We start from the raw sequence: 54,332 nt of genomic DNA, 5'->3' as shown, positions 1-54,332 counted from the left end.
CCCCCCCCCCCCCCCCCCCCCCCCCCCCCCCCCCCCCCCCCCCCCCCCCCCCGCGTGGGTGTCCCTACGGGGTGACCGGTTCCCCGAGCACCGTGCCGCTGTCGCCGGTCCCGGCGCCGCCCTCCTCCGTGCCCCCGGCGCCGGTCTCCGCGCCGCCTTCCTCCGTGCCTCCGGCACCGGTCTCGGTTCCGCCTTCCTCGGCGCCGCCCGCGCCTCCGGCCTCGGCACCGCCCTCCTCGGCACCGCCCTCCTCGGCACCGCCTTCTTCGGCGCCGCCCGCGCCTCCGGCCTCGGCACCGCCCTCCTCCGCGCCGCCCGCGTCGGTACCCCCGGCCTCCTCGCCGCCCGCGTCCCCGCCACCGCTGGTCGTCGAGCCGCTACCGGTGCCCGGCGTGGTGGGCTGCTGCTCCCCGGCCGTCGGATCACCGGACGTGCCCGGGTTCCCCGCCGTCGAGTCGGCCGGGGTGTGGGGGCCGCCCTCGTCGTCGGGGGTCCCGCTCTCCTCGGGGGAGGTGCTCTCGGACGGCTCCGGGGAGCGGCTCGCCGGGGACTCGGCGGGGGTGCCGGTGTCCTCGGTCAGGGGGAGGTCCGGGTCGGTGACCGCGGGGTCGCGGTGGTGGACGTTCTCCGGGGCCTGGTCCTGGTCCGAGCTGAGGCCGAGCGCCAGGACCGTGCCGAGCACCGCGAGCAGCAGGCCGCCTGCCGCCAGCGCGACCGTGCCGCGGCGTGGTGACGGCACGTCCGGCGGCTCCTCGTCGTCCAGCGGCGGCACGAGGATCACCTGCGTGAGGTCCTCCGAGCCGGGCACGTCCGGCGGGGCGGCGGAGGTTGCGGACACCGGCGACGCCGGTCCGGGCTCCCGCGCCGGTGCCGGTTCCCACGCCGGTTCCGGTGCCGGTGGCGGGACGGGGGCCGCGGCCGGGGCGGCCGGGAGGACCGTCGGACGGGTCCGTACGGGGGGCCGGGGGTGCGGCCTGCTGAGGTCGGCGACGAGGGCGAGCGCGCGGCGGCCCGCGACCGTGCCGCCCGCGTCGGCCATGGCCCCGCGCAGGGCCGTGGCCGCCTCCAGCTCCGCGCGGGCGCGGTCGAGCCGGCCCTCGCAGAGGGCCAGTACGCCCAGCTCGTGATGGAAGTACGCCTCCTGGGCGACATCTCCGGCCGCGCGGGCGGCCTCCTGGCCGGCGCGCAGCACCCGTTCCCACATGCCCCAGCGCAGCGCGACGGCGAGCATCGGGGCCGCCGCGCGGGCGAGCGTGGCCACGGCGGTGCTGTGCCCGGCGCGGTGCGCGGCCCGCAGGGCGGCGAGCAGCACCTCGGCCTCCGCCGCGACCGCCGCCGGGGTGACACCCGCCTCGGACAGCCACCAGGTGTAGCGCCAGGCCGCGCTCAGCGTGCGGTCGGCCGAGCCCTCGCCGTAACCGGCCGCGAGGAGGTCCGCGACGGTGCCGGACGCGAGCCGGTGGCGGGGGCCGCCCCCGGTGAGCAGGCCGGACTCCAGCAGCTCGGCGTACGCCTCGGCGGCCTGCGGCTCCCCGGTGAGCGAGGGCAGCCGGACCGGGTCGGGCACATCGCCGCCGAGCGCGACGGCGAGCCGCAGGACCTCGCGGGCCGCCGCGGACAGCGCGCCGGCGAGGGCGACGGTGAGCGTGGCGGCGCCGGGCAGCGGGACGTCCGTGCCGCCCCGGCGGTGGAGCAGGGCGGCGGCCTGGACGAAACGTTGCGGCAGGCCCTCGGTGTCGGACCACAGCGCGGCGGCCCAGTCGGCCTCGTCCTCGGCCAGGGGGCGGCCGGCGCGGGACTCCAGCAGCTCGCGGGCGGCGGCGCGGCTGAGGCCGGGAAGCGCGAAGTCCTCGACGCGGGAGGCGTCACCGGCCGCGTCGGGGACGCCGGGGAGGCCCGCTATCAGGAACGCGCACTCGGGGGTGGCGTCGAGAAGCTCGCCGAGCGCGGCGCCGCCGAACTCGATGTCGTCGATCACCACCACCGCGCCGACCGTCCGCAGCTCGGGGGCCAGCTCCACCGGTCCCGGGCGGTAGGCGGGCGTGTGGTGCACGGCCGCGTACAGCTCGTGCAGCAGGTCCCGGGCGGTGCGGCGGTAGCCGTCGAGGCGGATGACCCCGGCCGGGGCGAGCCCGGCGCAGTCGCGGGCGACCGCGTCGAGGAGCGCGGTGCGGCCCGAGCCGGGGGCCCCGGTGAGGCGGACGGAACGGCCGTGGGACAGCAGCCGGCCCAGCCGGTGCCGCAGCGCGTCGCGCTCCAGCAGGGGCATTCCGTCGTCCGGCCCGGCCCGCTCGGCTCGCTCGGCCTGCTCCGCGCCGGTGGCGGCGGGCGCGCGGCGCGGGGAGACGGGACGGCGACCGGGCGGGCAGGACTCGATCTCGCTGCCGTCGAGGGGGTTGACGGTGAGGAGGAAATCCCCGGCGACCAGCTCGACGGCCCGCGGAGAACCGGCGTCGGCGCCCCTCGGCTCACGCGGCTGCTCACCCTGGGATGCGGGGTGGTTCACGTCCATGGTCGTTGTCTCTCGGGTGCGGAGCGGTGATGGCCGCCTGCCGGTGCGGCCACGCTACCGCCCCCCTGCCCGCGCACGGCGGCCGGAGCCGCACGATACGCAAGAAACACCAGTCTTTTAAGGGGCAATCGTAAGAATGCGGTGCAGCCTGGTGGCGACCAGCACGCGCTGCATCTGCGGCGGCACGTCCCGTAGCACCAGCCGCCGGCCGCACCGGCCGGCCCGGCGGTGCGCGCCCATGATGACCCCGAGGCCCGTGGCGTCCCACGAGTCGAGGTGCTTGAGGTCGAGGACGAGATCCCCCTGCCCGGAGTCGACGGCACGGTGCAGCGCCGACTTCGCGTCCGCCGCGCTGCGCACGTCCAGGCGCCCGCCGACGACCAGCCTGGCGTGGTCGCCCGTGATGTGCATGATGCGCTCCCGCTCCCGCTCCCCTGGAACGATTGTCAACGACTGCTAAAACTGACGGCCCGAGAGGCCGCTGAGTTGCCGTGCGCGCTCGAACTCATACCGAAATCACCCGCATGAGTGATCGCTGCGCCCTGTGGGGTCCGGGGGGCCGCCGGGCCCCTCGGTACCGCCCTCAGTACCGGTAGAAGCCCTGTCCGCTCTTCCTTCCGATGTCCCCGGCGTCCACCATGCGCCGGAGCAGTTCCGGGGACGCGAACTTCTCGTCGCGTGTCTCGGCGTAGATGTTCTCGGTGGCGTTCTTCATGATGTCGACGCCGGTGAGGTCGGCGGTGGCGAGCGGGCCCATGGCGTGCCCGAAGCCCAGCCGGCAGGCGGTGTCGATGTCCTCGGCGCTGGCCACGCCCGACTCGTAGAGCTTGATCGCCTCCACCACCAGCGCCGAGATCAGGCGCGTGGTGACGAAGCCGGCGACGTCACGGTTGACGACGACGCAGGTCTTGCCGGTGGACTCGGCGAACTCCCGCGCGGTGGCGAGCGTCTCGTCGCTGGTCTTGTAGCCGCGGACCAGCTCGCACAGCGCCATCATCGGCACCGGCGAGAAGAAGTGCGTTCCCACCACGCGCTCGGGGGCCGCGGTGGCGGCGGCGAGCTTGGTGATGGGGATGGCCGAGGTGTTGGAGGCCAGCACGGCCGTGTCCTTGACCAGGCCGTCCAGGGTGCGGAACAGCTCCTGCTTGACCTCGACGTTCTCGAAGACGGCCTCCACCACGACGTCCGCCTCGCCCGCGGCGTCCAGATCCGTGGTGGTGGTGATCCGGGCGAGGGCCGCCGCCGCGTCGGCGTCCGCCAGCCTGCCCTTCGCGACGAACCTGGCCACCGAGGCCTCGATGCCGCGCAGACCGCGGGAGAGGGCGTCCTCGGTGACGTCCCGGAGGACGACGTCCCAGCCGGCCTGGGCGGCGACCTGGGCGATGCCGGACCCCATGAGTCCTGCTCCGACGACGGCGAGCTTCCTGGCCACGTGTGATCTCCCTCGATGCATGCGTGCCGAGAATCCCAGACCCTAGCGACCGTTGGGAGTCCGTGGGACGAGAAGAGACGCGCATCACGGCGCGCGCCGGAACTCAGGACTCCGGGCGGCGCGCGTAGCCGAGCACGCGCTCACTCATCAGCGACTCGGCCACCTCCAGCCTCTCCAGCATCAGCGCGGCCGTCTCGGGAACGGGCCGCCGCTCCAGCGCGCACATGCCCGCGGTGCGGTAGATGTCGCTCTGGAGGGACATGAGCTGGAGGGCGATGAGGTCGGGCGTGTGGTCCCCGGGGTCGGCGCCCACCTCCTCGCACAGCGTCTGGCCCAGCCGCTGCGTGGTCTCCTGCTGCATCCTCATCAGCCGGGCCATCAGGGCCGAGGAGCCGAAGGCGACCCGCATGAAGCGGACGTACCCCTCGGTCAGCCCCATCCACGGCTGCCGGGCGGCGATGTCCTCGCGCAGGCCCCGCAGGATGGCGTCGGCGGCGGACTCGCCGGGGGCACGCTCCCGCACCCGCCGGGAGGGGCGGTCGACGAACTCCGCGCCCCGGTCGAGGAAGAGCTCCTCCTTGGTCGGGAAGTAGTTGTAGACGGTGTTGACGGAGACGTCGGCCGCCTCCGCGACCTCCGCGACCGTGACGGCGTCGAACCCGCGCTCCAGGAACAGCCCTGTCGCCACATCGGAGATGTGCTGTCTCGTCTGCTGCTTTTTGCGTTCTCTGAGCCCGGCCATGCCGTCATCGTAGCCATTTTTGACCTAGCTGAAAACTTGGGGACATTGCAAACTTCAATTCAGTCTGCTTTTCTGAAGACATGGATCCGATCCTCACGACACACGACCTCGCCCGCACGTTCGAGACCAAGCGCGGCACGGTGGAGGCCGTGCGCGGCATCGACATGACGGTCGAGCCCGGCGAGATCCTCGGCTTCCTCGGGCCCAACGGCGCGGGGAAGAGCACCACCCTGCGCATGCTGACCACCCTGCTGCCGCCCACCCGCGGCACCGCCACCGTGGCCGGGCACGACCTGGCCCGCGAGCCCGGCAAGGTCCGGCAGCGCATCGGCTACGTCGCCCAGTCCAGCGGCGTCGACCCGAACGAGACCGTGCGGAACGAGCTGACGCTCCAGGGCCGGCTCTACCGGCTGTCCCGGGCCGAGGCCGCCGAGCGCGCCGAGGCGCTCGCCGCCGACCTGGACCTGACCGACCTGCTGGAGCGCAAGTGCGCCGAACTCTCCGGCGGCCAGAAGCGCCGGCTGGACATCGCGATGGCGCTCACCCACCGGCCGGAGATCGTGTTCCTGGACGAGCCCACCACGGGCCTGGACCCGGGCAGCCGCGCCGACCTGTGGGACCTGATCCGCCGCGTCCGGGCCGAACACGGCACCACCGTGTTCCTCACCACGCACTACCTCGACGAGGCGGACGCCCTCTCCGACCGGCTGATCATCGTCGACGGCGGCCGGGTCGTGGCCGAGGGCACCCCGGAGGAGCTCAAGACCCGCCACGGCGGCTCGTCCGAGGCCACCCTCCAGGACACCTTCATCGCCATCACGGGCCGCGGCCCGAAGAAGGAAGACCTCACCCCGGTCGCCCTCTGACCGGCCGACAACGCCAAGGGATCCCGTTCGCCATGTCCACCGTCCTGTCCGACACCGCCCTCATCTACGACCGCTACCTGCGGCAGACCCTGCGCTCCCGGATCAGCCTGGTCTTCGGGCTGCTCCAGCCGATGCTGTTCCTCACGTTCTTCGGCCCGCTGCTGGAGGACGTGCCGCTGGGCGGGGAGGGCGACTCCTGGCAGACCCTGGTCCCCGGCCTCCTGGTCCAGCTCGGCCTGTTCAGCGCCGCGTTCGCCGGGTTCGGCATCATCGTCGAGAAGCAGCTCGGCGTCGTGGAGCGGATGCGGGTGACCCCGGTCAGCCGCCTCGCGCTCCTGCTGGGCCGGGTCCTGCGCGACGCGACCCTGCTGCTCGTCCAGTCGCTGATCCTGGTGACGGCGGGCGTCGCGTTCGGCCTGCGCGCACCGGTGCTCGGCGTCGCGATCGGCTTCGTCTTCGTCGCGATGCTGGCCGTCTCCCTGGCCTCGCTGTCGTACGCGTTCGCGATGCGGGTGAACACCATCCAGGAGTTCGCCCCGGTGATCAACTCCATCAACCTGCCCGCGATGCTGCTGTCCGGCATCCTCCTTCCCATGGCCCTGGCACCCGCCTGGCTCGACGTCATCTCCCACTTCGTGCCCTTCCGGTACCTGGTGGAGGGCGTGCGGGCGGCCTTCGTCGGGGACTACGGGGACGGCTCGCTCGCGCTGGGCGCCCTGGTCACCCTCGTCTTCACCGGCGTGTCCCTGGCCCTCGGTACCCAGCTCTTCCGCAAGGCCGGCGCCTGAGACCCGCGCGGTACGCTCCCCGCATGGTCAACCTCACGCGGATCTACACCCGTACCGGAGACTCCGGCACCACCGCCCTGGGCGACATGAGCCGCACGGCCAAGACCGATCTGCGGATCGCCGCCTACGCCGACGCGAACGAGGCCAACGCCGTCATCGGCACGGCGTTGGCCCTCGGGAACCTGCCCGAGGACGTCAGGACCGTGCTCGTCCGGGTCCAGAACGACCTGTTCGACGTCGGCGCGGATCTCGCCACCCCGGTGGTCCAGGACCCCGAATACCCGCCGCTCCGAGTCGAGCAGAGCTACATCGACCGGCTCGAAGCCGACTGCGACCGCTTCCTGGAGGACCTGGAGAAGCTGCGCAGCTTCATCCTCCCCGGCGGCACCCCCGGCGCGGCCCTGCTGCACCAGGCGTGCACGGTGGTCCGCCGGGCGGAGCGGTCCACCTGGGCCGCGCTGGAGGTCCACGGCGACACGATGAACCAGCTCACCGCCACCTACCTCAACCGGCTCTCCGACCTCCTGTTCATCCTGGCCAGGACCGCCAACAAGGAGATCGGCGACGTCCTGTGGGTGCCCGGCGAGAACCGCTGAGCCCGGCCCCCTCCCCCGCCCGGCCGTGGAGCGCCGCCGGCCCATGGAGCCGCTGGGCCGCCGAGCGGCTCAGCGGTGCCCGACGGCGTCGGCGTCCCGCGGCCGGGGCTCCCGGCGGGGCCAGAGCGTGTAGCTCAGCGCTATGAGCGCGTGGATGCCGAGGATCCGCAGCGCGGTGACCTGCCAGCCGCGCAGCGGCCCGGTCCGTCCCGCGTCGTCGATCGCCCAGATCATCGCCTGGAGCACCGCCAGCGCGATCACCGCCGCGACCAGCGTCATGCCGCACAGACGCCACTCGTGCGCCGCCCGCGCCGCGCCGTGGCGCGGCGGCTTCGCGGGCCGTGGGGCGCCCGCCCAGCGGTGGGCCGCGTGGCGGTCGGCCCAACCGATCAGATAGTGCCCACAGGCCACGGTGAAGCCGAGATACAGCGCCGCCAGCCCGTGCGCAGCCGACGGCTCCGCACCCCGGCGCAGGTCCACGGCCGTGGCGGTCAGCAGCAGCACGTCGATCAGCGGCACGCACAGCAGCAGCGCGCCGCCGAGCCGGGGCATGCGCATCGGATAACGGGCCACCAGACCGGCCCCCAGCAGCGGCCAGAACCCGGCCTCGGTGAGGGCCTGTCCAACGCCGAGATCGCGAAGCGGCTGCGCATGGCCGAGACCACCGTCAAGACGCACGTCAGCCGCATTCTCGGCAAGCTGGGCCTGCGCAGCCGCGTCCAGGCGGCCGTCCTCGCCCAGCGGTCGGAGCGCGACGCGGGTCCCCCCGGTGAGTCCGCGGCACCCGCTCCCCCGCGTTGCCCCGGGAGCCCGCGAGGAGAACTGACGGCCGAGGGGCGGAAAGCTCAGGCGACGTTGACCCGCTGGCCGGGCGGGGCCGCCTCCAGCCAGGCGAGGAAGCCGGTCAGCGCGTCCTCGCTCATCGCCAGCTCCACGTCGAGGCCGTCATGGCGACAGCTCAGCACCACCGCGCCCGGCAGCAGCGCCAGCTCCTCGTCGCCGTGCGGATGCCGGCGCTCCCGCACCTGGATCCGGTCACGCTGCAGCGTCCGCCGGGGACGCGGCGCGTAGGAGAAGACACGGAACCACTCGACGTTGTCCCCGTTGTACCGGGCCACCCCGTAGAGCCAGCCCTTGCCCGGCGACTGACCGGCCCGTGGCGGGACGAACCGCGCGCTGCAGTCGAACGTGCCGCCCGACCGCTGGATCAGCCGCCGCCTGGCACCGAAGCCGAACAGCCCGAGCACAACGAGAGCGAGGGCCACGCCGACCGCCACAAGCAGGGCGAGGACCATCCCGACCGACCTCCTCGCCTCGTGGTGTGCTCTCGTACCCGGTGCCGAATCCCTTGTGAGTCAGGTGGGGGCGTCAGCGCCCCGACGCCGCCGCCGCGGCCCGGAGCCGGACGTCCGCGCGCCGCTCGGCCGCCGCGTCCGCCGCGGCCCGTGCCTGCTCCAGGGCCCGCTCGGCCCGCTCGACGTCGATCTCCTCCGACAGCTCGGCGATCTCGGCGAGCAGCGACAGCTTACCGTCCGTGTACGAAATGAATCCGCCGTGCACCGCGGCCACGACCGTGCCCTCACCGGTCTCACCCGTCGTGCGGATGGTCACCGGGCCTTCCTGGAGGACGCCGAGCAGCGGCTGGTGACCGGGCATGATGCCGATGTCGCCGGAGGTGATGCGCGCGACGACCAGACTGGCCTTGCCGGACCATACCTGCCGGTCGGCGGCGACCAACTCGACGTGCAGCTCAGCCACGATGGCTCCTCATCCCTGGATGTCTGGCTTGCAGAAGAATAATTGGCGCGCGCGGTCACCCGAGGGGCGGGGTAACGATGTACCCCGCCCCGGATCGGGTACCGCGTGCGGGTGTCAGGAAACGCCCAGCTTCTTGGCCTTGGCCTTCAGGTCGTCCAGGCCACCGCACATGAAGAACGCCTGCTCCGGGAAGTGATCGAACTCACCGTCGGCGATCGCGTTGAACGCGGAGATCGACTCGTCCAGCGGCACGTCCGAGCCGTCCATGCCGGTGAACTGCTTCGCCGCGTGGGTGTTCTGCGACAGGAAGCGCTCGATGCGGCGGGCGCGCTGAACGGTGAGCTTGTCCTCCTCGCTCAGCTCGTCCATGCCCAGGATCGCGATGATGTCCTGGAGGTCCTTGTACTTCTGGAGGATCCCCTTGACGCGCGAGGCGCACTCATAGTGGTCCTGCGAGACGTACCGCGGGTCCAGAATCCGCGAGGTGGAGTCCAGCGGGTCCACCGCCGGGTAGATGCCCTTCTCGGAGATCGGCCGCGAGAGCACCGTGGTGGCGTCCAGGTGGGCGAACGTGGTGGCGGGCGCCGGGTCGGTCAGGTCGTCGGCGGGCACGTAGATCGCCTGCATCGAGGTGATCGAGTGACCGCGCGTCGAGGTGATGCGCTCCTGGAGCACGCCCATCTCGTCCGCCAGGTTCGGCTGGTAGCCCACGGCCGAGGGCATGCGGCCCAGCAGCGTGGAGACCTCGGAACCGGCCTGGGTGAAGCGGAAGATGTTGTCGATGAAGAACAGCACGTCCTGCTTCTGCACATCGCGGAAGTACTCCGCCATGGTCAGACCGGCCAGGGCGACGCGCAGCCGGGTGCCCGGCGGCTCGTCCATCTGGCCGAAGACGAGCGCGGTCTGCGGCAGCACGCCGGAGTCCCGCATCTCCTCGATCAGGTCGTTGCCCTCACGGGTGCGCTCGCCGACGCCGGCGAACACGGAGACGCCCTCGTGCAGCTTCGCCACACGCATGATCATCTCCTGGATGAGCACGGTCTTGCCCACGCCCGCGCCGCCGAACAGGCCGATCTTGCCGCCCTTGACGTACGGGGTGAGCAGGTCGATGACCTTCAGACCGGTCTCGAACATCTCGGTCTTCGACTCGAGCTGGTCGAACGCCGGGGCCTTCCGGTGGATCTCCCACCGGTCGGTGATCTCGGACTCGGCCTCGGGCTCGTTGAGGATGCGGCCCAGGGTGTTGAACACCCGGCCCTTGGTCACGTCACCGACCGGCACCGTGATGCCCGCGCCGGTGTCGGTGACCGGGGACTGACGCACCAGGCCGTCGTTCGGCTCCAGGGCGATCGTGCGCACCAGGCCCTCGCCCAGGTGCTGCGCGACCTCCAGGGTCAGCGTCTTGGTCTGGCCGGCGTTCGCCGGGTCGGCGATCTCGACGGTCAGGGCGTTGTAGATCTCCGGCATGGCGTCGACGGGGAACTCCACGTCGACGACGGGGCCGATGACTCGCGCCACACGGCCCGTCGCCACGGCCCGCTCGGTGGCCGCCTCAGCAGCAGTGGTCATGGTTAGCGTTCACTTCCCGCGGTCGCGTCGGCCAAGGCGCTCGCGCCACCGACGATCTCGGTGATTTCCTGGGTGATTTCGGCCTGGCGGGCCGCGTTGGCAAGGCGCGTGAGCGTCCTGATCAGCTCTTCCGCGTTGTCCGTCGCCGACTTCATGGCCCGCCGGGTGGCCGCGTGCTTGGAGGCCGCGGCCTGGAGCAGCGCGTTGTAGATGCGGCTCTCCACGTAGCGCGGCATCAGCGCGTCGAGGACCTCTTCGGCCGACGGCTCGAAGTCGTAGAGCGCCTTCGGGTCCGTGGACCTCGCGGGGGACTCGGCGGACTCCTCCGCCACCTCCGCCAGGCTCAGCGGCAGCAGCCGGCGCTCCACCGGCGTCTGGGTCATCATCGACACGAACTCCGTGTAGACGATGTGCAGTTCGTCGACGCCGCCCTCGTCGGTGTCCCGCTCCATGGCCTCGATCAGCGGCGCCGCCACCTCTTTGGCGTCGGCGTACGTCGGGCTGTCGGTGAAGCCGGTCCACGACGTGGTCACGGACCGCTCGCGGAACGCGTAGTACGCCAGGCCCTTGCGGCCGACGATGTACGTGTCGACCTCGAGGCCGCGCGCGACCAGCTCGCCGGTCAGGTGCTCCCCGGCCTTGATGGCGTTGCTCGAGTACCCGCCGGCCAGCCCGCGGTCGCTCGTGATCAGCAGCACCGCGGCCCGCCGGGGGCGCTCCGCCTCGGTGGTGAGCGGGTGCTTGACGTCCGAGCCGGTCGCCACCGCCGTGACGGCGGCGGTCAGCTCGTCCGCGTACGGCTTGGAGGCCGCCACCTTGCGCTGCGCCTTGACGATGCGCGAGGCGGCGATCATCTCCATCGCCCGCGTGATCTTCTTGGTCGCGGAGACGGACTTGATCCGGCGCTTGTAGACCCGAAGCTGGGAGCCCATGATCAGCCCTCGCCCAGCAGCTTGCCGTCCGAGGTCTCGAACTGCTGCTTGAACTTCTTCACCGCGGACTCGACGGCCTGGAGGGTGTCGCCCGACATCTTGCCGCCCTCGCGGATGGACGTCATCAGGTCCTTGTGCTCCCGGCCGAGGTAGTCCAGCAGCTCCCGCTCGAAGCGGCGGATGTCCACCACCGGGATGTCGTCCATCAGGCCGTTGGTGCCGGCCCAGATGGAGACGACCTGGTTCTCGGTGGAGAAGGGGCTGTACTGCTCCTGCTTCAGCAGCTCGACCATGCGCTGGCCGCGCGCCAGGGCGGCCTTGGACGCGGCGTCCAGGTCGGAGCCGAAGGCGGCGAACGCCTCCAGCTCGCGGTACTGGGCCAGGTCCACGCGGAGCGAGCCGGTGATCTGCTTGATCGCCGGGTGCTGGGCGGCGCCACCGACGCGGGAGACGGAGATACCGACGTTCAGCGCCGGGCGCTGGCCCGCGTTGAACAGGTCGGACTCCAGGAAGCACTGGCCGTCGGTGATGGAGATGACGTTGGTCGGGATGAACGCCGACACGTCGTTGGCCTTGGTCTCCACGATCGGCAGGCCGGTCATGGAGCCGGATCCCATGTCCTCCGACAGCTTCGCGCAGCGCTCCAGCAGCCGGGAGTGCAGGTAGAAGACGTCGCCCGGGTACGCCTCGCGGCCCGGCGGGCGGCGCAGCAGCAGCGAGACGGCGCGGTACGCGTCGGCCTGCTTCGACAGGTCGTCGAAGACGATCAGCACATGCTTGCCCTCGTACATCCAGTGCTGGCCGATGGCCGAGCCGGTGTAGGGGGCGATGTACTTGAAGCCGGCCGGGTCCGACGCCGGAGCCGCCACGATCGTGGTGTACTCCAGGGCGCCCGCCTCCTCCAGCGCGCCGCGCACGGAGGCGATGGTCGAGCCCTTCTGGCCGATCGCCACGTAGATGCAGCGGACCTGCTTGTTCGGGTCGCCGGAACGCCAGCTGTCGCGCTGGTTGATGATCGTGTCCACCGCGAGGGCGGTCTTGCCGGTCTGCCGGTCGCCGATGATGAGCTGGCGCTGGCCGCGGCCGATCGGCGTCATGGTGTCGACGGCCTTGTAGCCGGTCTCCATGGGCTCGTGCACCGACTTGCGCTGCATGACCGAGGGAGCCTGCAGCTCCAGGGCGCGGCGGCCCACGGTCTCGATCTCGCCGAGGCCGTCGATCGGGTTGCCCAGCGGGTCCACGACCCGGCCGAGGTAGCCCTCGCCGACACCGACGGACAGGACCTCGCCGGTGCGCCGCACCGGCTGGCCCTCCTCGATGCCGCTGAACTCACCGAGAACGACGACGCCGATCTCGCGCTCCTCGAGGTTGAGGGCGAGGCCGAGGGTGCCGTCCTCGAACTTCAGCAGCTCGTTCGCCATGGCCGAGGGCAGCCCCTCGACCTTCGCGATGCCGTCACCGGCAACGCTGACCGTCCCGACCTCTTCGCGCGAGGCCGCGTCCGGCGTGTACGACTGGACGAAATTCTCCAGCGCGTCCCGGATCTCATCCGGCCGGATCGTGAGCTCCGCCATCTGGGTTCCCTGCTCTCCTTGTTGGGCCCGTAAGTACGTCCACATACGGCCCAACTCGGGCCGCTTTTCGTTCGATCTTGTGGTGATCGCGTCTTGAGTTGGTCGCGCGCCGCGCTCAGCCCGCCATGCGGCGGTTCACCTCGTCCAGCCGGTCCGCGATGGTGCCGTGGATGACCTCGTCACCGATGCGGACCGAGATCCCGCCGAGGACCGCCGGGTCGACGTCCAGGTTGAGCTGGATCGGGCGGCCGTAGAGCCGCGCCAGGGCGTCGCCCAGACGCTGCCGCTGCTGATCACTGAGCGGCACCGCGGAGGTGACGACGGCGACCGAGCGGTTGCGCCGGGCCGCGGCCAGCGCGCTGAGCGCGTCCAGCCCCGCATCCAGGCTACGTCCCCGCGGCCGTTCCACGAGCCGGACGACGAGCCGCTCGGTGACGGCCTGGGCCCTGCCCCCCAGCAGCTCGTGGACGAGCGCGGTCTTGGCGCTGACCGCGGCGGCGCTGTCGTCCTTGCGGCCGAGCGCCGCCCGCAGCTCGGGCGAGGTGGCCACGATGCGGCCGAACCGGAACAGCTCGTCCTCCACCGAGTCCAGCACCCCGGCCCGGTCGGCCGCGATCAGGTCGGCCGTGTCGGCCAGCTCCTCGATCGCGTCCACCAGGTCGCGGGAGGCGGACCAGCGGGAGCGGACGGTGCCGGCGACGAGGTCGACGGTCTCCTCGCCGACCTGACCGGTCAGCAGCCCGCGGATCAGTCCGGCCTTCCGCTCGCCGTCCTGACCGACCCGGCGCAGCCCGGTCTCGCGGTCGAGGAGCACCGTGACGGCGGCGAGGTCCGCAGCCAGGGCCGCGGGATCCACGCCGGTGTTGTCCGTCAGCGCGTCCAGGCGCTCCCGCGCCGCGTCCAGCGCCTCACGGCTCGCTCCGGTCATCGGTCACGCTCCCCTTCTCGCTCGCGGCCCGGCACCTGCCGCGGGGCATCGCCGCAGCTCGCTCGGCGGCTCGCCGTTCCGGCGGTCATCGGCCGCCCGCCTCGGACTGGGTGGGGACCGTGGCGGTGGCCTGCTGCTCCAGGTCGTCGAGGAAGCGGTCGATGGTGCGGCTCTGGCGGGCGTGGTCCTCCAGGGACTCCCCGACCAGCCGGCCGGCCAGCTCGATGGCGAGCTTGCCGACGTCCTGCCGCAGCACCTCGGCGGCCTGCTTGCGGTCGGCCGCGATCTGGGCGTGACCGGCGGCGATGATCTCCTCGCGCTGCCGCTGGCCTTCCGCGCGCATCTCGGCGATGAGCGCGGCGCCCTGCTCCTGTGCCTCCTGGCGCATCCGGGCCGCCTCGTGGCGGGCCTCGGCGAGCTGTTCCTTGTAGCTCTCCAGGGTCTGCGCCGCCTCGGCCTGCGCGGCCTCGGCCTTCTCCATGCCGCCTTCGATCGCCTCCCGCCGCTCCTCGAGCGCCTTGTTGATGGCGGGAAGGAGCTTCTTGTAGAAGACGAAGAAGATGACGCCGAAGCAGATCAGGCCGATGACGATCTCGGGAACGACCGGCAGAAGGGGGCTCTGCGGCTCTTCCTCAGCCAGGAAAATCATGATGGCGGACCTTTCATCGGTAGGGGCTTCGGTCGCGACGCTCAGATCGCGAACGCGAGCACGAAGCCCATGAGGGCCAGGGCCTCGACGACGGCGAAGCCGAGCAGCATGTTCTGCCGGATCAGGCCGGCGGCCTCGGGCTGACGGGCGATGGCCTGGACGCCGTTACCGAAGATGATGCCGATGCCGACACCGGGGCCGACGGCGGCGACGCCGAAACCGATGGTGTTGAGGCTTCCTTCAATCGCGGCGAGAGTCGCGGACATGTCCGTTGTCTTCCTTCTCTGTGGTGAACCGGCGGGGGAATGTCCGCCGGACGGTGGAGCGGTCGGTGGGTGGCCGGTCGGCCGTCTCTCAGTGCGCCTCTTCCAGCGCCTGGGAGATGTAGGTGGCGGTCAGCACGGTGAACACGTACGCCTGCAGGGCCTGGATGAAGATCTCGAAGCCGGTCAGCAGGATCGTCAGCAACAGCGAGGTCACCGAGTAGAACGTGCCGACCACCGTGCCCAGCGTGTACCAGGTGCCGATGATGAACACCAGGAGCAGCAGGTGGCCCGCGAACATGTTCGCGAAGAGCCGGACGGCCAGCGTGAACGGCCGCACGATGACGTTGGACAGGAACTCCAGTGGCGTGAGGATCACGTAGATCCCCTTGGGCAGCCCGCTGGGCACGCACAGGTTGCGCAGGCCCCCGACGAAGCCGTTCGTCTTGAACGTCAGGGTCATGTACGTGACCCAGACGATCAGGGCGAGCGCCACCGGGTAGGCGAAGATCGAGGTCGCCGGGAACTGGGCGAAGGGAATGATCGCCCAGAGGTTCATGATCCAGATGAAGAAGAACAGCGACACCAGCAGCGGCACATAGGGCTCCGCCTTCTTGCCGATCACTTCCCTGGCGATCCCGCGGCGCACGAAGTCGTAGAGCACCTCGGCGAGAAGCTGGAACTTGCCGGGCACGACCTTGGGCCGGGAGAACGCCGCCCAGAAGAAGCCGATGACCGCCACGGTGCTGAGGAGCACCAGCAGCATCGCCTTGTTGAACTCGAAGGACCCGATGGTGAAGATCGGGTCGAAGACGAACGACCAGACGGACGGGGCGTGGAAGCCGCAGTCCTTGAACAGATGGCAGTCAGTCTCGAAGGCGAGCACCTGGTCGTTACTCACCGCGAGCTCCCTCGGCATGGCGCATGGATACGGCTACCTCGATGTGTCGGCGTGGCGACGGACCACGGAGCGGCACTGGACTGGATGGGGCGGGAGAAGGAACCCGGGTCTGCGCTCGCGCGGCCGTCCCGCACGGCCTGCGCGTCACCGGCGCCTCGACGGGCGCCGCGACCTTGTCTTCCGGCGACGGACGATAGCAGCCCGCGAACTCCCGCTTTTCGCTGACCCCGTGCCCGTGGGCCCGGATCATGGCCGGCCGCCGGCGGACGCGGAACCCGACTCGGGCTCCACGTAGAGAACTTTGAGCGTCATATGGGCTCTGACCTGGCCCGCGAGCCAGGTGGCCGTCCCGGCGAGCACACCGGCGCCGAACGCCCGGCCGTCGAGGAACGAGGCGTCGCGCAGCAGCAGGAGCAGGCCGAGCAGCAGGCCCATCTGCGTCGTGTAGATCAGGAACGCGGCGCCGAAGAACAGGTCGGGCCAGCGCTCTCCCACCTTGGTGAGCGACAGCAGGCCGAGGGCGAAGAAGCCGGCGGCGACGAACACACCGAGGGCGACCCCGCTCGCGCCGTCCACCCCGGCCACGACGGCGCCGATGGCGATGGCGACCGCACCTACCGCGGCAGTGGGGATCGCGGCGCCGCGGATGATCCGGGCGTCGTTGGACTGCATCGAAGTGCTTCTCCGGCGGGCTTCGGGGACTGTCGTCGTTGACGAGCGGCGAGAGGCTTCGGAACGTGGGGTGCGTTCCGGTGCGTCTCGTGAACGCTATCACAAAGTATTTGATGAGGTCTTTACTCAGTTAGTGTGGAGGACCTCACACTGGAGAGGTAATTCGCGCGCTACGTAGCTGACACTTCGGAACATCTGTGTTACGAGCGGCTGTCGATCTTCCGGCGCAGTGCGAACCGCTGGCGGTCGCCCACCGCCGTGGCGCCGTGCAGCCCCGACAGCGCCGGTCCGGCGAGCGGCGGCTCCCCCGGTACCTCCCCGGGTACTTCCCCCGGCACCTCCTCGGTCGGCGCGGGCACGGCGGCCCCCGCCGCCCGCCGCCGGTCCCGGTAGCGGGGCGGCACCACCCGCTGCGCCCACCGCGGCACGCGCGGCCGGAACCGCGGCATCAGCAGCACCACGAGCCCGACGGCGCTGAGCGACATCACCGCCGGGACGATCAGCGCGTTGGCGGACTGCACCGAGTACGCCACGGCGCCGAAGGCGATCAGCGCGGACCAGAAATACATGATCAGTACGGCCCGGCTCTGCGAGTGGCCGATTTCCAGCAGCCGGTGGTGCAGGTGCCCCCGGTCGGCGGTGAACGGCGAGTGCCCGTTCCATGTGCGGCGCACGATCGCCATCACCAGATCCACGAACGGCACGGCGATGATCGTCAGCGGCAGCAGCAGCGGCATGTAGACCGGGACCATCTCGATGACCGCGCTGCGCTCGGAGCCGGAGAACAACCGCATGGCGTCCGGGTCCACCTGGCCGGTCACGGAGACCGCGCCGGCCGCCAGGACGAGCCCGAGGAGCATCGAGCCGGAGTCGCCCATGAAGATGCGGGCCGGGTGCAGGTTGTGCGGCAGGAAGCCCAGGCACATGCCCATCAGCACCGCCGCGAAGAGGGTGGCGGGGGCGGCGGCCTCGATGCCGTACCCGTACCAGATGCGGTACGCGTACAGGAAGAACGCCGCCGCGGCGATGCCGACCATCCCGGCCGCCAGACCGTCGAGGCCGTCCACGAAGTTCACCGCGTTGATGGTGATCACCACGATCGCGACCGTCAGCAGCGTGCCCTGGAGCGGGGTGAGCGCGACCATGCCGACCGTCGGGACGGGCAGCCACAGGATGGTCAGGCCCTGGAGCACCATGACGCCGGCCGCGATCATCTGCAGGCCCAGCTTCACCAGGGCGTCCACGCCGTACTTGTCGTCCAGCACGCCGATGACCCAGATCAGCCCGGCCCCGGACAGCAGGGCGCGCGGCTCGTCGGAGAGCCGGAACACCTCCCCGACGTTGGTCAGCTGGGAGGCCACCAGAAGCCCGGCGCACAGCCCGCCGAACATCGCGATGCCGCCCAGCCGCGGCGTCGGCTCGCGGTGCACGTCACGCGCTCTGATGGCCGGCATGGCACCCCACGCGATGGCGAACTTCCGCACCGGCCCGGTCAGCAGATAGGTGACGGCCGCCGCGACGCAGAGGGTCAGCAGATACTCGCGCACAGAATGCCCCAGTGGTCTCGCAGGACTACCGCGCAACACCCTCTCATGCCCATGCCCCCCTGTGCGGACTCGATGCGGCCACTTCCTCGTCCCTACCGCAGCGCCCGGCCGGCGCGGGCGGGGCGCGGCGGCACCCCGGTGAGCGCCGTGACGACCGGGTCGAGGGCCGCCCTGATCTCCTCGCCGACGCTGCGGAAGTACGGCAGCGGCGCCCCGTACGGGTCCTGCACCTCGTCGGCCTCGGCGTTGGGCGCCAGCAGCCAGCCGCGCAGCGCGGCGGCGGCGCGGGCCAGCGCGCGGGCGCGCTCGACCAGCCCCTCCGGCGACTCCGCGACCGGCAGCGTGGCCGTGTCGATGGCCCGCACCAGCCGGGTGAACTCCTTGAGCGTGAACGTCCGCAGCCCGGCCGAGTGCCCCATCGAGATCACCTGCGCCCGGTGATCGCGGGTCGCGGTCAGCACGAGATCGGCCTCGATGACGTGCTCGTCGAGCAGTTCGCGGCCGTGGAACCCGTCGGCGTCGGCCCCGTACTCGGCCAGCAGCGCGGCGGCGTGCGCCTCCATCGGCGCCCCCTCGTGCCCCCAGGTGCCCGCGCTCTCGACCACCAGGCCGTGCGCGGCGGAGCCGAGACGCTCGGTCAGCGCCTGCCGGGTGAGCCGCTCGGTGATCGGGGACCGGCACACGTTCCCCGTGCTGACGTGCAGGATCCGGAAGACCTGCCGCGGGCGGCCGGGCGGCTCGGGCGCTCGTATGCCGATGTCCGCAGGGCTCAGGGAGGGCGCCCTCAATGCGAGGTCTCCAGATCGGGAACGACCTTGCGCAGCTCTTCCTCGCTCACCGCCCCGGCGCGCAGCAGCACCGGGACCCGGCCGGTGACGTCGACGATGGAGGACGGCACGGTGTCCGGGGTCGGGCCGCCGTCGAGGTAGACGGAGACCGAGTCGCCCAGCATCCGCTCGGCGCCGTCGCAGTCCTGCGGCGGCGCGTGGCCGGTGAGGTTGGCGCTGGTGACGGCCATGGGGCCGACGTCCTTCAGCAGCTCCAGGGCGACCGGGTGCAGCGGCATCCGGACCGCGACGGTGCCGCGGGTCTCCCCCAGGTCCCAGGTCAGGGACGGCTGGTGGCGGGCGACGAGGGTCAGCGCGCCCGGCCAGAAGGCGTCCACCAGCTCCCAGGCCCGCTCGGAGAAGTCGGTGACGATGCCGTGCAGGGTGGTGGGCGAGCCGATCAGCACGGGCGAGGGCATCCCCCGGCCGCGGCCCTTGGCGGCCAGCAGATCGGCCACGGCCCCGGTGTTGAAGGCGTCCGCGCCGATGCCGTAGACGGTGTCGGTGGGCAGGACCACGAGGTCCCCGCGCCGGACGGCGGAGGCCGCCTCCCGCAGACCGTGCTTGCGATCGACAACGTCCGCGCAGTCGTAGCGCCGTGCCATGTGTGAAGTCCTCCTCTCACCGCGCGACGCGGCGGGCGGTGGCGAATCGGGGCCGGTTGTTCAGGTCCGGGTGGTCGGCGGCGTCGGCCCAGCCGCGGTCCTCGGTGAAGATCCACGGCACCTGGCCGCCCTGGGTGTCGGCGTGCTCGACCACCACCATGCCACCGGGCCGCAGCAGCCGGTGCGCGGCACGCTCCAGGCCGCGGATCATCTCCAGGCCGTCCTCACCCGAGAACAGCGCCAGTTGGGGATCGTAGTCGCGCGCCTCGGGCGCCACGTACTCCCACTCGGTGAGCGGGATGTACGGCGGGTTGGAGATCACCAGGTCCACCTGGCCGGACAGCTCCGGCAGGGCGGTGCGGGCGTCCCCGTGGTGCAGGACGACCCGGCTGCCCTCGGCGTTCCTGCGGGCCCACTCCAGGGCCGTCTCGTCCAGCTCCACCGCGTGCACCCGGGAACGCGGCACCTCCTGGGCGAGGGCCAGCGCGATGGCGCCGGAGCCGGTGCACAGGTCCACGATCAGCGGCTCGACCACGTCCATCGCGCGGACCGCGTCTATCGCCCAGCCGACCACCGACTCGGTCTCCGGGCGCGGCACGAACACGCCGGGCCCCACCTGGAGTTCGAGAAAACGGAAGAACGCGCGCCCGGTGATGTGCTGGAGCGGCTCGCGCGCCTCGCGCCGGGCCACGGCCTCCCAGTACCGGGCGTCGAACTCCGCGTCGGGCACGGTGTGCAGCTTCGACCGCTCGGTGCCGTGCACGAACGCCGCCAGTTCCTCGGCGTCGAAGCGCGGCGAGGGCACCCCGGCGTCGGCCAGCCGCTGGGTGGCGCGGGCCACTTCGGCGAGCAGCACCGAGCGGGCGGCCCCGGAGGCCGACGGAGATGATGACGCGGATGATGCAGTCACGTCGCCCACCCTACGTTCACTGGGCCGCGGCGAGCTTCGCGGCCGAATCGGCGTCCACACAGGCCTGGATGACCGCGTCGAGGTCTCCGTCGAGCACCTGGTCGAGGTTGTACGCCTTGAACCCGACGCGGTGGTCGGAGATGCGGTTCTCCGGGAAGTTGTAGGTGCGGACCCGCTCGGAGCGGTCCACGGTGCGCACCTGGCTGCGGCGGGCGTCGGACGCCTCCCGGTCCGCCTCCTCCTGGGCGGCGGCCAGCAGCCGGGCGCGCAGGATGCGCAGGGCCTGCTCCTTGTTCTGGAGCTGGCTCTTCTCGTTCTGGCAGGACACCACGATGCCGGTGGGCAGGTGGGTGATGCGGACGGCGGAGTCCGTGGTGTTGACGGACTGGCCGCCGGGGCCCGAGGAGCGGTAGACGTCGATCCGCAGGTCGTTCGCGCTGATCTCCACGTCCACGTCCTCGGCCTCGGGGAGGACCAGCACGCCGGCCGCCGAGGTGTGGATGCGGCCCTGGGACTCGGTGGCCGGAACCCGCTGCACGCGGTGCACGCCGCCCTCGTACTTCAGCCGGGCCCACACGCCCTGTCCGGGGGCCGGGGTGCCGCGGCTCTTCACGGCCACGGAGACGTCCTTGTAGCCGCCGAGGTCCGACTCGTTGCCGTCGATGATCTCGGTCTGCCAGCCGTGCCGCTCGGCGTACCGCAGGTACATGCGCAGCAGGTCGCCGGCGAAGAGCGCGGACTCGTCGCCGCCCTCGCCCGCCTTGATCTCCAGGATGACGTCCTTGTCGTCGCTGGGGTCGCGCGGGACCAGCAGCAGCCGCAGCTCGTCGGTCAGCTCCTCGCGGCGGGCCTGGAGCTCCTTGACCTCGGCGGCGAACTCCGGGTCCTCCGCGGCCAGTTCGCGAGCGGTTTCCATGTCGTCGCCGTACCGCTTCCAGGCCCGGTACGCGGTGATGATCGGAGTCAGCTCGGCGTAGCGCTTGGAGAACCGGCGCGCGGTGGCCTGGTCGCCGTGGACCGCGGGGTCGGCGAGCCGCCGTTCGAGGTCGGCGTGTTCGCCGATGAGATCCTCGACCGCCTCGAACATCGTGTGTGCTCCTGGGATGGGACGGAGGGTGGGCTTCGGGACGCGAAAGGCGCCGGTCCGGCCGCTCGCGGGGAGCGGCCGGGCCCGGCCCCGACGGGGTCGCTACTTGCGGGCCGACCCGGCGCTCTTGCCGAAGCGCGCCTCGAAGCGGGCCACGCGGCCACCGGTGTCGAGGATCTTCTGCTTGCCGGTGTAGAAGGGGTGGCACTCGGAGCACATGTCGGCGCGGATGCTGCCCTCGCGGACGGTGCTGCGGGTGGTGAACGACGCGCCGCAGGTGCAGCTCACCTGGGTCTCGACGTACTCCGGGTGGATGTCGCGCTTCACGGTCTTCTCCTAAATCCTGGGAGGGCACCGGGTCGGCACGCGGGATGCGGGCCGTGAACCGGGGCCGACGCTCCAGTCTGCCAGGACTGGGCGCACGAGCCAAAACGGGGCGGGGGCCGCCGCTATTCCCGTTCCCCGGTCGTTCACCGCCGCCGTCACGGGCCGCGTACGGGCCGCGGCGCCGGGGCCGTCAGCCGCCCGTGTCACCGCCCGCGACGAGGGAGTCGCCGCCCTCGTCGCCGGGGTCCGGGATGGCGGACTCGGGCACCGGCTCGTCGCGCCGCAGGGCGGTCCACACCTGCCGGGACTCGCGCTTCAGGGGCGCCACGCGGTTGGGGTCGGCCGGGTCGCTGCCGACGGGCAGCGTGATCATCCGCACGTCGTCGGGGCGGATGCCCGCCAGGATGCGCGCGAGCCCGGTCAGCTCGGAGACGGACGCCAGGTCGGAGTCGGTGGTGACGGCCGAGGTGGCGGTGTCGGCGAGGTCGTAGAGCCGCTTGGGGTTGGTCGTCAGGTCGAGGGAGCCGACCTGCTCGGCCAGCGCCTTGACGAACGCCTGCTGCACCTCGATGCGGCTGAGGTCGCTGCCGTCCCCGAGCGCCTTGCGGGTGCGGACCAGGGCGAGGGACTGCTCGCCGTCCAGGGTGTGGGTGCCGGCCGGGAGGCTGAGGTGGCTGTCCTCGTCCTCGACGGCCCGCGTGGTGGTGACCTCGACGCCGCCGAGGGTGTCGATCAGCTCCGCGAAGCCCTCGAAGTCGACCTCGACGTAGTGATCCATGCGCAGGCCGGTCAGCTTCTCGACGGTCTTGACGGCGCAGACCGGGCCGCCGACCGTGTACGCCTCGTTGAACATGGCGCGGCGCTCGGCCGGGGCGGTGGAGCCGTCGGCGCGCTCGCACGCGGGGCGGGGCACGAGGGTGTCGCGCGGGATGGAGACGACGGTGGCGGCGTCCTGGGCCCCGTTGACGTGGACGACCATCGCGGTGTCGGCGCGGGCGCCGTCCTGGGCGTCGGGGCCGCCGTAGGCGCCGTTCCCGCCGGAGCGGGAGTCGGAGCCGAGGACGAGGATGTCGAGGGAGTCGCCCGGGGAGTCGGCGGGCCGGTCGCGGCCGAGGGCGGCGTCGATGTCGATGTGCGCGATGTTGCCGTCGAGCCTGAGGTAGAGCGCCCCGGCCCCGGCCCCGATCAGGGCCAGGACCGCGATCAGCGCGATGACCGCGGTCCGCAGCAGACGTGCGCGCCCCGAACGACGGGGCCGCGCCGCCCGTTCACCGTCCGGCAGGGGGCCCATTCACCCAGTGTGCCCCGTGATGTCCGGTTCCGCGCGGCGGCTCGTTCGGGCGGCTCGGGCCGCTGAGGCGGTCGCTCGGGGATCAGTCGCCGTTGCCCGGGGTGGGCGTCGTCTTCTGGATCTGGAGCAGGAACTCGGCGTTCGACTTGGTCTGCTTCATCTTGTCCAGCAGCAGCTCGATCGCCTGCTGCTGGTCCAGCGCGTGCAGCACCCGGCGGAGCTTCCAGACGATGGCCAGCTCGTCGCTGCCCATCAGGATCTCCTCCTTGCGGGTGCCGGAGGCGTCCACGTCCACGGCCGGGAAGATCCGCTTGTCGGCGAGCTTCCGGTCGAGCTTGAGCTCCATGTTGCCGGTGCCCTTGAACTCCTCGAAGATCACCTCGTCCATCCGGGAGCCGGTCTCGACCAGCGCGGTGGCGAGGATCGTCAGCGAGCCGCCGTCCTCGATGTTGCGGGCGGCGCCGAAGAACTTCTTCGGCGGGTAGAGCGCGGCGGAGTCGACACCACCGGACAGGATGCGGCCCGACGCCGGCGCGGCCAGGTTGTACGCGCGGCCGAGGCGGGTGATCGAGTCCAGCAGGACGACCACGTCGTGGCCGAGCTCCACGAGCCGCTTGGCGCGCTCGATGGCCAGCTCCGCGACCGTGGTGTGGTCCTCCGACGGCCGGTCGAAGGTCGAGGAGATGACCTCGCCCTTCACCGAGCGCTGCATGTCGGTGACCTCTTCCGGACGCTCGTCGACGAGGACGACCATCAGGTGGCACTCGGGGTTGTTGCGGGTGATGGCGTTGGCCACCGCCTGCATGATCATCGTCTTGCCGGTCTTCGGCGGGGCAACGATCAGCCCGCGCTGGCCCTTGCCGATCGGCGAGACCATGTCGATGATCCGCGGGGTCAGCGCGCCCGGGTCGTTCTCCAGCCGCAGCCGCTCCTGCGGGTACAGGGGCGTCAGCTTGTTGAACTCGGGGCGCCCGCGCCCGGATTCGGCGGCCATGCCGTTGACCGAGTCGAGGCGGACCAGCGCGTTGAACTTCTCGCGCCGCTCGCCCTCGCGGGGCTGGCGGACCGCGCCGGTGACGTGGTCGCCCTTGCGCAGACCGTTCTTGCGGACCTGGGCCAGCGAGACGTACACGTCGTTCGGACCGGGCAGGTAGCCGGAGGTGCGGACGAACGCGTAGTTGTCGAGGATGTCGAGGATGCCCGCGACCGGGATCAGGACGTCGTCCTCGGCCACCTGCGGCTCGCTGATCTCGTCGCGCCCGCGGCGTCCGCGGCGGTCGCGGTAGCGGCCACGGCGGCCTCGGCGGCCACCGTCGAAGTCGTCGTCCGGGCCGTTGTCGCGGTTGTCGCGGTTGTCGCGGGTGTCCCGGCCGTCGCGGCTGTCACGGCTGTCACGGTTGTCCCGCCCGCCGCGGCTGTCGCGGCCACCGCCGTCCCGGCCGCCGTTGTCACGGCCGTCGCGGGTGTCCCGGCCGCCGCGGCCCTCGCCCTTGCCGGTCTGGCCCTGGCCGCCGCCCTGGCCCTGCTGGCCCTGGGTCTGACCGCCGCCGTTCTTGCCGCCGCGGCGGTCGCGGTCCCGCTTGCCCTGCCGGTCGGACTGGCCCTCGCCGCCCTTGGCGGCGTCGCCGATGGCCGAGGCGTCCTGCGCGGCGTCGCCCTTGTCGGCGCGGTCGGCGCGGTCGGCACGGTCGGTCTTGTCCCGGTCGCCGGTCTCGGCGGGCGCGGCCTTGGTCTCGGCGGCCTGTCCCGGAATCTCGATCTGCTGCTGAGCGGCTTCCTCGCCGGTACGGGCCCGGGAGGTGGTGCGGCGCTTCGGCTTGTCGGCGGGCGCGGCCTCGGCCTGCGTGCCGTCGCCGTTCGCCGCCGGCGCGGCGTTCCCGCCGCCGGCGGCCTGCTTCTCCTTGATGACCTCGATCAGTTGGCTCTTGCGCATCCGCGCGGTGCCCCTGATCCCCAGCCTGGCGGCGACCTGCTGCAGCTCGGCGAGAACCATGCCGTCGAGGCCGGTACCCGAGCGCCGGCGCCGCGGCGCGGCGGTGGCGGCAGGAGCGTCCGTGGCGGACGCGGTGGCAGCACCGGCAGTCTTGTCGGCGGTGTCGGCACTCACGCCCATCAGATCGGTGGTGTCGCTCACGAAGGGTCCTTCCCTGGAGCGGACGTCGGCCTGTCTGGCTCGGCGACCGGTCGTGCTATCCGGCTGCGGCCCCGTGCGGGTGGCCGGCCGGTGCGGTAATCCCGCCCGCTCATCGCGCGGCGGAGGATCGTTTCACAGTGGTGGTGCGAGGGATTCGGAACCATCGCACCGGTTCCGGAGCGTGCGCTCGGCGCTACCAGGCAGGCTGCTCAGGCAGATGAGTGGAGGCTCCCGGAAGAAAAGGTGGTCCCAGGAGGTGGGACCCCGGAATTCCGCACGGCGCTCAGCGGAGCGGTACGTGCAGACTTGAGGTTAACACTACCGGATCCTGCCTTCATTCCCCCTCTCCTCGGTTCTTGCCCGATCGCCCTGTCGCGCAGCCGCGCGCCGCCGGCGACCGTGTCACTGACCGGCCCCGGTCAGCGGCAGGACGCACGTCCCGACCGTGTCCAGGGCGAGTCTGTTGGCCGTCCAGCCGTCGCCCGCCAGCCGGGCGATCTTGTCGGCCTCCCCGTCCTCCGCGAACGCCAGCACCGTGGGGCCCGCGCCGGAGATGACGGCGGGAACGCCGTCCGCCCGCAGCCGGTGGACCAGGTCCATCGACTCCGGCATCGCCGACGCCCGGTAGTCCTGGTGGAGGCGGTCCTCGGTGGCGGGAAGGAGCAGCTCGGGGCGCCGGGTCAGCGCCTCGACGAGCAGCGCGGCCCGGCCCGCGTTCGCCGCGGCGTCCACGTGCGGCACGGACTGCGGCAGCAGCCCGCGCGCGGTCTCGGTGGCCAGCGGGCGCGCGGGCACGAAGACGACGGGAACGACCGTCGCCGCCGGCTCCATCCGGATGGCCCGGACCGCGGCGCCCTCCCCCCAGGCCAGCGTGAAGCCGCCGAGAAGACATGCCGCGACGTTGTCCGGATGCCCCTCGATCTCCGCCGCGAGCTCCAGCAGCGCCGCGTCGTCGAGCCGGCTGTCCGCGCCGGTGGTCACGGCCCGGGCGGCGACGAGCCCCGCGCAGATCGCGGCCGACGAGGAGCCGAGGCCCCGGCCGTGCGGGATGCGGTTGGCGCAGACGACCTCCAGCCCGCGCGGCTGCCCGCCGAGCGCGTCGAAGGCGGTGCGCAGCGTGCGGACCAGGAGATTCCGCTCGTCCCGGGGCAGGGAGTCGGCGCCCTCACCGGCGATGTCCACGTGCAGCCCGGAGTCCGCCACGCGGACGACCACGTCGTCGTAGAGCCCCAGGGCCAGCCCGAGCGCGTCGAAACCGGGCCCGAGATTGGCGCTGGTCGCGGGGGTACGCACCCGTACGGCGGCGGCGCGGAAGGCGGGATGGGCCATCGCTCGATGACTCTCCTTGGTGAGATGTGCGGCATGTCCCCGCTGACGCGGGAGGCGAATACAGCGGCGTGCGCCCTGCCTCGCGGAGGTGACAGCGAGCAGGACACGGCGAGGGACGAATACCAGCCTATCGAAGGAAGGTTCACACGCGATACAGGGCCGACCGGTGTCGTTCCGCGCTTCGCGGGCCCGGACGGCGGCACGAGACACCTCCCCCCGCCAGGGGACACGCCACCGGGGCCTCTTTCGGTTCCCGGCCGCGGCCACGCCTCCGCCCCGCGCCCGGCTCGCACGCGGCGGGCGGACCAGGCCGGGCCCGTCGGCACGGGCGGCGCTCAACAGCTCCGGGACGCAGCCGGGGCCCGACGGGTGCGGGCCGCCCCGACGGACGCGGCCACGACCGGGGTCGTGCCCGTGCCGCGTCCGCCCAGGGCCCGTACGTCCCGGGCCGGGCGTGCGTCTGTCTCAGGCCAGGCCGAGACGGGCGGCGGCCGCCGCCGCGTCCACGGGGACCGTTTCGGGGCGGGGGGCGCCGGAGACGGCCCAGTCGGGGTCCTTCAGGCCGTTGCCCGTCACCGTGCAGACGATCCGCTGGCCCCGGTCGACCTTGCCCTCCTCGGCCGCCTTGAGCAGACCGGCGACCGAGGCCGCCGACGACGGCTCCACGAAGACGCCCTCCTGCGCGGCCAACAGCCGGTAGGCGGCCAGAATCTGGCGGTCCGTCACCTCGTCGATGTGCCCGCCCGACTCGTCGCGGGCGCGCTCGGCGGCGGACCACGACGCCGGGTTGCCGATGCGGATCGCGGTGGCGATGGTGGACGGGTCCTTCACCGGCTCGCCGCGCACGATCGGCGCCGAGCCCGACGCCTGGTACCCCCACATGCGCGGCGTGCGCGTGGCCGGGCCGTCGGCGGCGTACTCGCCGTACCCCTTCCAGTACGCCGTGATGTTCCCCGCGTTGCCCACCGGCAGCACGTGGATGTCCGGGGCGTCGCCGAGCATGTCGACGACCTCGAACGCGGCGGTCTTCTGGCCCTCGATCCGCACCGGGTTCACCGAGTTGACCAGCGCCACCGGGTACTTCTCGGCGAGGCCGCGGGCCAGCGTCAGGCAGTCGTCGAAGTTCCCGTCGACCTGGAGGATCCGCGAGCCGTGGACCAGCGCCTGGCCCATCTTGCCCAGCGCGATCTTGCCCTGCGGCACCAGCACGGCGCACACCATCCCGGCCCGCACCGCGTATGCGGCGGCCGAGGCCGAGGTGTTGCCCGTCGAGGCGCAGATGACCGCGCGGGCGCCCTCCTCCTTGGCGCGCGAGATCGCCAGCGTCATCCCCCGGTCCTTGAACGAACCGGTCGGGTTGGCGCCCTCGACCTTGAGATGAACGTCACACCCCGTGCGCTCCGAGAGCACCTGGGCCCGCACGAGCGGAGTGCCACCCTCGCGCAGCGACACGACGGGCGTCTCGGGCGTCACCGGAAGCCGGTCCCGGTACTCCTCGATCACCCCGCGCCACTGGCGGCTGGTGGTGGTGGCAGACATGACGGGTGCCTCCATGGCAGTGCTCCCTATTCCCCTTCGACCCGCATGGTGCTGGCGACACCGTGCACGGTATCCAGTCTGCGCAACGCCTCGACCGTCGCGCTCAGCGCGGCGTCGGAGGCCCGGTGCGTGACGACGACGAGCTGGGCCTCGCCGTCCTTCCCGGTCTGCCGGACGGTGTCGATGGACACGCCGTGATCGGCGAAGACCATGGCGCACTGCGCGAGCACGCCGGGCTTGTCCACCACGTCCAGGCTGATGTGGTACCGCGTGACGACCTCGCCCATCGGGCTCACCGGGAGCCGCGCGTACGCCGACTCCCCCGGGCCGCGGCCCCCGCCGAGCTTGTTGCGGCAGGCGGCGACGAGGTCGCCCAGCACCGCCGAGGCGGTCGGCGCGCCGCCCGCGCCCGGCCCGTAGAACATGAGCTGGCCGGCGGCGTCGGCCTCGACGAAGACCGCGTTGTACGCCTCGCGGACCGACGCCAGCGGGTGCGTCAGCGGGATCATCGCGGGGTGCACCCGCGCGGTCACCGAGCGTCCGTCCTCGGCGCGCTCGCAGATGGCCAGCAGCTTGACGGTGCAGCCCATCTGCCGCGCCGAGGCGATGTCGGCGGCGGTGACCTCGGTGATGCCCTCGCGGTGCACGTCGTCGAGACGGACGCGGGTGTGGAACGCGATCCCGGCGAGGATCGCGGCCTTGGCGGCGGCGTCGAAGCCCTCGACGTCGGCGGTCGGGTCCGCCTCGGCGTACCCGAGGGCCGTCGCCTCCTCCAGGGCCTCGCCGTAGCCGGCGCCGCTGGACTCCATGCGGTCGAGGATGAAGTTCGTGGTGCCGTTGACGATGCCGAGGACCCGGTTGACCTCGTCCCCGGCGAGCGACTCGCGCAGCGGGCGCAGCAGCGGGATCGCCCCGGCGACGGACGCCTCGAAGTACAGGTCGGCCGCGTGCTTGCCGGCGGCGGCGTGCAGGGCCGGGCCGTCCTCGGCCAGCAGCGCCTTGTTCGCCGTGACGACGCTGGCGCCGTTCTCGAAGGCGGCGTTGATCAGCGCGCGGGCGGGCTCGATGCCGCCGATCAGCTCCACGACGACGTCGATGTCGCCGCGCGCGACCAGCCCGGCGGCGTCCGTGGTGATCAGCTCGGGCGCCACCGTTCCGCGCGCCTTGCCGGGGCGCCGCACGGCCACCCCGGCCAGCTCGACGGGCGCGCCGATGCGGGCCGCGAGGTCGTCGGCGTGCGCCGTCATGAGGCGGGCCACCTGCGAGCCGACCACTCCGCAGCCGAGCAGGGCCACCTTCAGCGGACGAGTGCGCACCATTCGACCTCGCCTTTCGACGTCACTCAGGGACTACCAGTCTCACGCACATACGAAGAAACGTCCGCTACACGTTCAGTATGCGGACGGGCTTCCTCAGCCGACGTCCAGTCGCAGCAAATCCTCCTCGGTCTCGCGGCGGACGAGGACCCGGGCGGTGCCGTGGGCGACGGCGATCACGGGCGGGCGGGGCGTGTGGTTGTAATTGCTGGCCATGGAGCGGCAGTACGCGCCGGTGGCGGGCACGGCGAGCAGGTCGCCGGGGGCGGTGTCGGCCGGGAGCCAGGCGTCGCGGACCACGATGTCGCCGCTCTCGCAGTGCTTGCCGACGACGCGGGCGAGCATCGGCTCGGCGCCGGAGGCGCGGGAGGCGAGGGTCACGGAGTACTCGGCGTCGTAGAGCGCGGTCCTGATGTTGTCCGACATGCCGCCGTCGACGCTGACGTAGGTGCGCAGGCCGGCCAGCGGCTTGACCGTCCCCACCTCGTAGAGGGTGAACGCGGTCGGCCCGGCGATCGCCCGGCCCGGCTCGACGGACAGCCGCGGCGCGCCCAGAGCGGCGGCGCCGCATTCGCGGGCGACGATCTCGCGCAGCGCGGTGGCGATCTCGTGCGGCTCGCGCGGGTCGTCGGCGGGGATGTAGGCGATGCCGTGGCCGCCGCCGAGGTCGAGTTCGGGCAGCTCGACGCCGTGCTCGTCGCGCACCGCCGCCAGCAGGGCGACCAGGCGGCGGGCCGACACCTCGAACCCGGCGAGGTCGAAGATCTGCGAGCCGATGTGCGAGTGCAGCCCGGCGAGGGTGAGGCTCCGCTGCGCCAGGACGCGGCGGACGGCCTCGGCGGCGGTGCCGTCGGCGAGGGCGAGCCCGAACTTCTGGTCCTCGTGGGCGGTGGCGATGAACTCGTGGGTGTGCGCCTCGACGCCGACCGTGACGCGGATCATGACGCGCTGCCGGACGCCGTGCCGGGCCGCCGCGGCGGCGACGCGGTCGATCTCCTGGAGCGAGTCGACGACGATCCGGCCGACGCCCGCCGCGACGGCGCGGTCGATCTCGTCGGCCGACTTGTTGTTGCCGTGCAGGGCGAGGCGCTCGGGCGGCATGCCGGCGGCGAGCGCGGTGGTGAGCTCGCCGCCGCTGCAGACGTCGAGGTTGAGCCCCTCCTCGCGCAGCCAGCGGACGACGGCCCGCGACAGGAACGCCTTGCCCGCGTAGAAGACGTCCGCGTCGTTCCCGGACGCCTCGTTCCCGAACGCGTCGCGCCAGGCGCGGCAGCGGGCGCGGAAGTCCTCCTCGTCCAGCACGTAGGCCGGGGTGCCGAACTCGCGCGCCAGTTCGGCCACGCCGATCCCGCCGACGGTGAGCGCGCCGTCGGCGCCGCGCCGGACGGTGCGCGCCCAGACCTTGGGCACCAGCGCGTTGAGATCGGCGGGCGGCGCGGCGTAGTGCCCCTCGGGCAGCACGTCGGCGTGCCGGGGCCCGGCGGGATGAGCGGAACGGCTCATGGTTCGTGTCTCTCTTGTCGTGCCGGTGGTGCGGGCGTCCTACAGGTGGTCGGGGGCGGAGACGCCGATGCGCGCGAGTCCGTGCGCGAGGGTGACCGCGGTGGCGTGGGCGAGGGCGAGCCGGGCCCGGTGGCCCGCGCCGGGCTCCTCGTCCCCGACGGGGAGCGCGGACCGTTCCCGTTCCGTGGCGAGGAAGGCGTCGGCGATCAGGAGGAGCCGCCGGGGCGTCCGTTCGCCGCCGGTGACCTGCTCGCCGAGGGCGGCGAGGAGCGCCCGTTCGGCGGGGTGGTCCAGCGGGGCGGCGCCGGGCTCGGGCGCGATCCCGAGCGCCCGGCCGCCGCGCAGCAGCGCACGGGCGCGGGCGTGGGCGTAGCGGACGCGGAAGAGGGGGTTCTCGTCGCGCTGCACGAGCGACACCGGTCCGCCGGCGGCCTCGGCCCAGCGGGCGGCGTCGCGGGCGGGGTCCTCGGGCGGCGTCGCGGGCGCGGGCCCGGTGACGATCTCGCGGAGCAGGTCCCCCTGGTGGCCGTCGTCGAGCGCGATGACGAGGAAGCCGCCGTCCGCGACGTCGACCGCCCCGACCCCCGGCACGGCCCGCAACCGCTCCCGGATCCGGCCGGCCAGCTCGGCGGCGGACGCCCGCTCCTCCCGGGCCAGCCGCAGCGCGATCGCGGTCGCCCAGACCCCGTCCCCACGTGGTCGCAATTGCACACGGTCGGGCAACGGGCCGACTACGCCCAGCGCACGCGCGGCGTCCAGCACGGCGCGGGAGAGCTGGGCGGGGGTCACGGAGCCAGCGTACGAGGCTCCGCCAGGGTGACGGCGGGTGGCCGTCCCTCGTCGCAGAGCCGCCGCACGAGCCGGACCAGCTCCGACGGCTCGAAGGGCTTGGCGAGCACGGCGTCGACACCGCCGTCGCCGCACGGCAGGTCCCGGACGAGGACGCTGGCGGAGACGAGAAGCAACGGAATGTCCGCCGTGCGCGGATCGTGCCGCAGCCTGGCCACGGTCCGCAGCCCGTCGAGCCGGGGCATGGCGAGGTCGAGCGTGATCACGTCGGGCTGGAAGAGGAGCACGGCCTCCAGGCACTCGGCGCCATCGGACGCGGTCGAGACCTCGAAGCCGTCGAGCTCGAGATTCACTCTGATCAACTGCCGGATGACCTGGCTGTCGTCTACGACAAGGACCCGGCCGGGAGCGCCTGGCACACACCAAGAGTAAGCATGCCGCGGACCCCACGTCCGGCACTTTCGCAAAGAAGTACCCGGTAGTAGCGTCACCCGCACCCACGTGCGGAAAGCGAGGTGCGGGACACCTCCCCCAAGCTGGTAGGGTTCTACCCGTCACCGCACTGCGGAACGACAACCGCCCCCGTAGCTCAGGGGATAGAGCAACGGCCTCCGGAGCCGTGTGCGCAGGTTCGAATCCTGCCGGGGGCACCAGTGAGAGACTGTCGCAAGGTGCCTGTGACCAGCTAAGACGTAGCGAGAGGGTGCGGCAGTCAGTAAGACTGACTGCCGCACCCTCTCTCGCTGTCACTCGGCACCTACGGGCCATTCGCGGGCCACTGCCGTTACGGGCCGTCCCCCTCGTTCGCCAGAGCCGCAGCGATCTTCGCGTTCGCCGCCGACAGCACGCATGGGTCGTCAACAGGGACGCGCGCCGACACCGCTGTCAGCGGGTCATTGGGTGACCGAGTAGGAGTGGGCGCCGCCATGTAGCCGTCTGGGCGGACAGCGTGGAGCCGGAGATGTGCGGGGTCATGCCGGGTGCGGCATGGTGCGCCGAGGGTGGCGGCGGGAACCGGCCGCGGATACCAGACATCGCCCGCCCAGCCGCCAACTGCCCGCTGCGCAGGGCGCGGTCGACGGCGCCTTGGTCGGCGATTCGCGCCCGTGCCGTGTTGATCAGGTACCCGCCGCGCTTCATCGTGGACAGCAGCACCGCGACGGCTTCGGATGGTGTCCAGGCGGGAGGTCAGCCCGACACCACGACGACGCGCACGGGAAACGACGAGCTGGGGTCGTTCAGATCGGTCTCGAAGCCCGCAGGATTTTCGATCCGGCGTTCAGGATCGTAGATCAGAGCGAATAGCCCTTCGACACCATCATGCCGCTGATACCCGAAGATATCACTGACAAGTTGATCTCTGACCTGTGTGCGCCTCAACGAGCGGTTCATCATTTTTGCCTCGACTGCGATCTTTTCTCTTCTGAGAAGAAAATCGATTCGGTAGGAGCCGCCGGCGCGACTCGGAGTGGTCTCCTCAGGTTGCACATCTTCGAAGTGGAGAATCAGGAGTGCATGGAGCATGCGCTGGAGATCGTATTCGTCTGCCACAGGCAGGCCGGGTCGGCCACGCAGTGTACGTCCCAGGACACCGATCGCCATCGGCAGTCGACGCGATACCGTGGTCAAGAGCTCGAAGGGATCGACAGCACGCTCTTCAAGCGCCACCCGCCTCAGAAGCACCGTCAGGATATGTCTCTGCTCCTGAAAAGGCTCGAGGAAGCATTTCTCAAACGGATATTGCCACGGCCCATGATTCTTCAGATATTTGGGCACCTTGTCATACAGAGACCATTTCTTTCGTGGTTCGTGCACAAATTGCCTGATCCGGGGCCTCGTGAGGCTGCCCTCATATTGCTCACGGAATCGGGAACTCAATCCTTCGGGGAGAACGAAGAGCGCTTCTTCGTACCACTGACGGTACCTCTTCTGGAGGTCGTGGTCATACCCCTCCTCGGCGGCGCTGCCGCTCTGCGCTTGCCGGGCGAGCTCTTCGATATTTTCTGCCTCCCGAAGGAGCGGTCGAATGGCATTCTGCTCTGGCATATCAGGAGGCGCCTTCCTGCTATGGGGCAAGCTGTCGCACAACGAGGGGAGAGCTCCTCGCAGTCGAGTCCGGGCATCTCCGGGGTCGACCACCTCAACGCGAGTCGACACGGCCTTACCCTAGATCACGGCACTGACAACACGTTCGGAGGTCGTACCCAAGTGTGGGGATTGTCTGGAGCTGGCCCCCTCCCCGGCAGGCTACGGAAACTGCTGCGACCCACGCTGACGCTCGCCTCCTGCAACTGCCCACCTGGCAGACCCATGAGCGCCATGTCTGGCTCACGCCAGAGAGATCAGCATTGTTCACCGTGATGGTCGAGGAACTGCCCGTACTGGTGCATGACTCAGCCCCAGCACGTCTGCCGCTTGTACCAGAGCGGCGGAGACATGCGGGGGCCAAGTGCTGGAAGGCTGCGGCGTCGCGGCCTCGATCGTCGGGACTTCGGCGTCAGGGCATCGAGGGCGAGCGACAGGGCAGGTCCGGTGACGCTTGGAGGCCGGTGTCCTGCATCAGTTCGGTGGTGAGGCCGGCGACGATCAGCGTGGCGAGGAAGCGCGCGCCGACCGGGCGGACGTGGCCGAGTTGGACGACGCCATCGCCGTTGACGGTCACGTCGGCCATCAGTCCGGGGAAGACCTCTTCGAGGTCCAGGGCGCGGAGTTGTTCCGCCAGGGCGCTCGCGGCCTTGTGGGCGTCTGCCCGGCCTCGTACGTAGGGCACGTCGGAGGCCAGGTGAGTGGCGCTGCTCGCGCACACTCCTCGTGTGTCGGTCATCTCGGCATCGCTCCCGCTCATTTCGCGTCGTGCGGTTCGGAGTCGTCCTGTCGGCCGGCTTCCTGAAGGCTGGGCGAGGCGGAGATCGCCAGGCGCAGCAGTTCGGCAAGCCGTTGGGCTGTTTCTGGTGAGATGCGGCCGAGGTCGATCATTCCTTGGCCGAAGGCGTTGAGGTCGGCCCGCAGGTACGGGAATTCGCGGTCAAGGCGGGCGGTGATGAGCACGTCTCGCAGAGCCGCTACCGCGTCCCGAGCCGCATACCATTCCCGGCTGTTGATCGGTGACCAGTTCGCCGCGTCGGGGAACTCTTCCTCGTCACCGCTCATGTCCGTGTCCTTCCGCGGAGCGGGCGTAGGTCTCCCCGTAGCGGTCCGCGCTGCGGACCAGTTCGGAGGCGGCGACGAGCATGGCGGCCAGCGCCGCGACCCGGGACACGGTTCCCTCCGTCTGGCGAGCTGGCGCGCGCAGCCATGTGTAGCGGTCTCCGCTCAGCGGCATCGGTCCGGGGACGACGACCAAGGAGCCGTCCGCGAGGTACCGGTACTCCGGCGTCGTCTCCTTCGCCTCATCGACCAGCATCCGGCCGAACCGCTCGCGCGATCCGACCGGGAGGAAGAAGCCGATCTGCTGGGCGGACCAGTCGGCCATGACGGGGCCGACGGGCATGTTGTGCCGTTCGAGCTGATCGAACGTCTCGACGCCGACGCGCTGTTCCAGTGCCACCACGTCGAACGTCCGCCCCGTGGGGATGGCATACGGCCGGCGCGGGTCGTCCCCCCATACCTCCCGGCATCGGTCGGGCAAGTCCGCCGCAGCAGCGAGCCATTCGAGGCCCCGCCGAGTCACCATCTGCACCGGATATCTCCTCGGTCGCCGTCCGGTCCGGGCATCCGGACGGATGCCGTGAGACCAGACTCGTCGCGCCAGGTCAGCGGCGGGAGATGACGCCGGGGGACGGGGGATGACGAGGACATGGGCAGCGCGTCATCCCCCGTCACCAGCCCGAGTCGGGCGAAGGTTCGCTGATTTCCGTTCCTTGCCGCCCACTGACTCCGTAGAGTCGGAGAAAGCGGAGGTCAGAGCGCTCGGCGAGGGAGGTGAGGAGTGGTGGAGACAGCTCAGCAGCCAACCGGCGAGAGTCTGCGCAACGCCCGCAAGGCCCGTGGCTGGGGCCAGGCACGGCTCATCCGTGAACTGCGGCGGGCCGCCGAACAGCAGGGCCAGGCGCTACCCACCGACGCCAGCGTCAAGCGTCGCATCGCCAGTTGGGAGAACGGGCACAGCGTCCCGGACGAGTTCTACGGGCCGCTGCTTGCCAAGGCTCTTGCCATGAGTGGCGCGGAACTCGGTCTCAACCATCTCACGGGCCACGACGCGGAGTTGCTGGACGCCAGCTATCCGCCCACCTCCGAGGCGGCCGTCAATGCGGTCAGCCAACTGTGGCGGGCCGACCTCAACAGCTACGAGCCGTTGCTTCGGTCGCAGCCGTCCGAGCCGGCGTGGCACGAGGCGTCGCTCAGGTGGCTGGTCGCTCCCGAGCCGTCCGAGCTGCCGTCCGGGGCCAAGGCTGCCGCGCGGGCCGGGCTGGCGGATGTGGCCGCCGTGAAGACGACCACCGACATGTTCGCCAAGCTGGACGACCGGTTCGGCGGAGACCACGCCCGGCACTCCCTCATTCACTATCTGGCTCGCGATGTGGCGCCGCTGCTGAGCGGGCAGTACAAGGAAGCCGTCGGCCGGGCGTTGTTCTCCACCGTCGCGGAGTCGACACTGCTGGCCGGCTGGATGTCCTACGACGCCTGCCAGCACGGCCTTGCGCAGCGCTACTTCCTCCAGGCTCTCCGGCTCGCCCAGGACGGGGCCGACCGCCGCCTTGCCGGAAGCATCCTCTCGGCCATGAGCCACCAGGCCACCTTCCTCGGCCGGTACACCGAGGCCGCCACCTTGGCCCGCGCCGCACGGATGGGTATCTCGGGCGTCGCGACTCCCACTCTCATGGCCCAGTTCCACGCCATGGAGGCCCGCGCACTGGCCCGCACGGGCGATGTTCGGGCCTGTGAGTTGGCCCTTGCCGAGGCGACGAAGGCGCTGGAGAGCCGCAATACCGGTGACGAGCCCGAGTGGATCACGTACTTCGACGAAGCCGAGCTGGCCGCCGAGGCCGCCCACTGCTTCCGTGACGTCAACAGCGCGCGCCAGGCCGTCGCCCACGCCGAGAACGCCATGAGCGGCAGCCATGTCCGCAGTGACTTCTTCGCCACGATGGTCCTCGCGGACGCCCATCTCCGAGCGGGCGACGTTGATGAGGCGTGCCGGGTCGCGCTCGATGCGTTGGACCTTGGCGAACAGCTCAAGTCCGCTCGCTGCGTCAGCTACCTGGCCGAGTTCCGCCGGCACCTTGCCGGAATGAGCCATAGTGCTGCGACCCGTGACTTCTATGCCCAGGCGGGCGACCATCGGCTCTGGATCGCCACCGATGTCGGCTCAAGCCCGTAAGGACGGCTAGAACGGTTGCCAGTCGAGGCGACTGCCGCCGGACCGCAAAGCCTGAAGGCGACGAGCGAACTCCTCGCGTGCCCTCGGGTCGCCTGAAGTTCGAGTCCCGAGCCAGAGCGTCATCATCAGCTCGCGCACATCCGCGAGGGCAGGGTAGCCGGGCCAGTTCATCAGGTCGAAGCCGTAGTGATGGACGAACGACTCGTACTCGGCTTTCGAGTGCCAGCCATACCGCTCGTAGTACATCGAGGTCAGGACGAGATCCCACTCCCGGGGGGCCAGCGAGAAGCCGTCGAGGTCGATCAGGAGGGCATGGCCGTCCCGGTGGCGGATGGCGTTGCCGACGTTCGCGTCCCCGTGGATCATTCCGAAGGGGAGCACGAAGTCAAGTCGGTCGTACTCCTTCTGGAGCTTGGCGGCCCGCTGGTCGAGGAAGTGCCGGTCGTCCTCGGGTATGCCGTCGAGCGCCTGAAGGGCGTCACGAACCTTGGCGAACGGATCGAAGTACGGCAGCTTCAGCGACTCCGGCTCCTCAAGCCAGTGAAGTCGCTTCAGAAGGTCCGCCAGCTCGTCCAGCCGCGCGTACTCCACGCGATCCTGAGCGTTCTCCCAACAGGTCACCACGCGACCCCCGAACACGGCCGGCTGCCGGACACCGGGCAGGACTCGCGCCGCCGGGAAGCGCTCGCTCTCCAGCCACCGCGCCACCCGGACGGCCCGCTCCATCTCCTCTGCGGCCTCCGGGTCCTGCGCGATCCGCACGATCACCGACGACGACGCGAGCCGGAACACAGCGTTCGATCCGAGCCGCAGCAGCTCGGCCCCGGCGGGGTCCAGGCCGGCGGCGCGGCACGCGTCCGAGAGAACGGCCCGCGCCGTCTCCTCGGTGAACCCCAACGCCATGCGCCGCACCTCCCGGACTGCGTAATCCCCTCCGACGCTACTCCCCCAGCCTGCCCGGCCACAGGGCCACCCACGGCGCATTCGTGGCGTGGCACCGTTCTGACCGCCTGAGAATGGGCCTCTGAGCAGGGCAAACGCGGCAAGCATCGTCGGCCTCCGGAGCCGTGTGCGCAGGTTCGAATCCTGCCGGGGGCACCCTGCATGAGGTGCCCAGCGCCCCGCGACCAGCGAGAACGCTGTGTCCGGGGCGTTCGTGTGTGCGTCCGGATCGCCGGGAGTGGATCGGAGTCCATTCCCACCGGCGACCAGTCCGCAGGACGTCCCATCGTCCACCACCCCCGCAGCCCCGTCCTGATCAGCGTCATCAGGTGCGACAGAGGGCCACGGCCGGCAGGGGTGCTTTGCGCGGAGTCGGGCCGGTTCCACTCGGGTACAGCGCGCGGACGTCAGTTCGCGGTGGGTCCGGCCAGGCGCCCCGCGGCTCCCTCGCGCGGCACGGCTCATCTCGTCCCGTGTGGGGGTGGGTTGGCGGTGGGGATGGGTTGTTCGGCCCAGATGTGCTTCCCGTGGGCGGTGTGGCGGGTGCCCCAGCGCTGAGCCATGGTGGTGACGAGTCGCAGCCCACGTCCGCCTTCGTCCATCAGGGCGGGGTGGCGGATGTGGGGGGTGGTGAGGCTGCCGTCGGAGACCTCGCAGATCAGGGTGCGGCTGCGCAGCAGGCGCAGCCCGATCGGTCCCGTGGCGTGACGGATGACGTTGCCCACCAACTCGCTCACGATCAGCTCCGTGGTCATCTCCAGCTCCTCCAGCTCCCACGCGGCGAGCTGTTCGCGGATGTGCCGACGGGCCTCGCGGGCGGCGACGGGGTCATCGGGCAGCGGCCAGGAGGCGACGTTCTCCGGCGCCAACCGGTGGGTCCGGGCGATCAGCAGGGCGGCGTCGTCGTTGCCGCGCCGGTCACCGAGCAGTTCCCGGGTCACCGTGTCGCACAGTGCGTCCGGGTCGTCGGTGCTCCCCTGGTCGAGCAGGCGGGCCAGGCGGTGCCTGCCATGGCCGAGGTCATGGTGGAAGGAGCTGACCAGGCCGTCGGTGTAGAGGGCCAGCAGGCTGCCGTCGGGCAGGTGGGTCTCGACCGTCGCCAGGGGAGGTGCCGCCACGCCGAGAGGGGGATCGGGGATGTGGGTCGGGAAGGTGGTGGTGCCGCCGGGCCGCACGACGGCCGGGGAGGGGTGGCCGGCACTGGCGTAGGAGAAACCGCCGGAGACCGGGTCGTAGATGCCGTACATGCAGGTGGCGAACCGGTCCCCGCCCAGTTCGGTGACGATGTCGTTGAGGCGGGCGAGGAGTTCGTCGGGAGGCAGTTCCAGGTCGGCGAGGGTGCGGACGGCGGTGCGCAGCCGTCCCATGATCGCGGCCTCCGCCATGCCGTGGCCCATCACGTCCCCCACGACCAGGGCGACACGGTCGGAGGAGAGCGGGATGACGTCGTACCAGTCGCCGCCCACCTCGGTGGCGGCCCCGGCCGGCAGGTAGCGGGCCGCCGCCGTCACCGCGGGGAGTGAGGGCAGCTCCTGTGGCAGGAGCGCTCGTTGGAGTTCGCGGGCGCGGGTGGTGGCCTCGTCGAAGAGACCGGCGCGTTCCAGCCCCTGAGCGATCAGTCCGCTGAGGGCGGTCAGCAGTGCCCGCTCGTCGTCCGCCAGCCGACGGGGTCGGCCGAAGGACACGACGGCGGCGCCGATGTCGCGGCCGGAGACCGTCAGCGGAAGGAAGGCCCAGGCCTGTTTGCCGCTGGCGGCGGCCAGTTCCGCGGTTTCCGGGTAGCGGGCGGTGTACGCGTCGGTGGACTCGATGAACTGCGGGGTGCGGGTACGCAGGGCCTGGCCCAGAGGAGTGGTGACCGCGGCCGACAGGCCGTGGACATGGTCGCGGAACGCGTGGTCGTAGCCGACCAAACCGACGACGTCGAGCCGGTCCTTGTCCAGGGAGAAGACCGCCAGTCCGGTGGCGCCGAACGCGGGCAGCACACTGTCGGCCACCGCGTCGACGACGTTCGCGACGGTGACGGCTTCCGCCAGGTGGTGGGTCAGCCGCCCGATGAGCCGGGCGCGTTCGGCCGCGGACCGTTGTTCGGCCTCGCGCCGCCGCCGCTCGGTGATGTCGATGATGTACAGCGTCAGGCCCCCGCCGGGGACCGGCACCAGACGCAGGTGGTACCAGCGGTCGCTGTCCGGCCACCGCACATCGAGCCCGCCCGGCTTCCCCTCGGCCGTGGCCCGCCGGGCCCGTTCCTCCAGACCGGGCACCGAGCCGATGACCGGCACCTCCCACAGCGTCCGGCCGATCAAGCCGGGCGCGGAACCCAGCAGCTTCTCCGCCGTCACATTGACGAACTCGATCCGCCAGTTGTCGTTCACCGACAGGAAGCCGTCACTCATGTGCCGCAGCGCCCGGCCCACCGACTCGGTGGCGGCATGCGTCTGCGTGGTGTCCCACACGGTGCCCACCAGGCGCGCCGGCTCGCCGTCCTCGCCCAGCACCACCCCGCGCCGCGCCCGGACCCAGCCGTACGTGCCGTCCGAACGCCGCAGCCGGAACTCGTACTCCAGCGGAGTGCGCGACCGGATCGCCCGGTCCGTCATGGACATCATCCACGGCAGATCGTCCGGATGGATCCGGTCCACCCAGGTCCCGATGTGCCGGTCGAAGCCCTCGGGGTCGATGCCCACCTCCTGCAGCAGCATGTCGTCCACGGCCAGATCCCCGGTACGCAGATCCCAGTCCCAGGTCCCGACGCCCGCGGTCCGCAGCGCCCGCGCCCGCCCCGGGGCCGGGTCCGGCGGCTCCAGCAGTGTCGGTGACACGCCTTCCGCCTCGTCGGGGAACAGCCGCAGCCGCCGCGCCGCCCAGCCGGCCACCTCCTCGAAGAACGCCCGCTGCGCTTCGTCCGGCTGCCCGGCCGACGGTGACGTCAGCACGGAGAGCGCGCCCAGCGGTCCCTCCGGCCCCGGCAGCGCCGCCGCCGCGATCCCCGTGCCCTCGGGCACACCCGTCAGCCGTGAGACGGCGGACTCGTGCCCGAACCCCGGCTCCGGCGGCTCGACGGTGGACCGCCACACGCACCCGCCCTCCCGGAAGACCGTCGCGGGGGCGGCTGAGCCATCGGCGGAGATGTCCCGCCACGGGTTGGTGAAGACCTGGGGCAGCCCGCAGGTCGTGACCAGGCGCAGGACGCGGATGGTTCGCGCGCCGTACAGGTGCACCATTCCGCCCAGCCCGTCCAGCTCGCCGCCGGCGTGGTACAGCGCCGCCAGCAGCACTTCGCGGTCGTTCTGCTCCTCCTCCTGGGCCCTCAGCACGTGAAGCCGCTCGCCCGGGGACAGCGCACGGCCCCGAGGCGAGTCATCGTCGCGGTTGGCACCCACGGCCGTCTCTCCGTCCTCCAGCCCGACCCGGCCACCGGCGTGGACTCGACATCTGCGACAAAATAGCTGAACCGACTATAGGCACGACGAAGGCCATCAGCCCGCGGGCCGACCGCCGAACGAGTGGCGTACGAGTCCCCGGGGATCCGCCTGACGGCCTTGGCCGTGGCGGCGCGCCGCGCGCATTGATCCAGGTGATCGGACACCGGGGCGCGGGCGTCGTCGTGGCGGACACCGAGCAGGGCTTGCCGCCGGGGCCGACCGAGGACACGCGTGACGTCGGGGGCTGGTGCCGGGGCGCGCCGGCATCGGACTTCGGTCTCGGGCGTCTCCGGCGAGTCGTGTGGCCGCGCGCGGCGGCCCCGCGGGCGCGCGTGCGTCGCGGGGCCGTTCGGGGGGTGTGGGTCAGGCGCGGGTCGTCGTCTTGCCACGGGTGCGGACGAGGGGACGGCGTTGAGCAGGAGGCCGAGTACGGCGACGGCGGTGACCAGGTTGATGCCGGGCCGGTAGGGGCCGACGTCGGCGCTGCCGGCCGTGGCGTTCGTGATCAGCGCGTGAGCTGTGTCCGGGGTCTTCTCGCGTGCGCGGGCGGATGCGGCCCCCCTGGGCTCACCATGGGATGGTGTCGTTGAGGGAGTGTGGTCCGCGGAAGGTGCCGGTGGGGCCGTCGGGGGGGATCGTCGCGAGCAGGACGGGGACAACCGCGCCTTCGGCTGTGGTGCGGTTGCCTCGGGGGAAGGTCGCTTCGGCGTTCTGGTCGGTGGGCACCAGGCCCGGACTGGCGGCGTTGACCTTGATGCCGTCGGCGTGGAGGGCCTTGGCGTAGATCACGGTCAGGGCGTTGAGCGCGGCCTTGGACGAGCTGTACGCGAGGAAGCCCTGAGCCGGGAGAGGGCTGTCCGGGGCACTCAGCAGGGTGAGCGACCCGAGTCCGCTGGACATGTTGACGATCCGGGGGTTGGGCGAACGGCGCAGCAGCGGCAGGCAGGCCGATGTCACCGTGACGACGCCGAAGACGTTGACCTCGTACACCTCGCGAAGCCGCGCGGCGGTGATGTCGGCGGTCGGGACGCCCCACTCGGTCATGATTCCGGCGTTGTTGACCAGCACGTCCAGCCGGCCGGTCGCGGTCTCGACCGTCTTGACGGCCGCCTCCACGGATGCCGCGTCGCTGACGTCGAGGGGGACGAACCGGATGTCCAGCCCGTTGTGGCGCCCGCCCGAGTCGGCGGCGGCTCCCGGCTCGTTCGTCAACTCCTCGACGGCCGCGTGGCCGCGCTCCGCGTCGCGGGCGCCGAGGTAAACGGTGTACCCCAACTCGGCCAGCCGGCGGACCACTTCCCGGCCGATGCCCTTGTTGCCGCCGGTGACGAGTGCGACGTCGTTCACGTTCCTCATGCCTTCCACTTCAGCCGACGCGGCGCCGGAAGGGAAAGACCGATCCGGTACCGCCCCATACCCTGGCGGTATGCCGGAGCCGGAGATCCGCGAGCTGCGCTACTTCTGCGCCGTCGCCGAGGACTTGAACATCACCCGTGCGGCAGGACGACTGGGCGTCGCGCAGCCGCCGCTGTCCCGGGCCATGCGCCGCCTGGAACGCCGGCTCGGTGTCGCCCTCTTCGACCGCACCGGACACCGGCTGGCGCTGACCCAGGCCGGCCACGTTCTCCTGAAGGAGGCGACGGGCGTCCTCGGCGCCCTCGATTCCGCGGTGCGCCGGACGCGGCGGGCCGCCGTTCCCGGTCGCGGACTTGTGGTCACCGCCAAACCAGGGGTGGCCACGCGGTTGTTGCTCCGGGTCTGCGAACGGTTCCGGGCGGATCCGGACGCGCCGGAACTCCGGGTGGTGGTGAGTGGCTTCGGTGAGCAGGCCGACATGGTGCGGGACGGGCGCGCGGACCTGGCCATCGCCGCGTGCGTCGACAGCCACGGTCTCGACGTCCGACTCCTGATGACCGAACCCCGCGTAGCCGCGCTCGCCGTGGGACACCGGCTGGCCGGGCGTGCGGTGCTCGGGACCGCCGACCTGGTCACCGAGCCCGCGCCCCGGTGGAGCGACTCGCAGGTGGTCGACCGCGACTACTGGCTGGGGCATCCGGATCGCCCGGCCGACGGCCCGGTCGTGCGCGACAGTGCCCAACTGCTGGAGGTGGTCGCCCTGGGCCAGGCCGTGGCACTGGTGCCCGTCTCGCTCGCCGCGGCGAATGTCCGCCCCGACGTGACGTACCGCCCGGTACCGGATGCGGCGCCGTACCGGGCCCTGGCTCTCCGGCAGAAGGGCAACCGGTCGCCGTGGATCGACCGGTTCGTCCGGATCGCGCGGGAGGGCGAAGCCGGCGGCGGCCCGCACGGCGGCCCGGCCACCTGAGCGGGGCGGCCCGGTGCCGTCGGACCATTCCGCCGCGTGACACGATCGGGCCGTGACCGACTTCCTGACACCACGGCACATCGCCCAGCGCACCTCGGCCGCAGTCGACGCGGCGGTGGGGGCGGGGCGCGATCTCGGACTCACCGTGACGGACGCCCGGGTGCTCCATGACCTGTTCTCCGTCGTTGTCCACCTCGCGCCCTCGCCGGTCGTGGCCCGGATCCCCACCGTGCTGCCGCCCTGCGTGAGTCCCGACTCCCTGGCGTGCCGCCAGCAGGCGGAGTTGGACGTGACCCGCTGGCTCGCGGACCAGGGAACGCCCGTGATTCCGCCCAGCCCGCTCGTGCCGCGGGCACCCGTTCGGCGCGACGGATTCTCGATGACGTTCTGGCAGTGGGTGGAGGAGGACCGGGAGCGAGAGCCCGACTATGTGGCGAACTCCGAGAGCGTCGCCGACCTGCACGCCGCGATGGGCGCGTACCCGGGGCGGCTGTCGTTCCTGTCCGCTGCCGAACCGCGGTTCGTCACGGAAAGCCTGGCCTGGCTCGGGCAGCGCCCCGACCTCATCGGTCCGGACGACCTGGACCGCGCACGTCGCGAGTGGCAGGTCCTGGAGCCTCTCGTGCGCTCGCGCGAGGCGTTCGAAGACGCGTTTCCGGGGATCGGCCTTCAGCCCGTCCACGGTGACTCCCCGCCCGCGAACATCTTCTCCGGGAGGGACGGGGACCTCTACGCCGACTTCGAACTCGTCACGCTGGGGCCCGTCGAGTGGGACCTCGCCGCTCTCGGGCCCGATCACGAAGCCGCCTACAACCGCGGCGCGCGGCGCAACGGCATCAGGCCGCTGAACGAGGACGTTCTGCGCTTTGTGAACGCCGTGGGGATGCTGCGCGTCATCGCCGCCCTCGCGCTCGTGCCGCGTCTGCCCCCGTTGCTGGACTACTTGAAGCCGTCCCTCGCCCATTGGCGGACGACGCCGTTCGCCGGTGGTGTGGCCGACTGACACCTTGGGCGTTGTTCCGGTGCGGTCGACGACGCGACCGGTGTGGAGTCCGCCCGGTGGACGGGGTCACCGGGCGGCCGTGGCGCGTTCCGGGGAAGCTCGCGCACCATGAACACGTCGACCGGATCCTCGGTCTCGACGGTGAACCCGTGCCGCTCGTACAGCCGTCGGGCCGGACTGCCCCGCAGCACGTTCAGCCGGACGACGACGCCACCGCGGTCGCACCGTTCCAGCAGCTCGCGCAGCACGGCCGAGCCGATACCGCCGCCGTGCAGGCGCGGGGCCAGGTAGAAGTGCTCCAGCCAGCGGGAGTCCCCGGCCGGTCGCAGCGCCACGCAGCCGGCGAACGTGCCGTCGACCTCGATCACCCAGGTGTGGGCCGGGTCGAAACCGTCGCGCAACCGCTGCCGCACCCGCCTCGCGTCGTACCGCCCGAGCCGTTCGAGATCCGCCCGCAGCACCGTCGCACGCAATTCGGCCACCGCCTCGACGTCCGACATCGACGCCGGCCGCATCTCCCAGTCCGCCATGACCGCCACGCTACCGCCGGGGTCCGGGGCTCCGCGCGCCCGTCGCCAGGTGACACCCGGTTGTCAGGACTCTCGGGCAACGCCGGTACGCGCACGCCTCACTCGGCGGCGAGCCGTTCGGGAGCCCCGGCCGGAAGCCCGGACTCCGCGAGGCAGCCCAGCCCCTCGGCGACCGCCCGGGCAGCGGCGTTCAGGACGGACATCAGGAGATCTGTGTCGAAGTCCGCGCCATCGGTGCCCATCGTCGCCCTGGCGACGGAGGCGGGAAATTCCTCACCGGCGGGAGCGGGGCAGGAAAAAATGATGGCACTGAAGGCAGGAGAGGAAAGAGCTTGACGCCCTGCCGCATACTCGACAAATGAGTCCGCATTTTGGGTTTCGACCGTCAACTCCCATCCCACATCGATGCGGATAGCATCCCAATCGCCCTCCGCGCGGATGGAGCAGAGCCTTTCCTGACGAGCTCCGGGCTCTTTCAGGGTTTCAAGGAATGCCTGCAAATCGGCGCCCGCCTCGTCCACCTGGGTAAACAGTTCGGCGTCCATCATGGTTTCCAGATCACGTGCCGCTGCACCTGAGAGCACGCCCCCGCATACCTCGGTCGCTGGCAGGCCTTCTTCCGGTGACGGCTCGGTTTCCGTGTCACCCTTGTCACCGGAGCATGCGGTGAGGCAGAGCATAGCCGCGAGGCAGGGAGCAGCCAGCTGCATCCGGGCGGAGGTCAAGCGCCTTGCAGCCATCGTTCGTATCACCTATTCCATGTCCAAATCGTAGGCTTCTTCGAGGTCCTGCAAGTAACGCCCGTACTCGGGAGTGGAAATTCCAGCCTCATCGGCCAGGGTGTAGTAACGAGTAGCCAACCGGTCAATTTCCTCGACCCCGGCGTTGTAGAACTCCTGTGCCGACATGCGGGATTCGCGTTCGGCCGTCGCCTGGTCGCCCAGGTCGAGGGCGGAGTCCGTTGTCTGGTTGGTGATTTCGCCGAGGAAGACGCCGGTGCTGGCCGCGACGGTGGGGACCAGGATGGTGCCGGCGCCTCCGGAGACGGCGATGGCGCCTGCGGTGAGGCCGGCGGTGATGCCGGCGTTCAGGGTGGATTTGACCCAGCCGCCGGCTCGGGCGCGGGCCTCTTCGGCTGCTTCGGTGTCGTTCTCGAAGTCCAGTGCGATCTGGTCCACCCGGCCCTGGTCCAGGAGTTCGCGGACGCGTGCGCCGGCGATCAGGCTGTTCATGCCCTCGTTGTAGGCGGCCTCGCTGGTCGGGGGGTGGGCGTCGAGGTTGCCCAGGGTGTAGGCGTAGGCGGCCTGGGTGGTGATCCGGTGGGCCGTCTCGTCCCTGCCGAGGATCGACAGGAACGAGCGGACCTCTGCCGGGTCGTTCCCGAGCCGGTCGCCGTACGGGGGGACGAACATGTCCTCGAACCCGTCGCGTGTCCCGGAGAACTTCGCGCCGCCCAGGTACATGAGGTCGTCCATGTACGCGCCCGCCATCCGGCCGAGGCTCTCGGCCATCTCGGGTTGCTCCCCGAGGAGTCCGAGGTGGGGATCGCCGCCTTCGCCGAGGTCGCCGTAGAGGCCGATGACCTGCTCCATGACGGCGGCCGTCTCCGGGGTCCGCAGGTCCGCGGTACCGGCGGCAAGGGGGTTCTCCCAGTCGGCCGTGGGGCGGCCCGTCGCCGCTGCCAGCAGGGCGTCGCCGAGTGCGGCGCGCGTGTCGCCGGGGACCTGGCCGCCCTCCCACTCCCGGTCGGTCGCCAGGTACCGCAGGCGGGAGTTGAGCTCCGAGTCCTCGTCCAGCGGGTCGAAGCCGTCCGGTGGCTGGAAGTACGCCGTGGCGGCGTCCGGGTTGTTGCCCAGGGCGGTGAGGAAGCCGGCCATCGGGTCGTGGCCGAGGTCCTCGCCGCCGGTGAAGTCGTAGACGACGGTGGACTGGGAGTCCCAGAGGACGGCCGGGCTCGTTTCCGCCCTGCTCTGCTCGTAGGCGATCAGGGCGTCGCCGTACTCCGTCAGGAAGTCCGGCTCGTACGTCCCGTGCCGCATCAGGGCGCTCATCACCTGGGCGCCCTGGGGCATGCCGTCGGCGGCCAGGGTGATGACGTCCGCCTCCCACTGCTCCATGGCGCGGGAGTCGGACTGGGTGGCGGTGCCGAGGACGGTGCCGAGGTGTTCCTGGAGGCCGGCGAGGAGCCGCCACTCCTCGGATCCGCGGTCGCCGGTGCCCGGCATCCGGTAACTGGCGTTGTTCAGCCAGAAGTCGGCCAGGCCCTCGGCCCCGAGGCCGGTGGCGAGGTGTTCGGCGAACGCCTGGTCGTCCAGGTGGTGGAGCAGCAGCTCGTCCAGCCGGGCCAGTTCTTCCCGCGTCAGCGCCTCCTGCCGCCGGGCGAGGTCGACGAACTCGGCGGCGTCCCGCAGGGCGTCGTGGTGCAGGCCGGCCTCCAGGCCGACCGTGCCGGGGCTGCGGAAGGTGTCGCGGTCCTCGCCCGCGATGTCGTACAGGGTCCGTGCCACCACCTCGTCGAGGTGGGCGCATTCCACCAGGATCTGCTGGATGCCGGCCGTCGTCTCCTCGATCGCGGCCCGGGTCTCGGGGCTGATGTCCGCCGCGAACTGCTCGGCGTGGTCGACTCCGAAGTCGTAGCGGGTGACCGCCGTGCCGTCGTCGCGGATGTTCAGGCTGTGGGCGGCGGCCGTGTCCTCCAGGTCGGCCAGGCGGCGCTTGAGGCTCCGGAGGGATTCGAGGAAGTCCTCCAGCAGGATCCGGGTGGCGCGGGCCTGCAGGAAGCCGTCGCCGAAGGCGGTCGCCACCCGGTCGATGCGGGTGCGGGCGGCGCTCGCCGTTTCGCCCTGCCACTCGGCGTCGGCGGCGCGGGCGGCCATCCCGTCCCGGGCCTCCTCCATCTGCGCCGACAGCTCGTCGGTGGCGCTCCGCCAGGTTTCGACCGCCTCTTCGAGCGGGGTGAGGGAGAGGTCGCGCAGCTGCTGATACGTCGTCATGGGAAGAGGAAAGTCCGGGGCTCGTCGGGACCGGTCGGCTCACCGTTACGGCGGTCACGGTAACAGAGGGCCCCCGGCGGCCCGGTCAGGGGACGGGGACCGGCTCCGGTGCCCCGGCCGTGTCCTCCTCCGCCACGGTGGCGCGGCGGCGCACCACCGCCAGGACGGTGTGGGACGTGGCGTGGAGGGCGTTCACCGTGAAGATCGCGGGGGCGATGATGCCCACGGCCTGCGGCAGCATCGGCTGGAGGACCAGGGCCAGGATGATGGCCGTGATGCCGTTCTGCTGGCTCAGGGACAGGGCGACCCGGTCGCGCCGCGTCATGCCCGTGGTGACCAGGGAGCCGACCACGATCTGCGCCGTGTACGTCGCCGCGCCGAGCAGCAGTCCGGCGGCCAGGTCGGCGCCCTGGGCGAGGAGCATGCCCAGCAGCAGGGTGGCGGTCAGCATGGCGCCGTTGGTCGCGCGGGGGATCCAGCGGCCCAGGTGGGGGCGGAAGAACAGGGCGGCCAGGGCCAGGCCGAGCATCAGGAACTGCCAGGCGGCCACGGTGATCAGCAGGAGCAGGGCCGCGACGCGGGCCCGGTTCGGCGCGGCGCGCAGGGCCACCCAGATCAGGGCGGCGGCCAGCAGGAGCGCGGCGTTGAGGAGGAGACCGGTCGCGTAGGAGCCGCCGTTGACGCTGTCGTCCAGCAGCAGCGCGGTGGCGTACGCGACCAGGATCGTGGTGACCGGGTCGTCGAACGAAGCCCAGGCGCCGAGCAGGGACTTGGCGCGGTCGGACATGTCCTGGCGGTCGAGGACGGCCGAGACGGACAGGGGGTCGATCTGCGCCATGGCGACGGCCAGCACGAGGTATTCGGGCTCGCCGCGGAACGCCAGGGCGAGCACGACGCCGATCAGCACGGCCTTGAGGACGACGCCGACGCTGATGGCGACGACGATCCGGCCGAGGTCCGCGCGGGCCTGGGGGCGGGAGATGCCGGTGACGCTGCCGTACAGGCCGATCGCGAGGAGCAGCCCGGTCAGATACGTGTAGGCGCCGTCGTCCGTGACGTCGTCCATGGGGAGGAGGCTCCCCAGCAGGACGCCCGCCAGCGCGACGAGGGCAGGCAGCAGCAGCGGGCGGGCCATGGCCTCGCCCAGGGCACGTGCTGTCCGTCTGGTATGACGCATCGTCACCGTCCTCGGGCTGCTCGTACGGGGAAACATACCCACGGCGGGGCCGGGGAAGCGCGCGATCAGCCGGCCCCGAGGGCGCGTCCCAGCCGGGCCAGGGCCACGTCGGCGTCCTCCACCCGCTCCTGGTCCAGGGTGACGCCGACGAGGAACCGCTTGTCCGGCAGCGCGTGGTAGGAGATGGCGCCCTGTTCGACGTCGAGCACCAGGCGCAGGAGGTGGCCGCCGGCGACGGCGCTCAGGGTGGAGTTGAGGCGCCGGACGACGCTGGGCAGCAGGTGGCCGATGGTGTGGTACTGGGCGCGCCGGCTGTCGCGGCCGGTGGTGGCGAGGGCGAAGAACGGGGTGAGGGCGGGGTGGTCGAGGATGTCCTGCCGCGCGGCGAGCCGGTTGTCGCGGTAGTAGGCCACGTAGTGGAGCCCGTCCGGGGCGAGGGAGGCGCGGAGGAGGAGTTCGGTGGCCGTGTCCTCGCCGGGGTCCCGCTCGCCGTCCGGCTCGCGCGAGGGCAGGACGGCGGTGCCGTAGGGCGGCGTCGGGAGGCGGCCGGTGGACGGCCGTCCGCTGGTGAGGAACGAGCCGTAGTTGAGCCGCTGGAGGTGGACCAGTTCGCGGATGCCGTTCACCGCGGCGGCCAGCCGGCGGTCGACGGCGTCGATGTGGTCGGGGTGGGCGGTCGTGCCGTACAGGTAGACGCCGGTGTCGACCAGGTAGAAGAAGACCGCGCCGGCGGGCGAGCGCAGGACGGTGCGGATGAGCGGGCCGCTGCGCAGCGCGGTGAGCTCGGGTTCGAGGGCGGTGAGCAGGTGGTAGAGCTGGCGGCCGGTTCGCATGTGGACGGCCGCGGCGTCGCCGTCGCCGGGCGGCAGGGTGAGCGCGGTGGCCGCGGGGTCCGGGGCCACCGGGATCGCGAAGACCGGGAGCTGGCCGTCGAAGAAGACCACGTGCCCCACTCCCCCGGCGTCGCCGGCTCCGAGGAGCTCGTCGAGGCGCGTGGCCAGCTCGCGGATCTCCGGCGTTTCCTTCTCCGGGTAAATGATGTGCCGTCCCGGCGCTGACATCGTCTCCCTGTTCCCGTCTGTCGTCCCGATCCGGCCGCGGCCGGCCCCCGTCAGATGTCCGTGACCTCCAGTTCGGCGCCCGTCCGGCGGTAGGGCTGGGCGGCGAGGGCGCGCGTCAGCGGGTGGTCGGAGCCGAGCGTTTCGCGGCAGCGGCGCGCCGGCTCGTCGCGTCCGTCGCGTCCGTCCGGTTTGTCGGTGTCCGCCCTGCCCTGCGGGCGGCTGTGCGCGTGGTTCGCGGCGGCCGTGAGTGTGATCGGGTGGTCGGGCCCCCAGCGCTCCGGGCACTGCTCGTGGATCTTGGCGTCCTCCACGGCGACGAACTGCGACTCCCCCGCGGCGACCAGGGTGTTGGCGTAGTTCATGCGCGCGACCAGCGTGAACCGGTGGTCGGGGCCCAGGCTCAGGGACAACTGGCCGGCGGCGACCCGCCCCACCGCCGCCGCCTCCTCCGTGGCCCCGCTCTCCAGCGCGTAGAGGGAGAGGTTGGCGCGGCACATGTCCGTGAACGGGTGGCGGTCCCCGTAGACGCGGACGTACCGGTCCAGGACGTCGCGCGTGTAGTCGGCGGCCTCGGGGTGCCGGCCCTTGGCGTGCAGGCCGGCGGCGACCGCGAGCACGCAGGCCATGGTGTCGGGGTGGTCGTCGCCCCACTGCCTGCGGTAGGCGATCAGCGCCTCCTGGAAGAGCTGCGCGGCGGCGTTGAGGTCCCCCAGGCGCAGGTAGGTCATGCCGAGGCTCTTCACGGCCCGCAGGGTGAGGGGCGAGTCGCTGCCGTCGATGCGGTGGAGCCGGTTCCTGGCCTCGTCCAGCGTGGCCAGCGAGTCGCGGAACCGTCCGGCCTCGCGCTGGTACGTGCCGATGTTGGTGTGCGACTTCCACGTCAGCCGGTGGGCCTCGGTCAGCACCCGCCTGCGGCCCTCGAACGTCACCTGGTCCTGGCGGATGGCCTCCTCGACGGCGCCCGTGAGGAACCACGACAGGGCGAGGTTGGCCGACGCGTTGAGGGTGTCGGGGTGGTCGTCGTCGAACTGTTCGCGGAAGCCGGCCAGGGTCTCCTGGTCCTCGGCGAGGGCGTCGGCGAACGCGCCCACGGCCCGCAGTCCGGCGGCGTAACCCCGGGCGGTCATCAGCGTGTACGGGTCGCGGCGGCCGAGGAGCTGGCGCTGGGTGCGCAGGGTCGCTGCGTCCAGCGCCCGCGCCTGGTCGTATTCGCCCAGCGAGCGGTGGGCGTTGGCGACCTGGGTGGCCAGGCGGAGCGTGGAGCCGTCCCCGTCGAAGCGCTCGCGCCAGGCGGCCAGGAGGTCGAGGCCGAGGTCGCGGGCCGAGGTCCACCGGTCGCAACGCCACCGGTAGCGCACCTGGTTGACGACCCAGCGGCGGACGTCGGGGTCGTCGCTCTCCAGCGCGCCGGAGACCAGCAGGTGCTTGTCCAGCTCGGCGTAGACGGGTTCGTGGATCAGCGCGTCGCAGTTGGCGTCGCCGGGGTCCATGGCGGCGAGGATGCTCAGCGCCTCGCGGCGCGTGCGGTCGCGGGTCTCCTGGTCCATCCGGCTGCGCCGCAGGTCCTGGATCAGGCGGTGCACCTTGAGCCGTTCCTCCGCCTGGTCCACCTCGGCCAGCGCGCGGTTGGCGAGGGTGGTGAGGAGGTTGTGCAGCCGCATGCCGTCCGCCAGGCGGCCGTCGATCTCCGCGAGGCGGCGGAGCATGGCCGGGGACTGGACGATCCGGAGCGAGACGCCCTCGGGTGAGAGGAACGCGCACAGGTCGAGCAGCTTCGCGGCGGCCGGTGCCTCCTGCTCCAGGCTCTCGAACGCGAGGCGGAAGGGCGTGGCGAACTCGGAGTCGGGGCCGTCGGGCAGCCGCTCCGCGAGCAGGGTCACGTCGTCGTTCCGGATGCGCTCGACGTAGTCGCCGATGGACAGCAGCCCGTAGCGCAGGAACGCGGCGGCGGTGTCCTCCGCGGAGGGGTGGTGGCCGAGCACCTCGGCCAGCCGGGCGAGGTCGTCGTCGGAGGCCCTGGGCAGGCGGTGGCGGAGCAGCGCGACGCTCTCCCCGGGGCTGAACACGTCGAGCCGCCGGCTGTCGGCGTACCGCTCCCAGGTGTTGCTGCGCGAGGTCACCAGCACGTGGCCGGGTCCGCCGCTGGGGATGTACGGGTCGAGGGTCTTGTGCTCGCCGGCGTCCACGAAGATCAGCAGCCAGCGGTCGTACGGGCGGCCCCGGCGCAGGTCGTCGCGGAGGGATTCCCAGTCCTCGCCGGTCCGGGTGCCGCAGGCCCGGTTGACGGCGCGGGCCAGCTCGGTCAGCGACGCCTGGATGCGCTGCGGGTCCGCGGCCGGGATCCACCAGACGACGTCGTACTCGGAGCTGAAGCGGTGCGCGTACTCGCGGGCCACCTCGCGCTTCCCGACGCCGACCATGCCGTGCAGGGCCTGGGTGTTGCGGGACGCGTCGCCGCGGTCGAACCCGGCGCGCAGCGCGGACAGGACGGCGGCGCGGCCGGTGAAGGCGTGGTTCCGGGAGGGAACGTTCCACACGTCGGGGCGCCGGTTGGGGTAGCGGGGGCCGCCGGCCGCGGGGCGGGCCGGGAGGTCGTCACCGCGCCCGGCGAGCCCGAGGCGGCCGAGCAGCGCCCGGGTGGCCTCGGGTTCGGACAGGCCGACGAGGTTGACGGCGTCGGCCGCCTCGAACCACGGGAGCAACTGGGTGCCGCTGACCCGGACGCCGACGACCGTGGGGTTGCGGTCGGCGGTGACGGGGGCGCCCTGGAAGAGGCGGGTGACGGTCATGTCGTCGGGCGAGCCGTGCAGGGCGGAGGAGAGCACGACCACGACCGAGTCGGTCTCCGGCAGGCCGCCGGTGTCGCCGTCCGCCGCGTTCCTGGCGATGACGCGGACGCCGTTGCGGGTCATGACGTGACCGATCCAGTCCGCCCAGTTCTGGTCCTCGGGCGCGTGCAGGATGACCGACGTCTCGGGGCGGCGCTGCCAGATCGCGGGCCGGGTCTGCTCGTACCACCGGCGGCGGGCGCTCTCGGGGGCCCAGTCGAAGCGGTCCACCTCGCCGTCGGTGAGCCGTTCGGCGAGCTTGACGTACTGGGTGAGGAGGCTGAGGGAGTCGGTGGGGTCCTCCCAGAAGACGGCGAGTTCCTCGCCGAGCGCGTAGAACGGCTTGTAGGGGATCTGCACGTCCCACAGGTAGCGGTCGAGCGCCGCCTCGTCGTCGAAGCCGAGGACCGGGCCGAACGTCTGCCGCGTCTCGGCCTTGCGCAGGGCGAGGCGCTGGAGTTCGGAGGTCTCGACGTGCATCGGGACCACGTGGAGGCCGATCTCGCGGCCTTCCTGGGCGCGGACGCTGCGCGCGACGCGGGCGCCGCCGTTGATGGACTGGCTGTTGAGGGCCAGGCCGATGACGACGGTGTCGGGCAGCATCTGGGTGCAGATCGCGGCACCGTCCGACAGGCCGGCCCGGCTGTCGATGAGCACGTAGTCGTAGGGGCTGTGGCGCATCCGCTCGCGCAGGGCCTCGATGTAGGCGGCGCCTTCCTCGCTGCGGTGGAAGTCGTTCCAGTTGAGCTTGGCGAGGCGGTTGGGGTACGAGGCGTTCTGCTGGCCGGGCGAGAGGTAGTCGAGGCGGCCCCGGCCGGGGAACGTGGCTTCCAGGCCGACGACGTGGCGCGTCATGTCGGCGTGTTCCGCGTGCAGTCGGCTCAGGTCGTCCTGGTCGGCGCCGGCGGTACGGGCCGCGTCCACGAAGCCTTCGAACATGTCCAGGACGCCGGACGTCTCGGTGAGCTGCTGGTCGATGAGGTACGGCTGGAAGTAGCGGTGCAGGCCGGGCGCTTCGAGGTCCCAGTCGACGGCGAGCACGGCCTTGCCCGCGCCCGCCAGGATCCAGGCGAGGTTGGCGACGGCCATGGTGCGGCCGGCGCCGCCCTTGAAGGAGTAGAAGGAGATGATTCTGGCCGGTTCCGGCTCCCCGTGGCTCATGTCCCGTTCACTCCCCGGCCCAGATGCCGCCGACGGTCCCGTTCAGCAGCGGGGGCCTGGCGGCGATCCCCCGCAGTGTCCAGCTGGCGCGTTCCCTGCGGCGTCGTAACTGCCGTTCGAGGCCGCTCTCCCGGGTCTCGCGCGTGGTGGCGGCGGTGTCCGGGGACGCCGGGCGGGTGG

General features: G+C 71.8%; 47 protein-coding genes, 2 tRNA genes and 3 pseudogenes. 9 read left to right on the top strand and 43 right to left on the bottom strand.

Annotated features, from left to right (window positions below):
- Positions 1-64 precede the first annotated feature (64 nt).
- The 4 genes from ACSNOC_RS06975 to ACSNOC_RS06960 form a co-directional block, all read right to left on the bottom strand.
- The gene (locus ACSNOC_RS06975; RefSeq protein WP_436746371.1) at positions 65-2,512 is read right to left on the bottom strand and encodes an ATP-binding protein; all 2,448 of its coding nucleotides are present in this window, start codon (positions 2,510-2,512) and stop codon (positions 65-67) included.
- A 117-nt stretch (positions 2,513-2,629) separates the two neighbouring features.
- Positions 2,630-2,923 carry an STAS domain-containing protein gene (locus tag ACSNOC_RS06970; protein ID WP_436746370.1) on the bottom strand — a complete coding sequence of 98 codons (294 nt, stop codon included), beginning with the start codon at positions 2,921-2,923 and terminating at the stop codon, positions 2,630-2,632.
- 172 nt (positions 2,924-3,095) lie between these two features.
- Positions 3,096-3,944, bottom strand: a complete 849-nt coding sequence (locus ACSNOC_RS06965; RefSeq protein ID WP_436746369.1) for a 3-hydroxyacyl-CoA dehydrogenase family protein — start codon at positions 3,942-3,944, stop codon at positions 3,096-3,098.
- Positions 3,945-4,047: 103 nt separating this feature from the next.
- Positions 4,048-4,686 carry a TetR/AcrR family transcriptional regulator gene (locus tag ACSNOC_RS06960; RefSeq protein ID WP_436746368.1) on the bottom strand — a complete coding sequence of 213 codons (639 nt, stop codon included), beginning with the start codon at positions 4,684-4,686 and terminating at the stop codon, positions 4,048-4,050.
- Between the two features lie 80 nt (positions 4,687-4,766).
- Between ACSNOC_RS06960 and ACSNOC_RS06955 the strand changes: the two genes are divergently transcribed.
- The 3 genes from ACSNOC_RS06955 to ACSNOC_RS06945 are packed head-to-tail and all read left to right on the top strand — an operon-like array spanning position 4,767 to position 6,936.
- The gene (locus tag ACSNOC_RS06955) at positions 4,767-5,552 is read left to right on the top strand and encodes an ABC transporter ATP-binding protein (RefSeq protein WP_436746367.1); all 786 of its coding nucleotides are present in this window, start codon (positions 4,767-4,769) and stop codon (positions 5,550-5,552) included.
- A 32-nt stretch (positions 5,553-5,584) separates the two neighbouring features.
- Positions 5,585-6,340 carry an ABC transporter permease gene (locus ACSNOC_RS06950; protein WP_436746366.1) on the top strand — a complete coding sequence of 252 codons (756 nt, stop codon included), beginning with the start codon at positions 5,585-5,587 and terminating at the stop codon, positions 6,338-6,340.
- Between the two features lie 23 nt (positions 6,341-6,363).
- The gene (locus tag ACSNOC_RS06945) at positions 6,364-6,936 is read left to right on the top strand and encodes a cob(I)yrinic acid a,c-diamide adenosyltransferase (protein WP_436746365.1); all 573 of its coding nucleotides are present in this window, start codon (positions 6,364-6,366) and stop codon (positions 6,934-6,936) included.
- A gap of 69 nt (positions 6,937-7,005) precedes the next feature.
- Here the strand turns inward: ACSNOC_RS06945 and ACSNOC_RS06940 are convergent, their stop codons facing one another.
- The gene (locus ACSNOC_RS06940) at positions 7,006-7,512 is read right to left on the bottom strand and encodes a hypothetical protein (RefSeq protein ID WP_436746374.1); all 507 of its coding nucleotides are present in this window, start codon (positions 7,510-7,512) and stop codon (positions 7,006-7,008) included.
- Positions 7,513-7,542: 30 nt separating this feature from the next.
- Between ACSNOC_RS06940 and ACSNOC_RS06935 the strand changes: the two are divergent.
- Positions 7,543-7,677, top strand: a pseudogene (locus ACSNOC_RS06935) (response regulator transcription factor); the annotation flags it as partial.
- A gap of 104 nt (positions 7,678-7,781) precedes the next feature.
- On the opposite strand, the gene ACSNOC_RS06930 reads toward ACSNOC_RS06935, so the two are convergent.
- The 24 genes from ACSNOC_RS06930 to ACSNOC_RS06815 form a co-directional block, all read right to left on the bottom strand.
- The gene (locus ACSNOC_RS06930; RefSeq protein WP_436746364.1) at positions 7,782-8,231 is read right to left on the bottom strand and encodes a DUF2550 domain-containing protein; all 450 of its coding nucleotides are present in this window, start codon (positions 8,229-8,231) and stop codon (positions 7,782-7,784) included.
- Between the two features lie 73 nt (positions 8,232-8,304).
- Entirely contained in the window at positions 8,305-8,694 is a 390-nt protein-coding gene (locus ACSNOC_RS06925; RefSeq protein WP_436746363.1) for a F0F1 ATP synthase subunit epsilon, read from the bottom strand.
- Between the two features lie 114 nt (positions 8,695-8,808).
- Positions 8,809-10,263 carry a F0F1 ATP synthase subunit beta gene (atpD, locus tag ACSNOC_RS06920; protein WP_436746362.1) on the bottom strand — a complete coding sequence of 485 codons (1,455 nt, stop codon included), beginning with the start codon at positions 10,261-10,263 and terminating at the stop codon, positions 8,809-8,811.
- Positions 10,264-10,265: 2 nt separating this feature from the next.
- Positions 10,266-11,195, bottom strand: coding sequence for a F0F1 ATP synthase subunit gamma (locus ACSNOC_RS06915; RefSeq protein WP_436746361.1), 930 nt, complete (start codon positions 11,193-11,195; stop codon positions 10,266-10,268).
- Between the two features lie 2 nt (positions 11,196-11,197).
- The gene (gene atpA / locus ACSNOC_RS06910; protein ID WP_436746360.1) at positions 11,198-12,769 is read right to left on the bottom strand and encodes a F0F1 ATP synthase subunit alpha; all 1,572 of its coding nucleotides are present in this window, start codon (positions 12,767-12,769) and stop codon (positions 11,198-11,200) included.
- A 115-nt stretch (positions 12,770-12,884) separates the two neighbouring features.
- Positions 12,885-13,697 carry a F0F1 ATP synthase subunit delta gene (locus tag ACSNOC_RS06905; RefSeq protein ID WP_436746359.1) on the bottom strand — a complete coding sequence of 271 codons (813 nt, stop codon included), beginning with the start codon at positions 13,695-13,697 and terminating at the stop codon, positions 12,885-12,887.
- Between the two features lie 85 nt (positions 13,698-13,782).
- Positions 13,783-14,346, bottom strand: coding sequence for a F0F1 ATP synthase subunit B (locus ACSNOC_RS06900; RefSeq protein ID WP_436746358.1), 564 nt, complete (start codon positions 14,344-14,346; stop codon positions 13,783-13,785).
- A 41-nt stretch (positions 14,347-14,387) separates the two neighbouring features.
- Entirely contained in the window at positions 14,388-14,612 is a 225-nt protein-coding gene (gene atpE, locus ACSNOC_RS06895) for an ATP synthase F0 subunit C (RefSeq protein ID WP_059012050.1), read from the bottom strand.
- A gap of 88 nt (positions 14,613-14,700) precedes the next feature.
- Entirely contained in the window at positions 14,701-15,528 is an 828-nt protein-coding gene (atpB, locus tag ACSNOC_RS06890; RefSeq protein WP_436746357.1) for a F0F1 ATP synthase subunit A, read from the bottom strand.
- 228 nt (positions 15,529-15,756) lie between these two features.
- Positions 15,757-16,182, bottom strand: a complete 426-nt coding sequence (locus ACSNOC_RS06885) for a hypothetical protein (protein WP_436746356.1) — start codon at positions 16,180-16,182, stop codon at positions 15,757-15,759.
- Positions 16,183-16,382: 200 nt separating this feature from the next.
- On the bottom strand, positions 16,383-17,729 hold the full coding sequence (locus ACSNOC_RS06880) for an MraY family glycosyltransferase (protein WP_436746355.1): 1,347 nt from the start codon (positions 17,727-17,729) through the stop codon (positions 16,383-16,385).
- Positions 17,730-17,821: 92 nt separating this feature from the next.
- A complete protein-coding gene (locus ACSNOC_RS06875) occupies positions 17,822-18,502 on the bottom strand; it encodes a protein-tyrosine-phosphatase (protein ID WP_436746373.1) in 681 nt (226 codons plus the stop codon).
- Positions 18,503-18,513: 11 nt separating this feature from the next.
- Positions 18,514-19,161: an L-threonylcarbamoyladenylate synthase gene (locus tag ACSNOC_RS06870; RefSeq protein ID WP_436746354.1), complete on the bottom strand. Its 648-nt coding sequence runs from the start codon at positions 19,159-19,161 to the stop codon at positions 18,514-18,516.
- 16 nt (positions 19,162-19,177) lie between these two features.
- A complete protein-coding gene (prmC, locus tag ACSNOC_RS06865) occupies positions 19,178-20,071 on the bottom strand; it encodes a peptide chain release factor N(5)-glutamine methyltransferase (RefSeq protein ID WP_436746353.1) in 894 nt (297 codons plus the stop codon).
- Between the two features lie 16 nt (positions 20,072-20,087).
- Positions 20,088-21,158, bottom strand: coding sequence for a peptide chain release factor 1 (gene prfA, locus ACSNOC_RS06860; protein WP_436746352.1), 1,071 nt, complete (start codon positions 21,156-21,158; stop codon positions 20,088-20,090).
- 102 nt (positions 21,159-21,260) lie between these two features.
- Positions 21,261-21,485 carry a 50S ribosomal protein L31 gene (gene rpmE / locus ACSNOC_RS06855; protein ID WP_436746351.1) on the bottom strand — a complete coding sequence of 75 codons (225 nt, stop codon included), beginning with the start codon at positions 21,483-21,485 and terminating at the stop codon, positions 21,261-21,263.
- A gap of 190 nt (positions 21,486-21,675) precedes the next feature.
- On the bottom strand, positions 21,676-22,776 hold the full coding sequence (locus ACSNOC_RS06850) for an LCP family protein (RefSeq protein WP_436746350.1): 1,101 nt from the start codon (positions 22,774-22,776) through the stop codon (positions 21,676-21,678).
- 82 nt (positions 22,777-22,858) lie between these two features.
- Positions 22,859-24,910, bottom strand: coding sequence for a transcription termination factor Rho (rho, locus tag ACSNOC_RS06845; protein ID WP_436746349.1), 2,052 nt, complete (start codon positions 24,908-24,910; stop codon positions 22,859-22,861).
- 402 nt (positions 24,911-25,312) lie between these two features.
- Positions 25,313-26,239, bottom strand: a complete 927-nt coding sequence (thrB, locus tag ACSNOC_RS06840) for a homoserine kinase (protein ID WP_436746348.1) — start codon at positions 26,237-26,239, stop codon at positions 25,313-25,315.
- 465 nt (positions 26,240-26,704) lie between these two features.
- Positions 26,705-27,778, bottom strand: coding sequence for a threonine synthase (gene thrC / locus ACSNOC_RS06835; protein WP_436746347.1), 1,074 nt, complete (start codon positions 27,776-27,778; stop codon positions 26,705-26,707).
- A gap of 26 nt (positions 27,779-27,804) precedes the next feature.
- Positions 27,805-29,097: a homoserine dehydrogenase gene (locus tag ACSNOC_RS06830; RefSeq protein ID WP_436746346.1), complete on the bottom strand. Its 1,293-nt coding sequence runs from the start codon at positions 29,095-29,097 to the stop codon at positions 27,805-27,807.
- Positions 29,098-29,190: 93 nt separating this feature from the next.
- On the bottom strand, positions 29,191-30,597 hold the full coding sequence (gene lysA, locus ACSNOC_RS06825; protein WP_436746345.1) for a diaminopimelate decarboxylase: 1,407 nt from the start codon (positions 30,595-30,597) through the stop codon (positions 29,191-29,193).
- Positions 30,598-30,636: 39 nt separating this feature from the next.
- On the bottom strand, positions 30,637-31,386 hold the full coding sequence (locus ACSNOC_RS06820; RefSeq protein ID WP_436746344.1) for a DALR anticodon-binding domain-containing protein: 750 nt from the start codon (positions 31,384-31,386) through the stop codon (positions 30,637-30,639).
- Positions 31,383-31,739, bottom strand: coding sequence for a response regulator (locus ACSNOC_RS06815; protein ID WP_436746343.1), 357 nt, complete (start codon positions 31,737-31,739; stop codon positions 31,383-31,385). The genes ACSNOC_RS06820 and ACSNOC_RS06815 overlap by 4 nt, the downstream gene beginning before the upstream one ends.
- Positions 31,740-31,964: 225 nt before the next feature.
- On the opposite strand from ACSNOC_RS06815, the gene ACSNOC_RS06810 reads away from it, so the two are divergent.
- A tRNA-Arg gene (locus ACSNOC_RS06810) sits at positions 31,965-32,039 on the top strand.
- A gap of 283 nt (positions 32,040-32,322) precedes the next feature.
- Here ACSNOC_RS06810 and ACSNOC_RS06805 read toward each other — a convergent pair.
- The 5 genes and pseudogenes from ACSNOC_RS06805 to ACSNOC_RS06785 all read right to left on the bottom strand — a co-directional run.
- Positions 32,323-32,538 (bottom strand): annotated as a pseudogene (locus tag ACSNOC_RS06805) (NAD(P)-dependent oxidoreductase); the annotation flags it as partial.
- Positions 32,539-32,574: 36 nt separating this feature from the next.
- Positions 32,575-33,432 carry a hypothetical protein gene (locus ACSNOC_RS06800; RefSeq protein ID WP_436746342.1) on the bottom strand — a complete coding sequence of 286 codons (858 nt, stop codon included), beginning with the start codon at positions 33,430-33,432 and terminating at the stop codon, positions 32,575-32,577.
- Between the two features lie 451 nt (positions 33,433-33,883).
- The gene (locus ACSNOC_RS06795; RefSeq protein WP_436746341.1) at positions 33,884-34,210 is read right to left on the bottom strand and encodes a hypothetical protein; all 327 of its coding nucleotides are present in this window, start codon (positions 34,208-34,210) and stop codon (positions 33,884-33,886) included.
- 17 nt (positions 34,211-34,227) lie between these two features.
- Positions 34,228-34,536 carry a hypothetical protein gene (locus ACSNOC_RS06790; protein ID WP_436746340.1) on the bottom strand — a complete coding sequence of 103 codons (309 nt, stop codon included), beginning with the start codon at positions 34,534-34,536 and terminating at the stop codon, positions 34,228-34,230.
- Positions 34,526-35,137 carry a bifunctional DNA primase/polymerase gene (locus ACSNOC_RS06785; protein ID WP_436746372.1) on the bottom strand — a complete coding sequence of 204 codons (612 nt, stop codon included), beginning with the start codon at positions 35,135-35,137 and terminating at the stop codon, positions 34,526-34,528. The genes ACSNOC_RS06790 and ACSNOC_RS06785 overlap by 11 nt, the downstream gene beginning before the upstream one ends.
- Positions 35,138-35,317: 180 nt before the next feature.
- Here ACSNOC_RS06785 and ACSNOC_RS06780 point away from each other — a divergent pair, with 180 nt between their 5' ends.
- Positions 35,318-36,706 (top strand): helix-turn-helix domain-containing protein, encoded by a 1,389-nt coding sequence (locus ACSNOC_RS06780; RefSeq protein ID WP_436746339.1) that lies wholly within the window; start codon positions 35,318-35,320, stop codon positions 36,704-36,706.
- 6 nt (positions 36,707-36,712) lie between these two features.
- On the opposite strand, the gene ACSNOC_RS06775 is transcribed toward ACSNOC_RS06780, so the two are convergent.
- Entirely contained in the window at positions 36,713-37,609 is an 897-nt protein-coding gene (locus tag ACSNOC_RS06775; RefSeq protein ID WP_436746338.1) for a phosphotransferase family protein, read from the bottom strand.
- 117 nt (positions 37,610-37,726) lie between these two features.
- Here ACSNOC_RS06775 and ACSNOC_RS06770 point away from each other — a divergent pair.
- Positions 37,727-37,804 (top strand) — tRNA-Arg (locus ACSNOC_RS06770).
- Between the two features lie 305 nt (positions 37,805-38,109).
- On the opposite strand, the gene ACSNOC_RS06765 is transcribed toward ACSNOC_RS06770, so the two are convergent.
- Positions 38,110-41,031, bottom strand: coding sequence for a SpoIIE family protein phosphatase (locus ACSNOC_RS06765; RefSeq protein WP_436746337.1), 2,922 nt, complete (start codon positions 41,029-41,031; stop codon positions 38,110-38,112).
- A 609-nt stretch (positions 41,032-41,640) separates the two neighbouring features.
- Positions 41,641-42,429, bottom strand: a complete 789-nt coding sequence (locus ACSNOC_RS06760) for an SDR family oxidoreductase (protein ID WP_436746336.1) — start codon at positions 42,427-42,429, stop codon at positions 41,641-41,643.
- A 70-nt stretch (positions 42,430-42,499) separates the two neighbouring features.
- Between ACSNOC_RS06760 and ACSNOC_RS06755 the strand changes: the two genes are divergently transcribed.
- Positions 42,500-43,399, top strand: a complete 900-nt coding sequence (locus tag ACSNOC_RS06755) for a LysR family transcriptional regulator (RefSeq protein ID WP_436746335.1) — start codon at positions 42,500-42,502, stop codon at positions 43,397-43,399.
- Between the two features lie 52 nt (positions 43,400-43,451).
- Entirely contained in the window at positions 43,452-44,402 is a 951-nt protein-coding gene (locus ACSNOC_RS06750) for a phosphotransferase family protein (protein ID WP_436746334.1), read from the top strand.
- An 83-nt stretch (positions 44,403-44,485) separates the two neighbouring features.
- Here the strand turns inward: ACSNOC_RS06750 and ACSNOC_RS06745 are convergent.
- The 6 genes and pseudogenes from ACSNOC_RS06745 to fxsT all read right to left on the bottom strand — a co-directional run.
- Positions 44,486-44,932 (bottom strand): annotated as a pseudogene (locus tag ACSNOC_RS06745) (N-acetyltransferase family protein); the annotation flags it as partial.
- A 98-nt stretch (positions 44,933-45,030) separates the two neighbouring features.
- Positions 45,031-45,612 (bottom strand): hypothetical protein, encoded by a 582-nt coding sequence (locus ACSNOC_RS06740; RefSeq protein WP_436746333.1) that lies wholly within the window; start codon positions 45,610-45,612, stop codon positions 45,031-45,033.
- A 72-nt stretch (positions 45,613-45,684) separates the two neighbouring features.
- Positions 45,685-47,925, bottom strand: coding sequence for a DUF6571 family protein (locus ACSNOC_RS06735; RefSeq protein WP_436746332.1), 2,241 nt, complete (start codon positions 47,923-47,925; stop codon positions 45,685-45,687).
- An 85-nt stretch (positions 47,926-48,010) separates the two neighbouring features.
- The gene (locus ACSNOC_RS06730) at positions 48,011-49,102 is read right to left on the bottom strand and encodes a hypothetical protein (protein ID WP_436746331.1); all 1,092 of its coding nucleotides are present in this window, start codon (positions 49,100-49,102) and stop codon (positions 48,011-48,013) included.
- 65 nt (positions 49,103-49,167) lie between these two features.
- Positions 49,168-50,163 (bottom strand): hypothetical protein, encoded by a 996-nt coding sequence (locus ACSNOC_RS06725; RefSeq protein ID WP_436746330.1) that lies wholly within the window; start codon positions 50,161-50,163, stop codon positions 49,168-49,170.
- 50 nt (positions 50,164-50,213) lie between these two features.
- A complete protein-coding gene (gene fxsT, locus ACSNOC_RS06720) occupies positions 50,214-54,152 on the bottom strand; it encodes an FxSxx-COOH system tetratricopeptide repeat protein (RefSeq protein ID WP_436746329.1) in 3,939 nt (1,312 codons plus the stop codon).
- Positions 54,153-54,332: the final 180 nt, after the last annotated feature.

This window comes from Streptomyces sp. URMC 129 (genome assembly GCF_051386415.1).
Classification (GTDB): Bacteria; Actinomycetota; Actinomycetes; order Streptomycetales; family Streptomycetaceae; genus Streptomyces.
This window is presented reverse-complemented; position numbering and strand designations above follow the sequence as displayed.

What these genes read in the sequence shown, in the direction of transcription:
- ACSNOC_RS06975 (WP_436746371.1), bottom strand. Translation starts at nt 2,512, where the DNA reads ATGGACGTGAACCACCCCGCATCCCAGGGTGAGCAGCCGCGTGAGCCG.
- ACSNOC_RS06970 (WP_436746370.1), bottom strand. Translation starts at nt 2,923, where the DNA reads ATGCACATCACGGGCGACCACGCCAGGCTGGTCGTCGGCGGGCGCCTG.
- ACSNOC_RS06960 (WP_436746368.1), bottom strand. Translation starts at nt 4,686, where the DNA reads ATGGCCGGGCTCAGAGAACGCAAAAAGCAGCAGACGAGACAGCACATC.
- ACSNOC_RS06955 (WP_436746367.1), top strand. Translation starts at nt 4,767, where the DNA reads ATGGATCCGATCCTCACGACACACGACCTCGCCCGCACGTTCGAGACC.
- ACSNOC_RS06950 (WP_436746366.1), top strand. Translation starts at nt 5,585, where the DNA reads ATGTCCACCGTCCTGTCCGACACCGCCCTCATCTACGACCGCTACCTG.
- ACSNOC_RS06945 (WP_436746365.1), top strand. Translation starts at nt 6,364, where the DNA reads ATGGTCAACCTCACGCGGATCTACACCCGTACCGGAGACTCCGGCACC.
- ACSNOC_RS06930 (WP_436746364.1), bottom strand. Translation starts at nt 8,231, where the DNA reads ATGGTCCTCGCCCTGCTTGTGGCGGTCGGCGTGGCCCTCGCTCTCGTT.
- atpD (WP_436746362.1), bottom strand. Translation starts at nt 10,263, where the DNA reads ATGACCACTGCTGCTGAGGCGGCCACCGAGCGGGCCGTGGCGACGGGC.
- ACSNOC_RS06915 (WP_436746361.1), bottom strand. Translation starts at nt 11,195, where the DNA reads ATGGGCTCCCAGCTTCGGGTCTACAAGCGCCGGATCAAGTCCGTCTCC.
- atpA (WP_436746360.1), bottom strand. Translation starts at nt 12,769, where the DNA reads ATGGCGGAGCTCACGATCCGGCCGGATGAGATCCGGGACGCGCTGGAG.
- ACSNOC_RS06905 (WP_436746359.1), bottom strand. Translation starts at nt 13,697, where the DNA reads ATGACCGGAGCGAGCCGTGAGGCGCTGGACGCGGCGCGGGAGCGCCTG.
- ACSNOC_RS06900 (WP_436746358.1), bottom strand. Translation starts at nt 14,346, where the DNA reads ATGATTTTCCTGGCTGAGGAAGAGCCGCAGAGCCCCCTTCTGCCGGTC.
- atpE (WP_059012050.1), bottom strand. Translation starts at nt 14,612, where the DNA reads ATGTCCGCGACTCTCGCCGCGATTGAAGGAAGCCTCAACACCATCGGT.
- atpB (WP_436746357.1), bottom strand. Translation starts at nt 15,528, where the DNA reads ATGCCGAGGGAGCTCGCGGTGAGTAACGACCAGGTGCTCGCCTTCGAG.
- ACSNOC_RS06885 (WP_436746356.1), bottom strand. Translation starts at nt 16,182, where the DNA reads ATGCAGTCCAACGACGCCCGGATCATCCGCGGCGCCGCGATCCCCACT.
- ACSNOC_RS06870 (WP_436746354.1), bottom strand. Translation starts at nt 19,161, where the DNA reads ATGGCACGGCGCTACGACTGCGCGGACGTTGTCGATCGCAAGCACGGT.
- prfA (WP_436746352.1), bottom strand. Translation starts at nt 21,158, where the DNA reads ATGTTCGAGGCGGTCGAGGATCTCATCGGCGAACACGCCGACCTCGAA.
- ACSNOC_RS06850 (WP_436746350.1), bottom strand. Translation starts at nt 22,776, where the DNA reads ATGGGCCCCCTGCCGGACGGTGAACGGGCGGCGCGGCCCCGTCGTTCG.
- thrB (WP_436746348.1), bottom strand. Translation starts at nt 26,239, where the DNA reads ATGGCCCATCCCGCCTTCCGCGCCGCCGCCGTACGGGTGCGTACCCCC.
- thrC (WP_436746347.1), bottom strand. Translation starts at nt 27,778, where the DNA reads ATGTCTGCCACCACCACCAGCCGCCAGTGGCGCGGGGTGATCGAGGAG.
- ACSNOC_RS06830 (WP_436746346.1), bottom strand. Translation starts at nt 29,097, where the DNA reads ATGGTGCGCACTCGTCCGCTGAAGGTGGCCCTGCTCGGCTGCGGAGTG.
- lysA (WP_436746345.1), bottom strand. Translation starts at nt 30,597, where the DNA reads ATGAGCCGTTCCGCTCATCCCGCCGGGCCCCGGCACGCCGACGTGCTG.
- ACSNOC_RS06800 (WP_436746342.1), bottom strand. Translation starts at nt 33,432, where the DNA reads ATGCCAGAGCAGAATGCCATTCGACCGCTCCTTCGGGAGGCAGAAAAT.
- ACSNOC_RS06795 (WP_436746341.1), bottom strand. Translation starts at nt 34,210, where the DNA reads ATGACCGACACACGAGGAGTGTGCGCGAGCAGCGCCACTCACCTGGCC.
- ACSNOC_RS06790 (WP_436746340.1), bottom strand. Translation starts at nt 34,536, where the DNA reads ATGAGCGGTGACGAGGAAGAGTTCCCCGACGCGGCGAACTGGTCACCG.
- ACSNOC_RS06775 (WP_436746338.1), bottom strand. Translation starts at nt 37,609, where the DNA reads ATGGCGTTGGGGTTCACCGAGGAGACGGCGCGGGCCGTTCTCTCGGAC.
- ACSNOC_RS06760 (WP_436746336.1), bottom strand. Translation starts at nt 42,429, where the DNA reads ATGAGGAACGTGAACGACGTCGCACTCGTCACCGGCGGCAACAAGGGC.
- ACSNOC_RS06755 (WP_436746335.1), top strand. Translation starts at nt 42,500, where the DNA reads ATGCCGGAGCCGGAGATCCGCGAGCTGCGCTACTTCTGCGCCGTCGCC.
- ACSNOC_RS06740 (WP_436746333.1), bottom strand. Translation starts at nt 45,612, where the DNA reads ATGCTCTGCCTCACCGCATGCTCCGGTGACAAGGGTGACACGGAAACC.
- ACSNOC_RS06735 (WP_436746332.1), bottom strand. Translation starts at nt 47,925, where the DNA reads ATGACGACGTATCAGCAGCTGCGCGACCTCTCCCTCACCCCGCTCGAA.
- ACSNOC_RS06730 (WP_436746331.1), bottom strand. Translation starts at nt 49,102, where the DNA reads ATGCGTCATACCAGACGGACAGCACGTGCCCTGGGCGAGGCCATGGCC.
- ACSNOC_RS06725 (WP_436746330.1), bottom strand. Translation starts at nt 50,163, where the DNA reads ATGTCAGCGCCGGGACGGCACATCATTTACCCGGAGAAGGAAACGCCG.
- fxsT (WP_436746329.1), bottom strand. Translation starts at nt 54,152, where the DNA reads ATGAGCCACGGGGAGCCGGAACCGGCCAGAATCATCTCCTTCTACTCC.